Annotated in this window: 43 protein-coding genes and 1 pseudogene (2 of these 44 running past the window's edge); 33 read left to right on the top strand and 11 right to left on the bottom strand. The window is 73.4% G+C overall.

Annotation, left to right across the window (positions count from 1 at the left end; translation table 11 throughout):
• The 9 genes and pseudogenes from ACIP5O_RS22975 to ACIP5O_RS22935 form a co-directional block, all read left to right on the top strand.
• Positions 1 to 99, top strand: partial view of a nucleotide pyrophosphohydrolase gene (locus ACIP5O_RS22975; protein WP_401296280.1) — the 3' portion only. Its footprint begins 255 nt before the window's first position; only the last 99 of its 354 coding nucleotides appear in the window; its start codon lies beyond the left edge, outside the window; it ends in the stop codon at positions 97 to 99.
• Between the two features lie 151 nt (positions 100 to 250).
• The gene (locus tag ACIP5O_RS22970) at positions 251 to 742 is read left to right on the top strand and encodes a DUF6099 family protein (RefSeq protein ID WP_401296278.1); all 492 of its coding nucleotides are present in this window, start codon (positions 251 to 253) and stop codon (positions 740 to 742) included.
• A gap of 141 nt (positions 743 to 883) precedes the next feature.
• Positions 884 to 1828, top strand: a complete 945-nt coding sequence (locus ACIP5O_RS22965; RefSeq protein WP_401296183.1) for an LLM class F420-dependent oxidoreductase — start codon at positions 884 to 886, stop codon at positions 1826 to 1828.
• Entirely contained in the window at positions 1825 to 2739 is a 915-nt protein-coding gene (gene mmuM / locus ACIP5O_RS22960) for a homocysteine S-methyltransferase (protein ID WP_401296181.1), read from the top strand. The genes ACIP5O_RS22965 and mmuM overlap by 4 nt, the downstream gene beginning before the upstream one ends.
• A 78-nt stretch (positions 2740 to 2817) precedes the next feature.
• Positions 2818 to 4299, top strand: coding sequence for a 3' terminal RNA ribose 2'-O-methyltransferase Hen1 (locus ACIP5O_RS22955; protein ID WP_401296179.1), 1482 nt, complete (start codon positions 2818 to 2820; stop codon positions 4297 to 4299).
• A complete protein-coding gene (locus tag ACIP5O_RS22950; RefSeq protein ID WP_401296177.1) occupies positions 4296 to 6857 on the top strand; it encodes a polynucleotide kinase-phosphatase in 2562 nt (853 codons plus the stop codon). The genes ACIP5O_RS22955 and ACIP5O_RS22950 overlap by 4 nt, the downstream gene beginning before the upstream one ends.
• 674 nt (positions 6858 to 7531) lie before the next feature.
• Positions 7532 to 8764, top strand: a complete 1233-nt coding sequence (locus tag ACIP5O_RS22945; RefSeq protein WP_401296175.1) for an arginine deiminase — start codon at positions 7532 to 7534, stop codon at positions 8762 to 8764.
• Positions 8765 to 8907: 143 nt separating this feature from the next.
• Positions 8908 to 9906 (top strand): annotated as a pseudogene (gene argF / locus ACIP5O_RS22940) (ornithine carbamoyltransferase); the annotation flags it as partial.
• A 204-nt stretch (positions 9907 to 10110) separates the two neighbouring features.
• Entirely contained in the window at positions 10111 to 11550 is a 1440-nt protein-coding gene (locus ACIP5O_RS22935) for an amino acid permease (protein WP_401296173.1), read from the top strand.
• Here the strand turns inward: ACIP5O_RS22935 and ACIP5O_RS22930 are convergent.
• Positions 11504 to 11953: an ATP-binding protein gene (locus ACIP5O_RS22930; RefSeq protein WP_401296171.1), complete on the bottom strand. Its 450-nt coding sequence runs from the start codon at positions 11951 to 11953 to the stop codon at positions 11504 to 11506. The two genes, ACIP5O_RS22935 and ACIP5O_RS22930, sit on opposite strands and share 47 nt — an antisense overlap.
• Positions 11954 to 12256: 303 nt before the next feature.
• Between ACIP5O_RS22930 and ACIP5O_RS22925 the strand changes: the two genes are divergently transcribed.
• The gene (locus ACIP5O_RS22925; protein ID WP_401296169.1) at positions 12257 to 13084 is read left to right on the top strand and encodes an enoyl-CoA hydratase family protein; all 828 of its coding nucleotides are present in this window, start codon (positions 12257 to 12259) and stop codon (positions 13082 to 13084) included.
• Positions 13069 to 15366 (top strand): bifunctional salicylyl-CoA 5-hydroxylase/oxidoreductase, encoded by a 2298-nt coding sequence (locus ACIP5O_RS22920; protein WP_401296167.1) that lies wholly within the window; start codon positions 13069 to 13071, stop codon positions 15364 to 15366. The genes ACIP5O_RS22925 and ACIP5O_RS22920 overlap by 16 nt, the downstream gene beginning before the upstream one ends.
• Positions 15367 to 15446: 80 nt before the next feature.
• Here ACIP5O_RS22920 and ACIP5O_RS22915 read toward each other — a convergent pair whose 3' ends face one another.
• Positions 15447 to 16424 (bottom strand): endonuclease/exonuclease/phosphatase family protein, encoded by a 978-nt coding sequence (locus tag ACIP5O_RS22915; RefSeq protein ID WP_401296165.1) that lies wholly within the window; start codon positions 16422 to 16424, stop codon positions 15447 to 15449.
• Positions 16425 to 16611: 187 nt separating this feature from the next.
• Positions 16612 to 18240, bottom strand: coding sequence for a trypsin-like serine protease (locus tag ACIP5O_RS22910; RefSeq protein WP_401296276.1), 1629 nt, complete (start codon positions 18238 to 18240; stop codon positions 16612 to 16614).
• A 472-nt stretch (positions 18241 to 18712) separates the two neighbouring features.
• On the opposite strand from ACIP5O_RS22910, the gene ACIP5O_RS22905 reads away from it, so the two are divergent.
• Positions 18713 to 25465, top strand: coding sequence for a polymorphic toxin-type HINT domain-containing protein (locus ACIP5O_RS22905; protein WP_401296164.1), 6753 nt, complete (start codon positions 18713 to 18715; stop codon positions 25463 to 25465).
• Positions 25462 to 25875 carry a hypothetical protein gene (locus ACIP5O_RS22900; protein WP_401296162.1) on the top strand — a complete coding sequence of 138 codons (414 nt, stop codon included), beginning with the start codon at positions 25462 to 25464 and terminating at the stop codon, positions 25873 to 25875. The genes ACIP5O_RS22905 and ACIP5O_RS22900 overlap by 4 nt, the downstream gene beginning before the upstream one ends.
• Before the next feature lie 543 nt (positions 25876 to 26418).
• Here ACIP5O_RS22900 and ACIP5O_RS22895 read toward each other — a convergent pair.
• Together ACIP5O_RS22895 and ACIP5O_RS22890 are read right to left on the bottom strand one after the other, a co-directional pair.
• Positions 26419 to 27246: a PaaX family transcriptional regulator C-terminal domain-containing protein gene (locus tag ACIP5O_RS22895; protein WP_356547354.1), complete on the bottom strand. Its 828-nt coding sequence runs from the start codon at positions 27244 to 27246 to the stop codon at positions 26419 to 26421.
• Between the two features lie 141 nt (positions 27247 to 27387).
• Positions 27388 to 29010, bottom strand: a complete 1623-nt coding sequence (locus ACIP5O_RS22890) for an AMP-binding protein (protein WP_401296160.1) — start codon at positions 29008 to 29010, stop codon at positions 27388 to 27390.
• Positions 29011 to 29400: 390 nt separating this feature from the next.
• On the opposite strand from ACIP5O_RS22890, the gene ACIP5O_RS22885 reads away from it, so the two are divergent.
• The 3 genes from ACIP5O_RS22885 (at position 29401) to ACIP5O_RS22875 (ending at position 32737) form a co-directional block, all read left to right on the top strand.
• Entirely contained in the window at positions 29401 to 30669 is a 1269-nt protein-coding gene (locus ACIP5O_RS22885) for an acyl-CoA dehydrogenase family protein (protein ID WP_401296158.1), read from the top strand.
• Positions 30666 to 31079, top strand: a complete 414-nt coding sequence (locus tag ACIP5O_RS22880; protein WP_381401886.1) for a RidA family protein — start codon at positions 30666 to 30668, stop codon at positions 31077 to 31079. Before ACIP5O_RS22885 ends, ACIP5O_RS22880 begins: the two co-directional genes overlap by 4 nt.
• Before the next feature lie 98 nt (positions 31080 to 31177).
• Positions 31178 to 32737 carry an MFS transporter gene (locus tag ACIP5O_RS22875; RefSeq protein ID WP_401296155.1) on the top strand — a complete coding sequence of 520 codons (1560 nt, stop codon included), beginning with the start codon at positions 31178 to 31180 and terminating at the stop codon, positions 32735 to 32737.
• On the opposite strand, the gene ACIP5O_RS22870 is transcribed toward ACIP5O_RS22875, so the two are convergent.
• The 4 genes from ACIP5O_RS22870 to ACIP5O_RS22855 all read right to left on the bottom strand — a co-directional run bounded on the left by ACIP5O_RS22870 (position 32734) and on the right by ACIP5O_RS22855 (position 34538).
• On the bottom strand, positions 32734 to 33525 hold the full coding sequence (locus tag ACIP5O_RS22870) for a hypothetical protein (protein WP_401296153.1): 792 nt from the start codon (positions 33523 to 33525) through the stop codon (positions 32734 to 32736). The two genes, ACIP5O_RS22875 and ACIP5O_RS22870, sit on opposite strands and share 4 nt — an antisense overlap.
• A 146-nt stretch (positions 33526 to 33671) precedes the next feature.
• Positions 33672 to 33857, bottom strand: a complete 186-nt coding sequence (locus ACIP5O_RS22865) for a DUF5708 family protein (RefSeq protein WP_401296151.1) — start codon at positions 33855 to 33857, stop codon at positions 33672 to 33674.
• Positions 33858 to 34059: 202 nt separating this feature from the next.
• Positions 34060 to 34299, bottom strand: coding sequence for a hypothetical protein (locus ACIP5O_RS22860; protein WP_401296149.1), 240 nt, complete (start codon positions 34297 to 34299; stop codon positions 34060 to 34062).
• Positions 34296 to 34538, bottom strand: coding sequence for a hypothetical protein (locus ACIP5O_RS22855; protein ID WP_401296148.1), 243 nt, complete (start codon positions 34536 to 34538; stop codon positions 34296 to 34298). The genes ACIP5O_RS22860 and ACIP5O_RS22855 overlap by 4 nt, the downstream gene beginning before the upstream one ends.
• Positions 34539 to 34741: 203 nt before the next feature.
• Here ACIP5O_RS22855 and ACIP5O_RS22850 point away from each other — a divergent pair, with 203 nt between their 5' ends.
• Both ACIP5O_RS22850 and ACIP5O_RS22845 read left to right on the top strand, forming a co-directional pair.
• Positions 34742 to 35584: a helix-turn-helix domain-containing protein gene (locus ACIP5O_RS22850; protein WP_401296146.1), complete on the top strand. Its 843-nt coding sequence runs from the start codon at positions 34742 to 34744 to the stop codon at positions 35582 to 35584.
• Positions 35566 to 35778, top strand: coding sequence for a DUF397 domain-containing protein (locus ACIP5O_RS22845; RefSeq protein WP_401296144.1), 213 nt, complete (start codon positions 35566 to 35568; stop codon positions 35776 to 35778). Before ACIP5O_RS22850 ends, ACIP5O_RS22845 begins: the two co-directional genes overlap by 19 nt.
• A gap of 155 nt (positions 35779 to 35933) precedes the next feature.
• Here the strand turns inward: ACIP5O_RS22845 and ACIP5O_RS22840 are convergent, their stop codons facing one another.
• Entirely contained in the window at positions 35934 to 37298 is a 1365-nt protein-coding gene (locus tag ACIP5O_RS22840) for a hydrolytic protein (protein ID WP_401296142.1), read from the bottom strand.
• A gap of 205 nt (positions 37299 to 37503) precedes the next feature.
• Between ACIP5O_RS22840 and ACIP5O_RS22835 the strand changes: the two genes are divergently transcribed.
• The 4 genes from ACIP5O_RS22835 to ACIP5O_RS22820 all read left to right on the top strand — a co-directional run bounded on the left by ACIP5O_RS22835 (position 37504) and on the right by ACIP5O_RS22820 (position 44634).
• Complete coding sequence (locus tag ACIP5O_RS22835) at positions 37504 to 38226, top strand: response regulator transcription factor (RefSeq protein WP_401296140.1); 723 nt, start codon at positions 37504 to 37506, stop codon at positions 38224 to 38226.
• A 212-nt stretch (positions 38227 to 38438) separates the two neighbouring features.
• On the top strand, positions 38439 to 41690 hold the full coding sequence (locus tag ACIP5O_RS22830) for a hypothetical protein (RefSeq protein ID WP_401296138.1): 3252 nt from the start codon (positions 38439 to 38441) through the stop codon (positions 41688 to 41690).
• A complete protein-coding gene (locus ACIP5O_RS22825; protein WP_125667323.1) occupies positions 41687 to 42400 on the top strand; it encodes a DUF4255 domain-containing protein in 714 nt (237 codons plus the stop codon). Before ACIP5O_RS22830 ends, ACIP5O_RS22825 begins: the two co-directional genes overlap by 4 nt.
• A gap of 8 nt (positions 42401 to 42408) precedes the next feature.
• Entirely contained in the window at positions 42409 to 44634 is a 2226-nt protein-coding gene (locus ACIP5O_RS22820; RefSeq protein ID WP_401296274.1) for an AAA family ATPase, read from the top strand.
• Positions 44635 to 44695: 61 nt separating this feature from the next.
• On the opposite strand, the gene ACIP5O_RS22815 is transcribed toward ACIP5O_RS22820, so the two are convergent.
• A complete protein-coding gene (locus ACIP5O_RS22815) occupies positions 44696 to 46882 on the bottom strand; it encodes a DUF4157 domain-containing protein (protein ID WP_401296136.1) in 2187 nt (728 codons plus the stop codon).
• A 306-nt stretch (positions 46883 to 47188) separates the two neighbouring features.
• Between ACIP5O_RS22815 and ACIP5O_RS22810 the strand changes: the two genes are divergently transcribed.
• The 11 genes from ACIP5O_RS22810 to ACIP5O_RS22760 all read left to right on the top strand — a co-directional run.
• Positions 47189 to 48748, top strand: coding sequence for a phage tail sheath family protein (locus ACIP5O_RS22810; RefSeq protein WP_401296134.1), 1560 nt, complete (start codon positions 47189 to 47191; stop codon positions 48746 to 48748).
• Between the two features lie 46 nt (positions 48749 to 48794).
• Entirely contained in the window at positions 48795 to 49235 is a 441-nt protein-coding gene (locus tag ACIP5O_RS22805) for a phage tail protein (protein WP_121833625.1), read from the top strand.
• Positions 49232 to 49741, top strand: a complete 510-nt coding sequence (locus ACIP5O_RS22800) for a hypothetical protein (protein WP_401296131.1) — start codon at positions 49232 to 49234, stop codon at positions 49739 to 49741. Before ACIP5O_RS22805 ends, ACIP5O_RS22800 begins: the two co-directional genes overlap by 4 nt.
• The gene (locus ACIP5O_RS22795; RefSeq protein WP_163014002.1) at positions 49738 to 49896 is read left to right on the top strand and encodes a DUF6760 family protein; all 159 of its coding nucleotides are present in this window, start codon (positions 49738 to 49740) and stop codon (positions 49894 to 49896) included. Before ACIP5O_RS22800 ends, ACIP5O_RS22795 begins: the two co-directional genes overlap by 4 nt.
• Before the next feature lie 169 nt (positions 49897 to 50065).
• A complete protein-coding gene (locus ACIP5O_RS22790; protein WP_401296129.1) occupies positions 50066 to 53269 on the top strand; it encodes a hypothetical protein in 3204 nt (1067 codons plus the stop codon).
• A 29-nt stretch (positions 53270 to 53298) separates the two neighbouring features.
• Positions 53299 to 53724, top strand: coding sequence for a phage tail protein (locus ACIP5O_RS22785; RefSeq protein ID WP_121833617.1), 426 nt, complete (start codon positions 53299 to 53301; stop codon positions 53722 to 53724).
• Positions 53725 to 53777: 53 nt separating this feature from the next.
• Positions 53778 to 54500 carry a LysM peptidoglycan-binding domain-containing protein gene (locus tag ACIP5O_RS22780; RefSeq protein ID WP_356547385.1) on the top strand — a complete coding sequence of 241 codons (723 nt, stop codon included), beginning with the start codon at positions 53778 to 53780 and terminating at the stop codon, positions 54498 to 54500.
• Positions 54497 to 56317, top strand: a complete 1821-nt coding sequence (locus ACIP5O_RS22775; RefSeq protein WP_401296126.1) for a VgrG-related protein — start codon at positions 54497 to 54499, stop codon at positions 56315 to 56317. Before ACIP5O_RS22780 ends, ACIP5O_RS22775 begins: the two co-directional genes overlap by 4 nt.
• Positions 56318 to 56354: 37 nt before the next feature.
• Positions 56355 to 56672: a PAAR domain-containing protein gene (locus ACIP5O_RS22770; protein ID WP_401296124.1), complete on the top strand. Its 318-nt coding sequence runs from the start codon at positions 56355 to 56357 to the stop codon at positions 56670 to 56672.
• A gap of 25 nt (positions 56673 to 56697) precedes the next feature.
• Positions 56698 to 57120: a GPW/gp25 family protein gene (locus ACIP5O_RS22765; protein WP_356547391.1), complete on the top strand. Its 423-nt coding sequence runs from the start codon at positions 56698 to 56700 to the stop codon at positions 57118 to 57120.
• Positions 57120 to 57671 carry the beginning of a putative baseplate assembly protein gene (locus tag ACIP5O_RS22760; protein WP_401296122.1) on the top strand. 1407 nt of this gene lie beyond the right edge of the window, so 552 of the gene's 1959 nt are visible here — the first part of the coding sequence; it begins with the start codon at positions 57120 to 57122; its stop codon lies off the right edge, out of view. Before ACIP5O_RS22765 ends, ACIP5O_RS22760 begins: the two co-directional genes overlap by 1 nt.

Below are 57671 nucleotides of genomic sequence, written 5' to 3'. Positions count from 1 at the left end.
GGGATCGACCCGCTCGCGGCGCTCGCGGCCAAGATCGACCGCAACGAGCTCCGATTCCCCGCCAAGCGGCGGGGCGGAGGGGGTGAGGAGGGCTCCTGAACAGAGATCGTCACTCTTCGGAGTGATCGACTTTTCCCCGTCAGACCTCCTGTCCACAGATTTCCGAATTCCCCTGGTGTTTGGGCTCAGGGCGCCTCACTCTGGGTAATGACTGAGTGGGTGGCAAGTCGTGGGAACGGGGGCGGTGTTGATGGAAGCGGAGCGGTTGATCGCGCTCGGCCGGCACGCGCTGGCGGAGAGCGGGACGGCACAGGACATCGTGGCGGAGGCCTGGCAGGCCCAGGCCCTCGCCCAGGCGATAGGGAGCCGTCTCGCGCTCTGCGGGCCGCAGGAGTTGCGCGGCGAGGCGCGGGGGCTGGGCGAGATCGGGGAGTATCCGGCGGTGTGGGGCGCCGGAGGGCCGCGCGCGGCCCGGCTGACCGAGGTCACGGACCCCCGCCGGACGCTGACCGCGCTGGGGGAGCTGCTCGCCGAGGTGGGGATCGCCCTGGTGGGCGTGGCCTGCGCCACCGACGAGGAGGGGCTCTACTGGCAGTGCATCGAGGCGATCGACGCCACCGACGAGTCGGGCGACCGGGTGCGCGGGATGTTGCGGCGTCTGGCCGTCCGCGACGGCGAGCGGGCCCGCCCGCCCGACCCGTCCCGGGGCCGAGCGACCCCACGAAGGGAACCGTCGTGCTGACGCGCCCCGCCCCGCCGGGCGCGACTTGCTCGACCGGCCCGCCCTGGTCGAGGCACCCGACCCGGCCAAGGCGCCCGGCCAGGGGGCGGCCCGGGTGTCGGCCGGGAGGTTGGCCCGTACGCGACGGTGCAGGATGGAGGCATGGATCTTCGCATCTTCACCGAGCCCCAGCAGGGGGCCGACTACGACACCCTCCTCACCGTGGCCCGCGCCACCGAGGAGCTCGGCTTCGACGCCTTCTTCCGTTCCGACCACTACCTCAGCATGGGGTCCGCCGACGGTCTGCCCGGCCCGACCGACGCCTGGATCACCCTGGCCGGCCTGGCCCGGGAGACGAAGAGGATCCGCCTCGGCACACTGATGACGGCCGGCACCTTCCGGCTCCCCGGCGTCCTCGCCATCCAGGTCGCCCAGGTCGACCGGATGTCCGGCGGCCGGGTCGAACTGGGCCTGGGCGCGGGCTGGTTCGAGGAGGAGCACAAGGCCTACGGCATCCCCTTCCCGAAGGAGAAGTTCGGCCGCCTCGAAGAGCAGCTGGCGATCGTCACCGGTCTGTGGGAGACCGAGGTCGGCAAGACGTTCACCCATGAGGGGGAGTTCTACCGGCTCACCGACTCCCCGGCGCTGCCCAAGCCCCTCCAGGAGAAGATCCCGGTCCTGATCGGCGGGCACGGCGCGACCCGCACCCCCCGGCTCGCCGCGCGGTACGCGGACGAGTTCAACATCCCGTTCGCCTCCCTGGAGGACAGCGAGAAGCAGTTCGGACGGGTGCGGGCCGCCGCCGAGGCGATCGGCCGGCCGGCCGACGACCTGGTGTACTCCAACGCGCTGGTCGTCTGCGTCGGCCGGGACGACGCCGAGGTGGCCCGCCGGGCCGCCGCCATCGGGCGGGACGTGGACGAACTCAGGGCGAACGGCCTGGCCGGCTCGCCCGCCGAGGTCGTCGACAAGCTCGGCCGGTACGCGGCCATCGGCTCCTCCCGGGTCTACCTCCAGGTCCTGGACCTGGACGACCTGGACCACCTGGAGCTGATCTCCGCCCAGGTCCAGTCGCAGCTGGGCCGAGCGGGAGGAACGAGCCGATGAGACCGGTCCGCACGCTCGCCGAGGCCCTCCGGACGGAGGTCCTCGTCCTCGACGGCGGGCTCTCCGACCAACTGGAGGCGCAGGGCTGCGACCTCTCGGACGCGCTCTGGTCCGCGCGGCTCCTCGCCGACGGACCCGAGCGGATCGAGGAGGCGCACACGGCGTACGTGCGGGCCGGGGCGCGGGTGCTCATCACCTCCGGGTACCAGGCCACCTTCGAGGGCTTCGCCCGGCGGGGCACGGGCCGGGAGGAGGCGGCGCGGCTGCTCGCCCGGAGCGTGGAGCTCGCGCGGTCGGCGGCGGACGGCGCGGAGGAGGAGGTCTGGGTCGCCGCGTCCGTCGGACCGTACGGCGCGATGCTGGCGGACGGCAGCGAGTACCGGGGCCGGTACGGGCTCTCCGTGCGGGACCTCGAGGCGTTCCACCGGCCGAGGATCGAGGTCTTCGCGGCGGCCGGGCCCGACGTCCTGGCCCTGGAGACGGTGCCGGACGCCGAGGAGGCGGAGGCGCTGCTGCGGGCGGCCGAGGGGTGCGGGGTGCCCGTGTGGCTGTCGTACACGGTCGAGGGCGGGCGGACCCGGGCCGGTCAGGACCTGGCGGAGGCGTTCGCGGTCGCCGCCGGGAACGACCGGGTGGTGGCGGTCGGGGTCAACTGCTGCGACCCGGCCGACGCGGGGCCCGCCGTGGAGACGGCCGTCGCCGTGACCGGGAAACCGGCCGTGGTCTACCCCAACAGCGGGGAGCGCTGGGACGCCGGGGCGCGTGACTGGCGCGGCGGCTCCGCCTTCGACCCGGGGCGGGCCGCCGCCTGGGTCCGCTCCGGCGCCCGGCTCGTCGGCGGCTGCTGCCGGGTCGGCCCGGACACGATCACCGCCCTCGCCGAGACCCTGGCGGCCGGAGGAGCCGACTGATCCCGAAGACCCCCGCACCTTCGGGCCGCGCGGAAAATGCCTGGTGGGGCGGGGGAGGGCCGCCCCATACTCGAAGACGTGTTCCTGACGATCAGTACGACCGGCAACCCGGAGCGACCCGCGACCGACCTTGGCTTCCTGCTGCACAAGCATCCCGAGCGGGCGCAGTCGTTCCCCACTTCGCACGGCACCGCGCACGTCCTCTACCCCGAGGCGAGCGCCGAGCGGTGCACGGCGGCGCTCCTCCTGGAGGTGGACCCCGTGGCGCTGGTGCGCCGCGGTAAGGGCAAGGGCCGGGGCGGCGCCCCGGACTCCGCGCTCGCGCAGTACGTGAACGACCGGCCCTACGCCGCGTCCTCGCTGCTCGCCGTCGCGCTCGCCAAGGTCTTCAAGACCGCGCTGCACGGCGACTGCAAGGCGATGCCCGAGCGGGCCGCCGCGCCGCTGCCGCTGCGGATCGAGGTCCCCGCGCTCCCCGCCCGGGGCGGCGCGGACCTGGTGCGCGCGCTGTTCGGTCCGCTGGGCTGGTCCACGGTGGCGGCCGAACCGGTCGTGCTGGACGCCGAGTTCCCCGAGTGGGGCGACTCGCGGTACGTGCGCCTCGTCCTGGAGGGCGAGCTGCGGCTCGCGGACGCCCTCAACCAGCTGTACGTCCTGCTGCCGGTCCTCGACGACGCCAAGCACTACTGGGTCGCGCCCGACGAGGTCGACAAGCTGCTGCGCGCCGGTGACGGCTGGCTCGCCGGGCACCCCGAGCGGAAGCTGATCACGGAGCGCTACCTCTCCCGCCGCCGGGGCCTGGCCCGGGAGGCGACGGAGCGGCTCGAACTGGTCCGGCTCGCCGAGGCCGAGGGACTGGACGTCGAGGACGTGGACAACGCCGTCGACGAGACGACCGACACCGAGGAGCGCCCGGTGCCGCTCGCCCAGCAGCGGCGGGACGCGATCCTGTCCGCGCTGCGCGGGGCCGGGGCGGCGCGCGTGCTCGACCTGGGCTGCGGACAGGGCCAGTTGGTGCAGGCCCTGCTCAAGGAGCCGCGCTTCACCGAGGTCGTCGGCGTCGACGTGTCCGTCCGCGCCCTGACCGTCGCCGCGCGCCGGCTGCGGCTCGACCGCATGGGGGAGCGGCAGGCCGCCCGCGTGACCCTGGTGCAGGGCTCCCTCGCGTACACCGACAAGCGGCTGACCGGCTACGACGCGGCCGTGCTCAGCGAGGTGATCGAGCACCTGGACCTGCCGAGGCTGCCGGCCCTGGAGTACGCGGTGTTCGGCTCGGCCCGGCCCCGTACGGTCCTCGTGACCACGCCGAACGTCGAGTACAACGTGCGCTGGGAGACCCTGCCCGCCGGGCGCGTCCGGCACAGCGACCACCGCTTCGAGTGGACCCGCGAGGAGTTCCGGGCCTGGGCGGCCCGGGTGGCGGGGGAGTACGGGTACGAGGCCGGGTTCGCCCCCGTCGGCCCCGACGACCCCGAGGTCGGGCCGCCCACCCAGATGGCCCTTTTCACCCGTACCGCCACCGAGAACGACGACAAGAACCAGAAGGAGGGGCAGGCATGACCGCCACCACGGACGCCACGGCCACCGCCGCGCGCCGGACCCTGCCCGTCACCGACCTCTCCCTCGTCGTGCTCGTCGGCGCCACCGGCTCCGGCAAGTCCACCTTCGCGCGGCGCCACTTCAAGCCCACCGAGGTCGTCTCCTCCGACTTCTGCCGGGGGCTCGTCGCCGACGACGAGAACGACCAGTCCGCCAGCCGGGACGCCTTCGACGTCCTCCACTACATCGCCGGCAAGCGCCTGGCCGCCGGGCGGCTCACCGTCGTCGACGCCACCAACGTCCAGCAGGAGGCCCGGCGGCAGCTCGTGCAGCTGGCCAGGACGCACGACGTGCTGCCGATCGCGATCGTCCTCGACCTGCCCGAGCAGGTGTGCCGCGAGCGGAACGCGGTCCGCCCCGACCGGGCCGACATGCCCGCGCACGTCATCCAGCGCCACCGCCGCGAACTGCGGCGCTCGCTGCGGGGCCTGGAGCGCGAGGGCTTCCGCAAGGTGCACGTGCTGCGCTCCGTCGAGGAGGTCGAGGCCGCCGAGGTCGTCCTGGAGCGCCGCTTCAACGACCTGCGCCACCTCACCGGCCCCTTCGACGTCGTCGGCGACGTCCACGGCTGCAGCTCCGAGCTGGAGACCCTGCTCGGCAAGCTCGGCTACGTCGACGGGCACCACCCCGAGGGGCGCACGGCGGTCTTCGTCGGCGACCTGGTCGACCGGGGGCCCGACTCCCCGGGCGTCCTGCGCCGCGTGATGTCCATGGTGGCCTCCGGCGACGCCCTGTGCGTCCCCGGCAACCACGAGAACAAGCTCGGCCGCTGGCTGAAGGGCCGCAAGGTCCAGCAGACCCACGGACTCGCCGAGACCATCGAGCAGCTGGAGGGCGAGAGCGAGGAGTTCCGGGCCGAGGTCGCGAAGTTCATCGACGGACTCGTCAGCCACTACGTCCTCGACGGCGGCGACCTCGTCGTCTGCCACGCCGGACTGCCGGAGAAGTACCACGGCCGCACCTCCGGCCGGGTGCGCTCCCACGCGCTGTACGGGGACACCACCGGCGAGACCGACGAGTTCGGGCTGCCCGTGCGCTACCCGTGGGCGGAGGAGTACCGGGGCCGGGCCACCGTCGTCTACGGGCACACCCCCGTGCCGAACACCTCCTGGATCAACAACACCCTCTGCCTCGACACCGGGGCCGTCTTCGGCGGGCGGATGACCGCGCTGCGCTGGCCGGAGCGCGAGCTCGTCGACGTACCGGCCGAGCGGGTCTGGTACGAGCCGGCCCGGCCGCTCGCGACCGCCGCGCCCGGCGGGCACCAGGGACGCCCCCTGGACCTGGCCGACGTGCAGGGGCGGCGGACCGTGGAGACCCGGCACCACGGCAACGTCGCCGTGCGCGAGGAGAACGCGGCGGCGGCCCTGGAGGTCATGAGCCGGTTCGCGGTCGACCCGCGCCTGCTCGCCCACCTGCCGCCGACGATGGCGCCGACCGCCACCTCCAAGGAGGACGGCTACCTGGAGCACCCGGCCGAGGCCTTCGCCCAGTACCGGGCCGACGGCGTCGAACGGGTCGTGTGCGAGGAGAAGCACATGGGCTCCCGGGCCGTGGCCCTGGTATGCCGGGACGCCGACGCGGCCCGCGAGCGCTTCGGCGCCGACGGGGTGACGGGCGCCCTGCACACCCGTACCGGACGCCCCTTCTTCGACGACGCCGCCGTCACCGAGGAGGTCCTCGCACGGCTGCGGGCGGCGATCGGGGCCGCCGGGCTCTGGGAGGAGCTCGGCACTGACTGGCTGCTGCTCGACGGCGAGCTGATGCCGTGGTCGCTCAAGTCGGCCGGTCTGCTCCGCGCGCAGTACGCGGCCGTCGGCGCCGCCTCGTGCGCCGTGCTGCCCGGCGCGGTCGACGCCCTGCGGCGGGCGGCCGAGCGCGGGGTCGAAGGGGTCGACGGACTGCTCGACCGGCAGCGGGAGCGGGCGGTGGACGCGGCGGCCTTCACGGCCGCCTACCGCAGGTACTGCTGGCCGACCGAGGGACTGGAGGGCGTGCGGTTCGCGCCCTTCCAGCTCCTGGCGGCGCGCGGACGCTCGCTCGCGGCCGTGCCGCACGACGAGCAGCTCGCGTGGCTGGACCGGCTGGTGGAGCACGATCCGACCGGCCTCGTCCAGGTCACCCGTCGGCTCGTCGTCGACACGGGCGACGAGGCCTCGGTCCGCGCCGGCGTCGACTGGTGGCTGGAGCTGACCGGCGAGGGCGGCGAGGGCATGGTCGTCAAGCCGCTGGCGGCGCTGGTCCGCGACGGGAAGGGCCGGCTCGTCCAGCCGGGCGTGAAGGTCCGCGGCCGGGAGTACCTGCGGATCATCTACGGCCCCGAGTACACCCGCCCGGAGAACCTGGAGCGGCTGCGGCAGCGCTTCCTCGGCCACAAGCGGTCCCTCGCCCTGCGCGAGTACGCGCTCGGCCTGGAGGCGCTCGACCGGCTCGCGGACGGCGAACCGCTCTGGCGCGTCCACGAGGCCGTCTTCGCGGTCCTCGCCCTGGAGTCGGAGCCGGTCGACCCGAGGCTCTGAGACCGGGGGCCCGGGCCGTTCCGGCGGGGGCGCAGGGGTGTCCGGAGCGGCGCTCCCCTGCGCCCCTCGTGCTCGTTGACGCGTTTCTTCCGCACCCTCTAGCGTTCTTCACCCCACGGCGTGACGGAGCGTCAATCGTGTGGCGGGGAAGGTCGCGTGAGGTGGGAACACGCACGCGAAAAGCGCCGGAACGGCCACCGGTGGAAGGCCCCGGCCGGGACCGCTCCGGACGCGCACCACCACGGCGCCGAAGGCACCGGGCGCCCACGGCACCGGGGCGTCGCGAGGGAGTCCGGGTGAGCAGTGCGGGACCGCCCGGTTCCACGTGCCGCGCCGCCGCTGCCCGTACCGGACGGGGGACCGCCGTCCGAGGGGGAGCGGGAGTCGGCGGGGGGAATCACGGACCGGCGTTGGGCCGTCGCGGGGGGACGGCCCAACGCCCCGGACCGGGGCGGGGAACCGTACGTACCACACGGGCGGTGACCTGCTCGTCCGGGAGGCGTACGGGCCCTCCCGCACTCCGCGTACGGGGTCTTCCCGCACCCCGCCTACGGGTCTTCCCGCACCCCGCCTACGGACCCTCCCGCACCCCGCCCCGCCCGGTCGCCCCGGTCGTGCCCCCGCCCTGTGCCGAAACACGGGCCCCGGCGGCCCCCCTCCGTCAGGATGGACCCATGGGATTCCACGTCGATTCCGAGACCGGGCGGCTGCGCCGCGTCATCCTCCACCGCCCCGACCTGGAGCTGAAGCGGCTCACCCCGACCAACAAGGACGCCCTCCTCTTCGACGACGTCCTCTGGGTGCGGCGGGCCCGGCAGGAGCACGACGGCTTCGCCGACGTGCTGCGCGACCGGGGGGTGGAGGTGCACCTCTTCGCGGACCTCCTGAGCGAGTCGCTCGAGGTCCCGGCCGCCCGCGCGCTCGTCCTGGACCGGGTCTTCGACGAGAAGGAGTACGGTCCGCTCGCCACCGACCACCTGCGGGCGGCCTTCGACTCGCTCGACGCCGTCGCGCTCGGCGAGGTGCTCGTCGGCGGGATGACGAAGCGGGAGTTCCTGGCGGCGCACCGGGAGCCGACCTCGGTCCGCTTCCACGCCCTCGACCTGGACGACTTCCTCCTTGGCCCGCTGCCCAACCACCTCTTCACCCGGGACACCTCGGCCTGGATCTACGACGGCGTCTCCATCAACGCCATGCGCTGGCCGGCCCGGCAGCGCGAGACGGTCCACTTCGAGGCGATCTACAAGCACCACCCGCTCTTCGCCGGGCCCGAGGCGGGCCCCTTCCACCACTGGTCGGAGGGGCAGGCGGACTACCCGTCGACGATCGAGGGCGGGGACGTCCTTGTCATCGGCAACGGGGCCGTGCTCATCGGGATGAGCGAGCGCACCACCCCGCAGGCGGTGGAGATGCTGGCCCGGGGCATGTTCGCGGCCGGTTCGGCGCGCACGATCGTCGCGCTCGACATGCCGAAGCGGCGCGCGTTCATGCACCTGGACACGGTGATGACGATGGTGGACCAGGACACGTTCACCCAGTACGCGGGGCTCGGCATGCTCCGCTCGTACACGATCGAGCCGGGGGACGCGGGGCAGCCCCTGCGGGTGGGCGACCACCCGCCGGAGCGGATGCACGACGCCATCGCGGCGGCCCTGGGCCTCCCGGAGATCCGGGTCCTCACCGCCACCCAGGACGTGCACGCGGCCGAGCGCGAGCAGTGGGACGACGGGTGCAACGTGCTCGCCGTGGAGCCGGGGGTGGTCGTCGCGTACGAGCGGAACGTCACCACCAACACGCACCTGCGCAAGCAGGGCATCGAGGTGATCGAGATCCCCGGCAGCGAGCTGGGCCGGGGGAGGGGCGGCCCGCGCTGCATGAGCTGTCCGGTGGAGCGGGACGCCGTCTGAGGAGCCCGGGGGAGGGCGGCGGCCCGGGATCCCGGGAGGGCGCGGTCCTCCCGGGAAGGGGGCTGTATATAAATGTTGAAGTGCGTATAGACTTCCAAGGTCCCCGATCGCCGTCCCCGACCGTACCCACAGGAGCGCGACCCATGGCCACAGACCTCATCGGCCGCCACTTCCTCAAGGAGCTGGACTTCACCGCCGAGGAGTTCCGCGGTCTGGTCGCGCTCGCCGCCGAGCTCAAGGCCGCCAAGAAGGCGGGCGCCGAGGTGCAGCGGCTGCGCGGCCGGAACATCGCCCTGATCTTCGAGAAGACCTCGACCCGCACCCGCTGCGCCTTCGAGGTCGCCGCCGCCGACCAGGGCGCCTCCACGACCTACCTGGACCCCTCGGGCTCCCAGATGGGCCACAAGGAGTCCGTCAAGGACACGGCCCGCGTCCTCGGCCGGATGTTCGACGGCATCGAGTACCGGGGGGACAGCCAGGCCGCGGTCGAGGAGCTCGCCGCCTTCGCGGGCGTGCCCGTCTTCAACGGCCTCACCGACGACTGGCACCCCACCCAGATGCTCGCCGACGTGCTCACCGTGACCGAGCACACGGACAAGCCGCTGGACCGGGTCGCCTTCGCCTACCTCGGCGACGCCCGCTTCAACATGGGCAACTCCTACCTCGTCACCGGCGCCCTGCTCGGCATGGACGTCCGGATCGTCGCCCCGAAGACGTACTGGCCGGCCGAGGAGGTCGTCGAGCGGGCCCGCGAGCTCGCCGAGAAGAGCGGCGCCGCCGTCACCCTCACCGAGGACGTGGCGGAGGGGGTCCGTGGCGCCGACTTCGTGGCCACCGACGTGTGGGTCTCCATGGGCGAGCCCAAGGAGGTCTGGGACGAGCGGATCGCCGCCCTCGCCCCGTACTCCGTGACCATGGACGTGCTGCGCGCCACCGGGAACCCGGACGTCCGGTTCCTGCACTGCCTGCCCGCCTTCCACGACCTGGGCACCGCCGTCGGCCGCGACATCCACGCCCGGCACGGCCTGACCGAGCTGGAGGTCTCCGACGAGGTCTTCGAGTCGGCGCACTCGGTCGTCTTCGACCAGGCCGAGAACCGGATGCACACCATCAAGGCGGTCCTGGTCGCGACGATGGCGGGGACGGGGACGGGGACGGGGACAGGGACGGGGACGGAGACGGAAGCCGGTCCCGGCTCCGGTCCCGGCTCCGGTTCCGCGGCATAGCATTGCGCCCGATGGGGTGAATATGTGCGGTGCGGTTTACGATCGCATGGTTCAGGGGGGTTCGGCCTGGTAGGCCCGGACCCCCCTCACGCGTGCACGCACCAGAAACGAGAACCCCGCATGACCCCGTCCGCCGCGCGGATCAAGACGCCGCAGCAGCTCATCGCCGAATCCGGCGCCGACCTCGAGGGCCACGGCCTCCAGCGCACCATGGGCCTCTTCCAGCTCATCTGCTTCGGCGTCGGCGCGATCGTGGGCACCGGCATCTTCGTCGGCCTCTCCGACAGCGTCGCCGAGGCCGGCCCCGCGGTCGTGGTCTCCTTCGTGCTCGCCGCGATCACCTGCGTCTTCACCGCCTTCTCCTTCGCGGAGCTGGGCAGCGCGATCCCGGTCTCGGGCTCCTCGTACTCCTTCGCCTACGCGAGCCTCGGCGAGCGGGCCGCCTTCCTCGTCGGCTGGTGCCTGCTCCTGGAGTACGGCGTGTCCGTCTCCGCGGTCGCGGTCGGCTGGAGCCAGTACCTCAACGAACTCCTGGAGAGCCTGACCGGGTGGCAGCTGCCCGCCGCGCTCTCCGCCGGACCCGGCGAGGGCGGCGCGGTCAACCTGCCCGCCGTGGTCGTGATCCTGCTCGCCGCCACCCTGCTCGTGCGCGGGGTCCGCGAGAGCGCCCGGGCGACCGCCGCCATGGCCGTCCTCAAGATCGGCATCCTGATCGTCTTCTGCGCCGTCGGCTTCTCCGCCTTCCAGGACGGACACCTCTCGCCGTTCACGGGCAGCGGCCTCGGCGGCATCACCGCCGGCGCCTCCGTGGCCTTCTTCTCGTACATCGGCTTCGACGCGATCACCACGGCCGGCGAGGAGGTGAAGAACCCGCGCCGCAACGTCCCGATCGCCATCCTCGTCTGCATCGGGCTCGTCACCCTGCTCTACTGCGCGGTCGCGCTCTCCGCGATCGGGGCGCTGGGCGCCGACGCCGTCGCGAACAGCCCGGCCGCCCTCTCGGTCGTCGTGGACGAGGTCACCGGCTCGTCGATCGGCGGCGGGGTCATCGCCTTCGGCGCGGTCGTCGCCATCGCCTCCGTCGTCCTGGCGGTGATGTACGGCCAGACCCGCATCCTGATGTCGATGTCCCGCGACGGACTCGTCCCCCGGGTCTTCGAACGGGTCTCCCCGAAGACCTCGACCCCCGTCGCCAACACCTGGATCGTGGCCGCCGTCTTCGCCGTGCCGGCCGCCTTCGCCCCGCTCGACGTGGTCGTCGACCTGACCACCATCGGCACCCTCGCCGTCATGGCGGTCGTCAACCTCGCGGTGATGGTGCTGCGCCGCCGCGCCCCCGAGCTGCCGCGCTCCTTCCGGGTGCCGCTCTTCCCGCTGAGCCCGGTGCTCGGCATCGGCTTCTGCCTGTACCTGATCTGGGGCACGGGCTGGACGACCTGGCTGCAGTTCGCGGTCTTCCTGCTCGCGGGCGGACTGCTCTACGCGGTCTACGGGCGCCGCAACTCGCGGCTCGTCACGCCGTCGGACGGTGCTCCGGGTCCGGTGCCGCCGGGAGCGTGAACCAGGCCGCCTTGCCGTGCGCGGTCGGGCGGTGGCCGCAGTCGCTGCTGAGCGCCCGGACCAGGAGGAGGCCGCGGCCGTGCTCCTGCCAGGGGTCGACCCCGGCGTCCGGGTCGGGGTGGACGATCCGGCCGGGCTCCGGGTCGTGGACCTCGACCCGGCAGTCGCCGGACGCCGTGCGCGGCTCGACGACCAGCTCGACGGGCCCCCGCCCCGTGGTGTGCCGGACGGCGTTGGCGACGAGCTCGGCGGTGAGCAGCTCTGCCGTGTCGGCCTCGTCGGGCGCGGTGCGGGCGAGGGCGTCACGGACGAGCGCGCGGGCGATCGGGACGGCGGCGGTCGTGTGCGGCAGCCGGACGCGCCGGGCGGCCGGCGAGCCGGTGGGGGCGATGGTTCCGGGCATGGGAGGCAGGTTTCCTTCGCCGAGGAGGGGCGGATGGAGGGGGAGCGGAGGGGCTCCGGGACGTCCTGCTTCCGACCCTACGGAAGGGGCGGCGCCTTCCCCAGGGCACCCCTCCCCACCCGGGGAGGACTTCCGCACCTCCTTTCCCCCGTCCGGGGAGGTCTTCCGCACCCCCCTGTCTCCCCGTCCGGGGAGGTCTTCCGTACCCCCCGCGCGAGGCCCTGTGGACAGGTCTGTCGCGTACTCGTGACGACAGTCACATATCAGTGATACGCTCCGGGCGGAGGAAGGAGGCCGTTCCGGATGAGTCCCTTCACCGGCTCCGCGCCCCGCACCGCCCGCTGGCGCCACCTACGCCTGGACGTCGACGAGGGCGTCGCCACCGTCACCCTCGCCCGGCCCGCGAAACTCAACGCCCTCACCTTCGGCGCCTACGCCGACCTGCGCGACCTCCTCGCCGAGCTCTCCCGCGAGCGGACCGTCCGCGCCCTCGTCCTCGGCGGCGAGGGCCGCGGCTTCTGCTCCGGCGGCGACGTGGACGAGATCATCGGCGCCACCCTCTCCCTCGACACCGCCCGGCTCCTCGACTTCAACCGGATGACCGGCCAGGTCGTCCGCGCCCTGCGCGAATGCCCCTTCCCCGTCGTCGCGGCCCTGCACGGCGTCGCCGCGGGCGCCGGGGCGGTCCTCGCCCTGGCCGCCGACTTCCGGATCGCCGACCCCACCACCCGCTTCGCCTTCCTCTTCACCCGGGTCGGCCTCTCCGGCGGCGACATGGGCGCCGCCTACCTGCTGCCCCGGGTCGTCGGCCTCGGCCACGCCACCCGGCTCCTCATGCTGGGCGAACCCGTCCACGCCGCCGAGGCCGAGCGCATCGGCCTCCTGAGCGAACTCACCGGGGAGGGCGCCGCCGACGCCCGCGCCGCCGCCCTCGCCCGCCGCCTCGCCGACGGCCCCGCGCTCGCCCTCGCCCAGACCAAGGCCCTGCTCACCGCCGAACTCGACATGCCCCTGGCCGCCTCGGTCGAACTGGACGCGGCCACCCAGGCCCTCCTGATGCACGGCGAGGACTACGCCGAGTTCCACGCCGCCTTCACCGAGAAGAGACCCCCGAAGTGGCGGGGCCGGTAACGGCGCAAGGGGCCCCGGGCGGGCCCCGCCCCGCGTCCCCCTCCCGCATCGCCGTCGTCGGCGGCGGCCCCGGCGGGCTCTACGCCGCCGCCCTGCTCAAGCGGCGCGACCCCCGGCGCGAGGTCACCGTCTGGGAGCGGAACGCGCCCACCGACACCTTCGGCTTCGGCGTCGTCCTCTCCGACGAGACCCTCGGCGGGATCCGGGACGCCGACCCCGTCGTGTACGCGGCGCTCGACCGCGAACTCGTCCGCTGGGAGGACATCGACGTCGTCCACCGGGGCCGGCGCACCACCTCCACCGGCCACGCCTTCGCCGCCCTCGGCCGCCGCCGGCTCCTGGAGATCCTGCACGCCCGCTGCGCCGACCTCGGCGTACGGCTCCGCTTCCGCGCCGAGGCCCCGCCCGCCGCCGAACTGGCCGCCCGGAACGACCTGGTCGTCGCCGCCGACGGCGTCCACAGCCGCACCCGCCGGGCGTACGCCGCGCACTTCCGCCCCCGGATCACCACCCACCGCTGCCGCTACATCTGGCTCGCCGCCGACTTCGCCCTCGACGCCTTCCGCTTCGAGACCGCCGAGACCGGCCACGGCGTGCTGCAACTCCACGCCTACCCCTACGAGTCCGGCTCCTCCACCGTCATCGTCGAGGCCCGCGAGGAGGTCTGGCGCGCCGCCGGCCTCCACGTGCTCGACGAGGCCGGATCCGCCGCCCGCTGCGCCGAACTCTTCGCCGGGACGCTCGGCGGCCGGAGGCTGCGCGCCAACAACTCCGCCTGGACCGCCTTCCGCACGGTCGTCAACGACCGCTGGTCGTACGGCAACACCGTCCTCATCGGCGACGCCGCCCACACCGCGCACTTCTCCGTCGGCTCCGGCACCAAACTGGCCGTCGAGGACGCCCTCGCCCTCGCCGACAACCTCGACGCGCACCGCACCACGGACGAGGCCCTGGCCGCCTACGAGACCGCGCGCCGCCCCGCCGTCGCGTCCACCCAGCGCGCGGCCGCCGCCAGCCTCCACTGGTTCGAGGAGCTCGCGGACCGCGTCGACCGGCCGCCCCGCCGCTTCGCCTTCGACCTCCTCACCCGCAGCCGCCGCGTCACCCACGCCAACCTGCGCCTGCGCGACCCCGCCTTCACCGCCACCGTCGAGGACGACTTCGGCTGCCCGCCCGGCACCCCGCCCATGTTCACCCCCTTCCGGCTGCGCGGACTGACCCTGCGCAACCGGATCGTGGTCTCCCCCATGGACCTGTACGTCGCGCAGGACGGCGTCCCCGGCGACTTCCACCTCGTCCACCTGGGGTCCAGGGCCCTCGGCGGCGCCGGGCTCGTCATGACCGAGATGGTCTGCGTGAGCCCCACCGGCCGCATCACCCCCGGCTGCACCGGCCTCTGGACCGACGAACAGGCCGCCGCCTGGAGCCGGATCACCGACTTCGTCCACACCGGCGCGCCCGGCACCGCGCTCGGCGTCCAGCTCGGCCACTCAGGCCGCAAGGGCTCCACCCGGCGCATGTGGGAGGGGATCGACCGACCGCTGCCCGAGGGCAACTGGCCCCTCGTCGCCGCCTCACCCCTCCCGTACCGGCCCGGCGTCAACCAGACCCCGACCGCCCTCGACCGCGCCGGACTCACCGCCGTGCGCGAGGAGTTCACGGCCGCCGCCCGGCGCGCCGCCCGCAGCGGCTTCGACCTCCTCGAACTCCACGCCGCCCACGGCTACCTGCTCTCCGGCTTCCTCTCCCCGCTCACCAACCACCGCGCCGACGCCTACGGCGGCGACCTCGAAGGACGCCTCCGCTTCCCCCTCGAAGTCCTCGACGCGGTACGGGAGGCGTGGCCCGACGACCGGCCCCTCACCGTCCGGATCTCGGCCACCGACTGGGCCGAGGGCGGCACGACCGCCAGGGACGCCGTCGCGATCGCCCGCGCCCTCGCCGCGCACGGCGCCGACGCGATCGACGTCTCCACCGGCCAGGTCGTCCCCCACGAGACCCCCGCCCACGGCCGCTCCTACCAGACCCCGTACGCCGACCGCATCCGCAACGAGACCGGGATCCCCGTGATCGCGGTCGGCGCGATCTCCTCCTGGGACGACGTCAACTCCCTCCTCCTGGCCGGCCGCGCCGACCTCTGCGCCCTCGCCCGCCCCCACCTCTACGACCCCCACTGGACCCTCCACGCGGCGGCCGAACAGGGCTACGAGGGCCCGGCGGCCCCCTGGCCGACCCCGTACCGCGCGGGCAGCCGCCGGCCTCCCACCGGGCGTCGCGACTAGACGGGCTGTGCCCCGTGCGTGAAGGAACGGTCCTTCGCACACGGGGCACAGTCGATGGCGCTCGCGCCGGGTTCCGGGGCTCAGGAGGCCCAGTTGGCCGCTCCGCGCACGAGGTGGTGGTCGGAGGCCTCGGTGTCGAGCGGCAGGGAGTCGCCGACGACGTCCTTGAAGTGCCGGCTGCTGAAGAACAGGTAGTCGATCTTGCAGTCGTAGTCGTCGGCAGGGTCGGCGAGGTCGTCGCCCTTGCTCCGGAAGGTGGATTCGCCTCCCTGGCAGGGGACGGCGCCGGACGCGCAGGCCGGGTCGTTGCCCTTGTCGGTCTCGAGGGCGGGGTCGCTCTGGTCGGCCTCGGTGAACACGCCCTTCGCACCGCTGCCCACGGCGGGGCCGTAGTAGCCGTCCATGAACGCCTCGTTCGGGAAGCCGTTGAAGTCGCCGCCCAGGACGACCGGGGTACCGGTCTTCTCCCAGGCTTCGGCCTGCCAGCGCAGCTCGGCGGCCTCGACGTCCCGGACCGGGTTGTCGGCCCAGTACAGGTGGACCGTGCAGGCCCAGTTCAGCCGGCCCTGCAGGTAGCTCTTCACGCAGGGCACGAGGATCGGTTCGCTCTCCGTGCCCTGGGACAGGTCCAGGGTCTTGGTCTGGACGATGGCGCCCTTGACGAAGAGGGCCACGCCGTAGGGGTCACCGCCGCACGCGCCGCTCTGCCCGGTGAGGGCGCCGGCGAACCGGCCGTTGAACCCCAGGGGGGCGAGCTTGGTGCTCAGCTCGGTGTACTGGTCCTGGCACACCTCCTGGAGGAAGATCTGATCGGCCTTCCAGCCGGAGGCACCGGCCTCCGCGACGATGCTCTCGATGCGGTGCGCGTTGTCGTAGCCGGTCGGGCCGGTGCCCTCCTTGCACATGTTTCCGCACATGTTGTACGTGACGAACCGCAGCGCCTGCGGGGTGTTGGCGGGGACGGTGTCCGCAGCGGCGGGCGTGGGAGCGGCGAGGGTGGTGAACAGCAGCGCCGCCGCGGCTCCCAGGGTGGTGGCGAGTGCCTTGAAGCTCTTCAACGCAGTCCTTCGTACGGGTGTGGGCCCCCGTGCCGGCGCCGAGGGTCGCGGCGGTCGTGGCTGCGGACCGGTGTCCGCAGCCGGTCCCGGGCGTCGTGGCGCCGGTGCACGGGGGAGGGGGACGAGCGGGTGGGCGTGCCGGGCGGCGAGGGCGCCCGGCACGCTCGGTGTGGAGCGGCCTCGGTGCTCAGGCGAGCTGACGGGTCGTCTTCCAGGTGTCGCCGCCGAGAGTGATGGCGTTCTGCGTGTTGATCTGGCCGTTGCCCTTGCCCGCGTAGCTGTGCAGGGTGCCGTTCGACCAGATCGCCATGAGGTCGGCGTAGCCGTCGCCGTTGTAGTCGCCGCTGGTCAGGTGCAGGACGGTGTCCCACGTGATGCCACCGACCGTGACCGGGACCTGCGGGCTGAGGGTGCCGTCGTTGCGGCCCTGGTAGTAGTGCAGGGTGCCGTCGGTCCAGATCGCCATCAGGTCGGCGACGCCGTCGCCGTTGTAGTCGCCGGCGGTCAGGCCCCTGGTGGTGCCCCAGGTGTTGCCGCCGAGGGCGACCGTGACCTGCTGGTCGATCGTGCCGTCGCCCCTGCCGCGGTAGAGGTGCAGGGTGCCGTCCGCCCAGACGGCCATGAGGTCCGCGATGCCGTCACCGGTGAAGTCCCCGGCCGTCAGGTGCTTGACGCCGTCCCAGGTGGAACCGCCCACGGTGACCGCAGTCTGACCCGCGACGATCGTGCCGTCGCCCTTGCCGCGGTAGTGGTGCAGGGTGCCGTCGCCCCAGACGGACATGAAGTCGGCGACGCCGTCGTTGGTGAAGTCGCCCTTCACCAGGTGCTTGGCGGTGAGCCAGGACTTGTCCCCCCAGAGCTGGGTCTGGGCGTTGATCAGTCCGCCCCGGCCGTCGCCGGGGTAGGCGTGCAGGCTGCCGTCCGTCCACACGGAGGCCAGGTCGGCGATGCCGTCGCCGGTGAGGTCGTCCTGGGACTGGACGCGGGTCTCGTTCTTGACCTCGGTCTTGAACGCGGTCATCCGGGTGTAGACGCCGTAGCCGACCGAGTTGTTGCAGCCGGGGCTGAAGGAGGCGATGCCGACGAGGGTGCCGCCCACGACGAGGGGGCCGCCTTCGTCGCCGCTGCAGAAGGTGTTGCCCGAAGCGAGGTCGCCCGCGCACACGGCCGTCGTCGTGTCGATGGAGACGTTGTTCGCCCGGTACTGGTCCGCGCAGGTGGAGTCGGCGACCACGGGGACCTGGGCGCTGCGCAGGGGGGAGCTTCCGTCGGGGTCGCCGGCGTAGGTGCCGCCCCAGCCGTAGACGGTGCCCATCGTGCCGGGGGTGTAGACGGCGGAGCTGCCGGCGATGGCCAGCGGCGTGACGGACAGCGGCTTGTGCAGGCTCAGGAGCGCCAGGTCGTTGACGTAGGAGCCGTCGCCCACGTTGCTGTAGGCGGATTGCTCCCACTTCTTTGTGACGAAGCGTTCGACGCCGGTGTCCTCCTGGAGGTTGGTGCGACCCGAGATCACCTTCAGGTCACCGGCCGTGCGGAGCTTGACGCAGTGAGCCGCCGTGGCGACGTGGTTCGGACTGACGAGAACACCGCCGCAGCGGAACGCGTAGCCGGTGCCCACCTTCTCGTAGACCGCCACCATCCAGGGCGCCTGGGCGATGTCCGTGTTCGTTCCGCCGACGATGTACGGCGTGACGGTGGGGCCGTCATCGGCCGTTGCCGGGCCCGCTGTCGCGGTCGCACCGATAATCGCGAGAAGGGCGCCCGCGAGACCTGAGACAAACCGGCGTCCCGCTCTCCGGTATGAATTCTTACCCATGTGATGCTCCAGCTTGAAGCCAGGCGAAAGCGGTGCCACGCGGGGGAGAATGAGCACGCCGAATCGAGCGATACCCGAATGGAATCGGGCACCGCTATGGGCGCGAAGGTGTTCCCCCCCGACTCCTGTGGGCCCCCCAGCTTGGCAGAGTCGATTGATCGGCTCACTGTAAGAGCAGGTCAGAGGGGTGTCAACCTGTTTTCTGCCACAACGTCAAGTGTGGTGTGATCTCGACCACCCCCCTCCCTTTCCGATTTGTCCATTTCGCCGCTAAAGGTTGAGGGAGGAGGTCGATTAAGCGGGAGCAAAACGGACTCGGTGTATAAATTTCATTCCTCGGTCCAGCTCTTTTCAGGCCTGCATTCCGCTGGTATATCTCGTGTCTTCCTGCGCCTGGAGTAGGCGCATGGGGGGATTGAGAGAAGAAGTGAAAAACCCAAGTCGGCGCCTCGGGAAAAGAATCCGCGGGCGCGTGTTCCAGCGTCGCCTGAAGCTGGTCGCCGGGGCCACGGTGCTCGCCTTCGCGGTGTCGCTGACGCCCGCGGACGCCTTCCGGTCCCAGCCGACCGGCGACGCGCGGGCCGTCGGCGGCTCGACCGAGGCGATCACCGCCGGCCACGCCCCGAAGCCGCTGGCCGCCCTCGAAGCGCTGCCCACCGCGCCCACGAGCGCCGCGCCCGCCTGGCCGGAGACCAGAACCACGACGGTCACTCCGCGTCCCGGACACAAGGCGACCGCGGCCGACCCGGTGACGGTGACCCCCCTTGGATCCGCAACACCCGGAAAGGTGCGCGTCAGCACGCTGGACCACGCCGGCGCGCGCCGGCTCGGCGCGGGCGGCATCGCCTTCACCCTCACCCCCGACGAAGCCGGCGCCTCACCCCTTGATGACGCCCCGTCGGCCACCGCAGCCGACAAGGCCGCGTCCGGGCACACCGCTTCCACGCCGAAGCCCGCTTCCGACGAGCGGCGGCGGACACGCGTCCACGTGAACTACACCGGGGTCAAGGGCGCCGCCGGAGCGAACTTCTCCGACCGCGTGCGCCTGGTCCGCTACCCCGCCTGCGTGCTGACCCGGCCGAACGACGCCACGTGTACCAAGGCCGAACCCGTGGCCACCCGCAACGACCGCCGCGCCGGGGAACTGACCGCCGACGTCACCCTCACCCCCGCGGTCCCGTCCCGGTCCGGGACGCCCTCGGCCTCGCGGGCCGCCGCCGCGCCCGCCGTCTACGCGCTGTCCGCCGGCGCCGCCGGCGACACCGGCTCCTTCAAGGCCACCGCCCTGCCCGCCACGGGGTCCTGGCAGGCGGGGGGGAACACCGGAAACTTCTCCTACTCCTACCCCCTCACCCTCCCCGACGTCCCCGGCGGGTCCGACCCGGCCATCGGCCTGTCGTACTCCTCCCAGGCCGTCGACGGCCGCACGTCCGCCAGCAACAACCAGGCATCCGTGATCGGCACCGGCTGGGAGATCGGCCAGAGCTACATCGAGCGCCGCTACCAGTCCTGCAGCGAGCAGGGCGAGCCCACCTGGGGCGACCTGTGCTGGGCCGGCGACAACGCCACCATCTCCCTCAACGGCGTCTCGGGCGAACTCATCAGGGTCGACAAGACCAACTGGCGGCTCAAGAACGACCAGGGCTGGAAGATCGAGCGCTGGAACGACGAGGCCAACGGCGACGAGAACGGCGAGCACTGGGTCGTCTCCACCCCCGAGGGCACCCGCTACTACTTCGGCCTCGCCGCCCAGCCCACCACGGGCACGGCCACCAACTCCACCTGGACCGTCCCCGTCTACGGCAAGAAGGCCGGCAGCCCCTGCGAGGGCACGTTCTGCAACCAGGCCTGGCGCTGGAACCTCTCCCTGGTCAAGGACCGCCACGACACCGAGGCGACGTACTTCTACGGCAAGGACACCAACCGCTACCACCAGAAGGGCGGCACCGCCCCCACCGTCTCCTACGACCGCGGCGGCTACCTCAAGACGATCGAGTACGGCCACCGCCCGGGAGCCGAGGCCACCAAGGCCCCGGGACGCGTCGCCTTCACCTACTCCTACCGCTGCACGGCGCTGAACGACACCTGCGCCGCCCCCACCGCGAGCAGCACCGCCGCCTCCTACCCCGACGTGCCCGTCGACCTGATCTGCACGGCGACGTCCTGCCCGGACAAGTTCCAGCCGGCGTTCTTCGACACCCGCTTCCTGACCCGCGTCGACGCCCAGGTCGCCGACCGCGACCCGGCCAAGGCCCACCGCACGGTGGACGCGTACACCTTCGTCCACCAGTTCCCGGCCACCGGGGAGACCAACTTCGACCCCAGCCTGTGGCTGTCGAAAATCACGCGCACGGGCTACGCCGCCAACGGCACCACGCTCGCCCTGCGGCCGACGGACTTCAACGGCACCCTGCTGCCCAACCGCGTCGACCCGCCGGCCGGCAGCCCGAAGATGAACTCCTGGCGGATCGGCACCGTCACCAACGAACTCGGCGGACGCACCCGGGTGACCTACGGCCTCGACGCCGACGGCGACGGCCAGGCCACCGAGGGCTGCACCCCCGCCACCCTGCCGACCGACGAGTCCACCAACACCCGCCTGTGCTACAAGGTCCGCTACGTGCCCGCGGGCGGCACCGAGACCACCGGCTGGTTCCACAAGTACCTGACCCTCAAGGTCGCCGCCCAGGACGGCGCCAACCTCACTCCCGAGAAGCCCGTCACCTACCAGTACTCCGGCGGCGCGGCCTGGCACTGGAGCGACGACGAGCTCACCCCGGTGGCCAAGCAGTCCTGGTCCGACTGGCGCGGCTACTCCGAAGTGGTCGTCAAGGCCGGCACCGGAGCCTCCGCGGCCGTCTCCCGCAGCCGCTACCACCGCGGCATGAACGGCGACCGCACGGCGACGGGCGGCACCAAGGGCGTCAAGGTCGCGGCGGACTCCTTCGCCGACCTCTACCCGGCCGAGGACCTCACCGACTACGAGTACCTCGCCGGCCAGGTCCGCACCACCGAAGACCTCACCGGCGACGGCGGCACCGTCCTGAAGGCCACGAAGACCCAGCACTGGTACAAGCGGCTCGTCGACGGGGCCGGCGACCACGACTCCTACTTCGTGCGCCCCCAGACCACCACCAGCAAGGCCCGCACCGCCGCGGGCGGATACCGCACCACCCGCAACACCACCACCTACAACGGCACCTGGGGCATGCCGGAGAAGGTCCTCGACGAAGGCGACCTGGCCGTCGACACGGACGCCAAGTGCACGGTGACCAGCTTCGCCGTCAACAACGCCGCCCCCAAGTTCCTCCTGGTCACCCCCTACCGCGTCGAACTCCGCGACGTCACCGGTACCGCCTGCGGCACCACGGTGCACTCGCGCAGCGACAGCTACTACGACGGCAAGCACGCGGTCGCCGACTTGGGGGCGCCCGCCACCCGGGGAGACGTGACCCGCGTCGACGTCTGGTTCAACAAGGAGACCTCCTCCCGCGCCTACACCACGTACGACCAGTACGGCCGCGGCCTGAACGCCATCGACCCCGAGGGCGCCACCACCAAGACCGTCTACACCCCGCCCACCGGCAACCCCGCGCAGATCAGCGTCAGCAACGCCAAGGGGTACACGACCGACACCGACCTGGACCCGCTGCGCGGAAACCCCGTCAAGGTCGTCGACAACAACGGCGGCACCACGACCACCGTGTACGACGCCCTCGGCCGGGTCACCGAAGCACGCCTGCCCGGTGATCCCACCGCCGCCGAGTACCCGCCCAGCTACGCGTTCGAGTACCAGATGGCGGCCAACGCCGCCTCCCGCGTCACCACCCGCCGACTCCTCGGCTTCAAGACGAAGGACGGCTCCGTCCAGCCGTACTTCTCCACCTCCTACGCCTACACGGACACCCTCGGCAACACCGTCGAGACCCAGACGCCCTCACCGCTCGGCGGGCGCGTCGTCACCACGGGAACCTTCGACGACCAGGGCCGCGGCGTCACCTCCTCCGGACCGCTCTACGTGACGGGCACGGCAGGCAGCGGACTCGCCTCGCCCCCCGCCGCGCAGTGGCCCTCCGAGACCCGCACCACCTACGACTCCCTCGGCCAGACCACCGAGAGCGCCCTGTACTCCAAGGGCGTCTTCAAGTGGAAGACCACCACCGCCTACGCGGCGGACCGGACGACCGTCACCCCGCCGACCGGCGGCGCCGCCACCACCTACGTCAACGCCCTCGGCCAGACCACCAAGACGGTCGCCCAGGTGGCCGCCGGAAAGACCGCCACCACCACCTTCGCGTACAACATCCGGGGCGAAACGGTCTCCAAGAAGGACGAGAACCTCGACGTCACCTCCAGCTACGCCTACGACTGGCAAGGCCGTCTGCTCGAGACGAACGACCCCGACCGCGGCCGGCAGTGGTTCGCCTACGACCTCGCGGGCCGGCTGAAGTCCAGCACGGACGCCGAACTGCGCGAGACGGTCTACGCCTACGACGAACTCGGCCGCCCGCTCGACATCCGCCGCATCAGCGACGGCACCCAGACGCCCGTCGCCGGCTTCACCTACGACACGCTGCCGAACGGCCTGGGCAAGCCGGTGGAGTCCACCCGCTTCCAGAACGGACGCGCGTACACCACCAGGGTCCTCGGTTACGACGACCACGGGCGCCCCACCGGCAAGCAGACCGTCATCCCGGCCGAGGAAGGCGCCCTCGCCGGCACCTACTCCTACTCCTACGAGTACACCGACGGCGGCGCGCCGACCTCGATCGTCTACCCGGCCGCCGGGGGTCTCCCCGAGGAGCGGGTCAACACCACCTATGACGACCTCGGCTTCGTCACCGGAGTCTCCAGCACCCTCGCCGACTACACCTCGGACCTCGTCTACGACGGCCTCGGACGGCTCGTCACCCGCACCGCCGGCACCGGCGACCGCCACGTCGAACGGGGCTACGTCTACGACGAGGTCACCGGCCGCCTGACCAACATGAACGCCGTCTCCTACGGCGCCCGCGTCCAGGACCTCAACTACCGCTACGACCAGGTCGGCAACGTCCTCGCGGTCAACGACGCCCTCACCGCCCAGCAGCAGTGCTACGGCTACGACCTGGGCCACCGCATGACCCGCGCCTGGACCCAGATGTGGACCAACGGCGCGACCGGCTGCACCCAGCCGAGCGCGTGGGGTCCGGCGCCCTACGACGAGCAGTACGCCTACGACGAGTCCGGCCGGCTCCTCAGCACCGTCAAGGACGGCATCACCACCGCCCACTCCTACGGACCGACCGGCGACACCGCGGCGCACTCGCACGCACCCGTCAAGGTCGGCGGCGCGACCTACCACTACAACAAGACGGGTCAGCTCACCAGCCGCACCACCGACGGCAGGACCGACACCTTCACCTGGGAGTTCGAGCAGCTCACCAAGATCGCCACGGCCGACGGCAAGGAGACCTCCTTCGTCTACGGCCCCGACGGGCAGCGCCTGATCCGCAACGAGCCCACGGGCTCGACGCTCTACCTCGACGGCATGGAGGTCACCACCTCCACCACCGGCACCAAGGCGACCCGCTACTACGACGGCGGCGTCGTCCGCACCGGCACGGGCGCCGGCACCAGCGTCACCAGCGTCCTGGTCAGCGACGCCCAGGGCACCGCCTCCGTCGCCGTCGACCAGACCACCGGCGCCGTCACCCGCCAGCGCTACACCCCCTTCGGGGCGCCCCGCGGCGGCGAGAACCAGCTGGAGGAGACCACCGACCGCGACTTCCTCGGTCAGCCGAGGGACGACTCGACCGGCCTCATCGCCACCGGCGCCCGCTACTACGACCCCGCCATCGCCTCCTTCATCTCGGTCGACCCACTGCTCGACAAGACCGGCGACGCGTACGGCTACGGCAACAACAACCCGGCCACCTTCTCGGACCCGACCGGCCTGGCGCCCGACGACTGCGGCCTCATCGGCGTCAGCTGCAAGCCCACCGGAAACGGCGGCTTCGACGTCAACTACAACGACGAGTACTACTCCAAGCGAGGCATGGCCAAGCCGAGCGAGACCAAGGCCGAGAAGAAGGCGCGAGAGGCCCGGGACAACAAGGAGGCCGCTCACCGGAAGGTGGAGGCGATCAAGAAGGAGATCGTCAACATCATCGGCGATCTCATCGGCTACAACGACGCCCGCGACTGCTTCACCAAGGGCGACGTCTGGGCCTGCATCAACACGGCCCTCAACTTCGTCCCCTGGGGCAAGCTCTTCAAGATGGCCAAGGCCGGCTACAAGGCGTGGAAGGCCTGGGGCCGCCTCTCCGAGGCCTGGGGCGACATCCGCGCGGCCGACAAGGCCCTCGAGGCGGCGGACGAAGCCGTGGCGGCCGAACGCCAGGCCGCGAAACTCGCGGACGAGGCGGCCGAGGCGAAGGCCCCGGACGAGGCCCTGGAAGGCGTCACCTGCAAGAACAGCTTCGCCCCGGGAACACCCGTCCTGATGGCCGACGGCACGACCAAACCGATCGAAGAGGTCACCAACGGCGACGAGGTCCTGGCCACCGACCCCGAGACCGACACGACGAAGTCGGAAGAGGTCGTCCACACCATCGTCGGCTCCGGCGAGAAGCACCTGGTCGAACTGACCGTGGACCTCGACGGCTCCACCGGCACCAAGACCGGAAAGATCATCGCGACCCACAACCACCCCTTCTGGGTGGTGAACACCGCCCGCTGGACCGACGCCACCGCCCTCGAACCGGGCGACACCCTCCGCACCTCGGCCGGCACCTACGTCCAGGTCACGACGGTCAAGCGCTGGACCCAGCAGGCCAAGGTCCACAACCTCACGGTCAACAACCTCCACACGTACTATGTAGTGGCCGGAACCACGCCGGTGCTGGTCCACAACTGTGACTTCGCGCCAGGTAAGGCAGACGAGCACTTCGACAAGCATGTGCTGGGGCTGGACGATGCCGGCCAGGCGACGCGTACGCCAGACATGCCCGAGTACGACATCAAGGATCTCGACAAGGGCTTTGAAAACTACGTGGCCGACGCGAAGTCTCTGATGTGTTCAGAGACTTGCCCGGCCGGTGCTCGTGAGGCTGTTCGGAGTGACGGAGTAATTATCCGAATGGACTCGCAGGGGAAGGTTGGAATGAGAAACGGAAACACCATTACGACCTACTTCCGGCCGGATGACCCAGCCGCATACTTTACAAGGGAAGCGGCCCGGTGAATCAAAGAACCGCTAACTTCCAAGAAGCGTTCTCCAGCTTCATCGAGGCGTCTGGCCGGTGGCGGGACACCACCCCGGAGGCGCTCCTGGGGCGCTGGTCGAAGTTCGTTGATGATTGCGAGCGGGGCTACCCGCACGACGTCGAAGATTACTTCAATGACCTCACTTCGCGGGATTCATTGGAGCGGGCTCTGAATTCTGTCGAGTTGCAGGTGTTCCCTGAGATGTCACAACTGCGCGCAAGGGTGAAGGGGGTCGACTCCAGGTTTCGCGCGCTTCTGATTCCGGACGCCTTCCCTGGGGTGCCAGAAGAATTCTGGTGGGCTCGCGGTATGGTAAACAGTGGAAGGAAGCGTTTCGTAGAGGATGTGCGGCGCGAATATCGCCTTAACTTGATCGAGATCGAGTAAGATTCCGATTTCGCGTTGGCCTTTCCAGGTGACGCATAGGTGCAATGCTGTATAGTGGCAGCAAATTGGAAGCCCGCCGGGTGTGCTCTGGCGGGCTTCTGTGTGGGGTGACGGCAATGGTTGACTGCAACGTCAGCGGACGGGGGCTGCACAAAGCGGAGGTTCGTCGCCCTCGTCTGGCTGGGCGGGGTCGCGGGGGCGTTGCCGAGGACGATGGCCTCGCGCTGGAGGCGGAGTCGGACGTGGGCGTAGACGGTGGCGGTGACGCCGATGCGGGCATGACCGAAGAGTTCCTTGATGACCACGAGTTCGGTGCCCTGTTCCAGAGCGGGCTGGCTGCCGAGTGCCGCAGGTCATGGAAACTGATGCGGCGGAACAGGGCTGCGAAGGATCGGGTGCGGGTGGTCCTTTCGATATGCACGCCCCGCCGCGCCCTGGGAGTTCACCGAGGAGGCCCGATGAGCCCGCCGCACCGGCTCGGTGTGCTCCTGGTGGTCGCGTCCCACCCGCCGGCGGCGGCCCTCGGCCGACGCGCCCGGTGTCCTACTCCCCGTCCCCGGCCAGGAAGGGCCGTACGAACTCCGCGCCCCGGTCCCGCAGCAGTTCGTGCAGGGCGGCGAAGACCTCCGCCGAGCGGCGGCCCGGCCAGTCGTCGGGGAGCAGCTCCGCCGGGAGGACCGGGTCGGCGTACGGCAGGCGGCGCCAGGAGTCGAGGGCGAGCAGGTAGTCCCGGTAGGCGTCCCCGGGGTCGCCCGGGTCCTTGCGCCGGGCCCGCAGGACCGGCTCGTGGACCTTCAGGAACTCCTCGTGGAGCGCGGCGATGGCCGGCAGGTCCCACCAGCGGGCCGCCGCCTCCGCCGTCGCCGCGTACCCCAGGTGGTCGCCCCGGAAGAGGTCCACGTACGGGGAGAGCTCCAGGCGCTCCAGGGTGTTGCGGGTCTCCTCGTACAGGCGCGCGGGCGCGATCCAGACGCCCGGCGCCGCCGTGCCGAAGCCGAGGCGGCCGAGCCGGGAGCGCAGCAGGTGCCGCTTGTGGCGCTCGGCCTCGGGCACCGAGAAGACGGCGAGCACCCAGCCCTCCGACAGCTTCGGCTCGCTCCGGGCGTAGATCCGGCGGTCGCCGTCGTCCAGGAGCCGGCGGGCGTCCTCCGAGAGGGCGTACCCGGCGGCCCCGTCCGCCGTCCGTCGCGGCAGCAGCAGGCCGCGCCGCTTGAGCCGCGACACCGAGGAGCGCACCGAGGGCGCGTCCACGCCGACGGCGGCGAGCAGCCGGACGAGCCCGGCCACCGGCACCGGCGAGCCGTCGGACGTGCGCCCGTACGCGCCGTAGAGGGAGACGATCAGGGATCGGGGGGTGTGCTGCTCGGCCACGTGATCACTTTAGGCGGTGGGCGCGGCGGATGTGCACACGTCAGGCGAGGTCACGCGGATGCGGGGCGGTGCGGGGTGCGGGCCGCGCCGGGTGCGGGGCCGGGGCTCGTACGTCGGACCGCGCCCGGACACCGGGCCGGGTCACACCGGCTCCCGGAGCCGGAAGCGCTGGAGCTTGCCCGTCGCCGTGCGCGGCAGCGCGTCCAGGAAGACGACCTCGCGGGGCGACTTGTACGGGGCGAGGCGGGCGCGCACGAAGGCCCGCAGCGCGGCGGCCGTGCTCGAATCGCGCGGCACCCCGTCCCGTACCACCGCGTACGCCACGACGACCTGGCCGCGCAGCTCGTCGGGGCGGCCCACCACGGCCGTCTCCACCACGTCGGGGTGGCCGAGGAGGACCTCCTCGACCTGGGGCCCCGCGATGTTGTACCCGGCCGAGATGATCATGTCGTCGGCCCGGGAGACGTACCGGAACCAGCCGTCGGGTTCGCGGACGTACGTGTCGCCCGTGACGTTCCAGCCGTTGCGCACGTACTCCGCCTGGCGGGGGTCGTCCAGATAGCGGCAGCCGACCGGGCCGCGCACCGCGAGCAGCCCCTCCCGGCCGTCCGGGACCTCCCGGCCCTCCCGGTCGACGATCCTGGCCCGCCAGCCGGGGACCGGGCGGCCGGTGGTGCCGGGGCGGATGTCGCCGTCGGCGGCCGACAGGAAGATGTGCAGCAGCTCGGTCGAGCCGATGCCGTTGATCAGGCGCAGGCCCGTGCGGGCGTACCAGGACCGCCAGGTCGCCTCCGGCAGGTTCTCCCCGGCGGAGACGCAGCGGCGCAGCGAGCCGGTGTCCGGGGCGATGCCCTGGGCCAGCTCGTCGAGCATGACCCGGTAGGCGGTCGGGGCGGTGAGGAGCACCGAGATCCGGTGCCGCTCGATCGCCGCGAGGAGCTGTTTCGGGCCGGCCTGTTCGAGGAGGACCGCGCTCGCCCCGGCGCGCAGGGGGAAGACGACGAGCCCGCCGAGGCCGAAGGTGAAGGCGAGCGGCGGCGAACCGGCGAAGACGTCGTCGGGCAGCGGGCGCAGGACGTGCGCGGAGAAGGTGTCGGCGACGGCCAGGACGTCCCGGTGGAAGTGGACGCAGCCCTTGGGGCGGCCGGTGGTGCCGGAGGTGAAGGCGACGAGGGCCACGTCGTCGGCGGCGGTCGGCACCGCCTCGTACGGGGCGTGGTGGCGGGCGCCGAGGATGAGCAGGTCGTCCGGTCCGTCCCCGCCGAACGGAGTGATCCGGAGCCCGGGGATCCGGGCCGCGAGGAGTTCGTCGAGGGAGCGGGCGTCGCAGAGGGCGTGGGTGCAGCGGGCCGCGTCGGCCATGACGGCCAGTTCGGGGGCGCGCTGCTGGGCCAGAACGGTGACGGCGACCCCGCCGGCCTTCATCACGGCGAGCCAGCAGGCGGCCAGCCAGGGGGTGGTCGGCCCGCGCAGGAGGACCCGGTTGCCGGGCACGAGGCCCAGGTCGGTGGTGAGGACGTGGGCCGTCCGGTCGACCCGGTCCCGCAGTTCCCCGTAGCTCCAGGTCCCGCCTTCACCGTCGTGGAAGGCGGGCCGGTCGGCGCCGAAACGTTCCACCGTGCGGTCGAGGAGTTCCGTCCCGCAGTTGAGCCGGTCGGGGTACGCGAGCTCCGGGAGGTCGAAGAGCAGGCCGGGCCACTGCTCCGGCGGCGGCAGCCGGTCACGGGCGAACGTGTCGAGGTGGGCCGAGGGTGTCAGCTCCATGAGTCCGTCCCCCTGTCGTGGTGGGGTCGCCCGTCGCTCCACGAGCGTATCGTGATGGTGACGACAGTCAACGGTCCGCGACAAGGGTGCCGGGAGGCGCGGGAAGGGGGGCGCCGGAGGGCGGGGCCACGGGGTCGCCGTAAGGCGGCGGGACGGACGCGTCCGGGCGCGTCGGCACGAGGGCCCCGCCGCGCGCCGCGACGGAGGCGCCGAGGCATGCCCCGGGCGAGTCGCCACCGCGCGCCGGTACGAGAGCGCCGGGAGGCGGCGCCGGGACGGAGGCACCGATGGGCGGCGCCGGGACGGAGGCGCCGATGGACGGTGCCGGGACGGAGGCGCCGTAAGGCGGCGCTGCGACGAGGGCGCCCGAGGGCGCCGGAGAGGGCCCGCATGCCCGCATTCTCGCTCGACACGGAACAGACCACCTGGTGTGCGGAGCTCCGCACCCTCGCCGCCGAGCACCTGAAGCCCCTCGCCGAGCGGGGCGAACCCGGCCGGGTCAACCGCCCCCTCGTCGCCGCCCTCGGCGACCTCGGACTCCTCTCCCGCCTCTTCGAGGCCGGCGCCCTCGACCTCTGCCTCCTGCGCGAGTCCCTCGCCCGGGTCTGCACCGAGGCCGAGACCGCCCTCGCCCTCCAGGGCCTCGGCACCCACCCCGTCGCCGCCTTCGGCACCCCCGCCCAGCGCGCCCGCTGGCTCCCCGGGGCCACCGCCGGACGGGCCGTCGCCGCCTTCGCGCTCTCCGAGCCGGGCGCCGGCTCCGACGCCGCCGCGCTCGCCCTCGACGCCGTCCCCGACGGGCACGGCGGCTGGCGCCTGCACGGCGAGAAGCGCTGGATCTCCAACGCCCCCGAGGCCGACTTCGCCACCGTCTTCGCCCGCACCACCCCCGGCGCGGGCTCCCGGGGCGTCACCGCCTTCCTCGTCCCCGCCGACCGCCCCGGCCTCGGCGGCGAGCCGCTCGACATGCTCGCCCCGCACGCCCTCGGCACCCTCACCTTCGACGGCGTGCCCGTCGGCCCCGACGACCTCCTCGGCGCCCCGGACCAGGGCTTCCGGGTCGCCATGCACACCCTGAACCTCTTCCGCCCCAGCGTCGGCGCCTTCGCCGTCGGCATGGCCCAGGCCGCCCTGGACGCGGCCCTCGCCCACACCGCCGACCGCCCCGCCTTCGGCGGCGTCCTCGCCGACCTCCAGGCCGTCTCGCACCGGATCGCCGAGATGGCCACCCGTACCGAGGCCGCCCGCCTCCTCGTCCACGCGGCGGCGAGCGCGTACGACCGGGGCGACCCGGACGTGCCCCGGCGCTCCGCCATGGCCAAGCTCCTCGCGACCGAGACCGCCCAGTACGTCGTCGACTCCGCCGTCCAGCTGCACGGCGCCGCCGCCCTCCAGCGCGGCCACCTCCTGGAGCACCTCTACCGCGAGGTCCGCGCGCCCCGGATCTACGAGGGGGCCACCGAGGTCCAGCGCACGATCATCGCCAGGGACCTGTACGCCCGCCACCGCGAGGAACGCCACCGCGAGGAACGCCACCGCGAGGAACGCGACCGCGAGGAACGTCTCCGCGAGGAACGTCTCCGCGAGGAACGTCTCCGCGAGGAACGTCTCCGCGAGGACCAGGGACACCCCGTCGACCGGAAGGAGCCGGCCCCGTGAGCCTGCACCGCCACAACCCCGCCGACCTCGCCCCGCCCACCGGCTTCAGCCACGCCGTCACCGCCACCGGCACCCGCTTCGTCTTCCTCGCCGGGCAGACCGCGCTCGACTCCGACGGCACGGTCGTGGGGGAGACCCTCACCGAGCAGTTCACCACCGCCCTCGCCAACCTCCTCACCGCCCTGCGCCACGCCGGCGGCACCCCCGCCGACCTCGCCCGGGTCACCGTCTACGCCACCGACGTCGAGGACTACCGCGCCCACGCCCGCGAACTGGGCGGCATCTGGCGGAGACTGGCGGGCCGTGACTACCCCGCGATGGCCGTGATCGGAGTCGTACGCCTCTGGGACGAGCAGGCCCTGGTGGAGCTGGACGGCTTCGCCGTCCTGGACGAGCCCGCGCACGCTTGATCAACTGGTCGCCTTCCCGGACCGGGCTTAGGGTCGAAAAAGTGGGCCGACCGGCCCACGGCTCCCTCCCGTGAGGGCGTTACGCGCCATGAACGCTCATGCCTAGCACCCCGAAGCCGACGACTCCCACGGTGACCGCACCCCGTGGAAGCGGAGGAGACGGCAAGGGCATCGCCCTGTTCGTGATCGCCTCCTGCCAGCTGATGGTCGTCCTCGACATCACGATCGTGAACATCGCGCTCCCCCACATCCAGAGCGCCCTCCACTTCTCGACCACCAGCCTGGCCTGGGTCGTCAACGCCTACACGCTCACCTTCGGCGGCCTCCTCCTCCTCGGCGGCCGCTTCGGCGACATCCTGGGCCGCCGCCGCGTCTTCATGTTCGGCGTGCTGCTCTTCGGACTCGCCTCCCTCTTCTGCGGGTTGGCGCAGAGCGAGTGGCAACTCCTCGCCGCCCGCGCCCTCCAGGGCGTCGGCGGCGCCATCGCCTCGCCGACCTCGCTCTCCCTCATCACCACGACCTTCGACGAGGGCCCCGAACGCAACCGCGCCTTCGGCGTGTTCGCCGCCGTCTCGGCCGGCGGCAGCGCGATCGGCCTGGTGGCCGGCGGCATGCTCGTCCAGTGGCTCGACTGGCGCTGGATCTTCTTCGTCAACGTGCCCATCGCCCTGCTCATCGCCTTCCTGACGCCCCGGCACGTCAAGGAGTCGGAGCCGCGCCCCGGCCACTTCGACCTCACCGGCGCGCTCACCTCGACGCTCGGCATGGTGGCCCTGGTGTACGGGTTCATCCGGGCCGCCCAGGAGGGCTGGCGCGATCCGTACACGATCGGCTCGTTCGTCGCGGCGGTCGTCTTCCTGGCCGCGTTCATCCTGGTCGAGCGCCGCTCCCAGCAGCCGATCACCCCGCTGCGCATGTTCGCCGACCGCAACCGCTCGGGCACCTACGCCATCATGCTGTGCCTGGCGGCGGCCATCTTCGGCATGTTCTTCTTCCTCACGCTCTTCGTGCAGCAGGTGCTCGGCTTCAGCCCGCTGAAGGCGGGCCTGGCGTTCCTGCCGGTCAGCGCGATCATCGCGGTCGGCGCCGGCCTCACGTCCAACCTGCTGCCCCGCTACGGCCCGAAGCCCTTCATGGTGACGGGCTCGGTCCTCGCCGCCGCGGGCCTCGCCTGGCTGACCCTGACGGACGTGCGCTCCACCTACCTGGGAAGCATCCTCGGCCCGATCCTGGTCTTCGGCATGGGCATGGGCCTGATGTTCGTCTCGCTGACCATCATGGCGCTCTCCAACGTCGAACCGCGCGACTCGGGCGCCGCGTCCGGCCTGCTCAACGCCATGCAGCAGGTCGGCGGATCGCTGGGCCTGTCGATCCTGGTCACGGTCTTCGGCACCGCCAGCCGCAACGAGGCGGAGAAGCAGGTCCCCGCCTTCCTCTCCCAGGCGGGCCCCCTGGAGAAGGCCCGCTTCGCCGAGACCGGCCAGCTCCCGCCGCCCTGGAGCGACCAGGTGCTGACCTCGGGCGTCTCGGCGGGCTTCGTCACGGCGGCGATCTTCGCCGCGGTGGCCGCCCTGATCGCCCTCGTCGTCATCCAGGTCCGCGCCTCGGACATCGAACGCCTCAAGGGCGGCGCGGGCATGATGCCGGGCGGCGGCTAGGGCGTCGGCTCGGGCCGCAGCCGGGCGTACGGCTCCTCGGGGCAAGCGGCGTCCGGCGGGGCGAGCTTGAGGTAGGCGGTCGCGTACTGGGGGTTCTCGATCTCCTTGCCCGGCGCGGGATCCTGGAAGCAGACCCGCCACGCGCTCGGGTCGGCGGGCAGCGTGACGTCGGTGTAGACGCTCTCCGGCCGCACCTTCCCCACCCCGACCGCCTCCAGCATCTCCCCGGCCCTTACGAAGTCCGCCCCGGCGACACCCGGCATCGACGGCCAGGAGACCGCCTCCCCGTCCGCCGCGGGGCAGGGCGACTCGACGCGCACCACCCCGAGGTCGAGCACGGGCCGGCCCCCGCCCCGCTGCCCGGCCGCCGTCTGGAAGCACACCTTCCACCCGTCCGCGTCCCACTGCCCGTCGTCCCGGTCGGAGGCGTCGTGCGTCACGACGTCGTACCCGGCCCCGTCCGCAAGCCCCCGTGCCTCCTTGAGCACCTTCCCCACGAGCTCCGGCGGCTCGGCGGGCGTCGGGGACGCGGAGGGCGTACCCGTGGACGCGGGGGAGGGAGTACTCGTGGTCGCGACGGAGGAGGGAGCGGCGGGAACCTCCGGCCGGCCACCGCCCTTCGCCCCGGCGACACCCCCTCCCGGCCCTCCGGACGGATCGCCGAACAGCAGGAGACCGCCCCCGAACACCAGCAGCACCCCCATGGCGACGAACCCCGGACGCCGCCACCAGGGGCGCGCGACGGGCTGGGGGGACGGGGGCGAGGGCGCGGGCGAGTAGGGGTCCACGGCGGGATCGTAGGCCCGCCTTCGCGATCACCGCTGGCGTATGCCCGGATCGGTGGGGGCGGAGGGAGCGGCACGGCGGCCCGTCGGCGCAAGGGGCGGCTTCCGGGCCGCCGCCCGCTGCCCTGGCGACACCCGACGCGACCCGTTCACCGCCTGCACGCCGCCCGGTACGCGCCGTAGAGGATCTCCATGCCGCCGATGACCATGAGGACGTTGCCCACCGTGGTGAGGGTGACGACGGGAACGTCCACGTCTCCGGTGAACAGGCGCAGGGGCAGGCCGATGGCGAACAGGACGGCGCCTTCGACGAAGTTCTTCGTGGGGGATGCCACGGCGATCGCTCTCCTCTGCTCTCATCGCCTTGTCGGCAAGGCGGTTCGCAACTCGATGATCAGCGTAGGACGGGGCCGGACGGCCGACCTCCGCCCGGAGGACGAGGGACGAGCACATACTTCGTCGGACTCCGGAGACCGCTTCCTCCTCCCCGGAGGGCAGGAAGACTTCGCGACCGCGCGGATCGTGGCGGGATTCCGGTCAGTGACCGCATCGGCCGCGCCGACTGCGCGCGTTGGCCTCGGTGACGAGGGCGCTCAGCAGCTCCGCGCCGGTGAGGGGATGGAGGTCCGCCGGGGCGACGTCCCACGAGACGCCGCCGGCGAGCGGACGGAGCCGGAGGCGCGGGCCGTCCGCGCCCATGACACGGCCCACGAGGTTGCGGGTGGTGTCGAGGACGACCGCACCGACGCGGGGGAGGCCGTGGTCCTCACCTGTCACCGCGCGAGGCCGTTCAGGATCACCTCGGCGAGCGCGTGGGCGACGGGTGCGGAGCAGACGCCGAGGTGGACGAGGGCGTAGGAGGCCTCGCCCTCGCGCTCGTCCGGCCAGGGGCTGCGGATGTCCATGGCGGGGAGCTGGACGCCGGCCCGGGAGAGGGCGGCGGCGAGGGCGTCCCGTGCGTCCAGGGCCTCCTGGATCTTGGGCGTGGTCTTCGGTTCGCGCGGGGTGGGCGCCATGGGTTCACTCCTCGTGGGTCGGTTCCGCCGTTTCACGGACCCGTTGACGTGCGCTGGATTACGCTGCGTAGTCCAGGTGTGACGAGGATGTGCCCGGACGCGGGTGGGCCGGGTGTGGACGCGGGAGTACTTCCGCGGCGTACGGCGCCGGTTCCACATCTTCCACGCCGCCCATCGGTACGAACCGTTCGGAGGGGAGCCCCATGCCGCAGCGACGAGTGGTCAGCGGCCGAAGCCAGGAGCCGCGGCAGCGGTTCGCGGAGGAGCTGCACAGACTCCGGACGGCTCGGAAGCTGAGCCTGCGGCAGCTCGGCGAACGGGTGGGCTGGGACTGGTCCCTCTTCGGGAAGATGGAGAAGGGCGAGACGCTGGGCAGCCCGGACGTAGTCCAGGCGCTGGACACGTTCTACGAGGCGCCGGGACTGTTGCTGGCGCTGTGGGAGTTGGCGGCGGGGGACAAGTCGCAGTTCAAGGAGCGGTACCGGCGGTACATGACGCTGGAGTCCGAGGCGGTGAGCCTGTGGCACTTCGCGGTGAGTGTGCTGCCGGGGTTGTTGCAGACGGCGGGGTACGCGCGGGAGGTTCTGGCGGCGGGCGGGTACAAGGGGAAGGAACTGGAGCAGCAAGTCGAGGCGCGAATGGGCCGGAAGATGCTGCTGGAGGGGGAGGACGCACCGCCGTTTCGAACGATCCTGTCGGAGGCGGTGCTGCGGACACCGGTGCGGGACGCGGGTGAGTGGCGCGAGCAGCTTGAGCACCTGTTGGAGGTGGCGGAGCGCCCGGACGTGACGTTGCAGGTCCTTCCTCAGCGTGCCGGTGTGCACGGTCTGAACAGCACCGCCGTGATGTTCCTGCGGCTGCACAGCGGGCGTACCGTTGCGTACACGGAGAACGCCCACCACGGCGAGCTGATCGAGGAGAGCACTTCGGTCGAGCCCCTGCAACGTGCGTACGATGCGATGCGTGACCTGGCGCTTTCTCCGGCCGAGTCGCAGAAGTTCGTTCTGGCCTTGTTGGAGGAAGTACCGTGCGACGCATCGACCTGAGTGCTGCTTCTTGGCGCAAGAGTTCTTACAGCAACTCCGACGGCGGCGAATGCGTCGAGGTCTCCGACGACTTCGCCCCCCTCGTCGTCCCCGTGCGCGACAGCAAGACCCCGTACGGCCCCGCCCTCGTGTTCCCGGCGGGCGGCTGGTCCTCCTTCGTCGAAGCGGTCAAGGGCGGGCGGCTGGACGGCTGAGCGCACACGCACACCGGCCCCCACGAACCTTCGGGTTCGTGGGGGCCGGTGCTCGTTTCGAGACCTGGTCTGGCGATTTCAGGCCGAAAGGAAAGTCAGCCTTTACATCTGCGATCGGCGGCGATCGATAATGAAGCGGACAGGTAACGTCCGATTCACTCGGTGCTGCTGAGCGCACCGCTCACGTTGACGACCTCGTGGCACTCCCGCGCCTGCTGTCCCGTCGCGGGCGTGCCGGGCTTCGCGCAGGTCACGTCGATGGTCACGGTGTCCTTCGCGCCGATCCTGATGGGGGTCACCCAGTGGTAGTCCTGGTTGCGGAAGGTCTCCAGCGCGATCGTGGTGATCTTCCGGTCGCCGAAGGTGATGGTCATCACCCCTTCGTCGCCCTGGAAGTTCGCGACCACAATGTCCGTGATCCCGAAGACGGTCTTCTCGGGCACGGTGTACGTCCCGGTTTTGCTCTGCCCGCCGCCCGTCTTCAGGTCGATGGTGGCCGAACTCTGCTGGCCGGCCCCGGTACCGGTCCCGGTGCCGCCCGTCGAGCCTCCGCCGCCGGTCGAACCGCCGTCCCCGCCGCCCGGTCCGGCTCCCGTCCCCGGCTTCTGGCTGCTGCCGCCGGACGGCCGGCCGGTCTCGCCGGTGCCGGAGGTCGCCCCGTCCGTACCGCCCTCCGACGGGACGGGCCGGGGCTGGACCGCCGCGGTGGCCGCCTCCTTGGCGGCGCTGCGCACGGCCGGGCGGACCAGGGTGAACCAGGCGATCAGCAGCGCGAGCAGCGCGGCGAGCAGGATGAGCAGCCACTTCGGGAAGATCGGTATCTGGACGAACTCCGCGTCCAGCGTGGACCCGGCGAAGGGCTCCTCGGGACGGTCCTCCGTCTCCGCCCGTTCGCCGGTCTCGCGGGCGTCCACGGTGAACGGCCACACCACGGGGTCGCCGAACCACACCGGGCTGGAGGTGCGGACCCGCAGCCGGAGCTCCTTCGACTCCCCGGGCTCCAGGGCCGGTTCCGCAGGGGTGAAGGCGAACCCGAGCTCCTCTCCGGCCTGTCCGGGCGTGAAGCCGACCCGTACCGGGGTGTTGCCCTGGTTGCGGACGGCCAGCAGGTAGCGGCCGCGGAGCCAGCCGCGCCGGCGGCGCGGCGACAGCTCGGTCCGCAGCTCGTGGAACTCGCCGATCAGCACGACGGTTTCGAGGACCTTGACCGAATCGGGGTGCTCGGTCGGCAGGATCCGTACGCCGAGCGGCATCTCGCCCGCCCGGATCTCCGGCGAGCGCGGCGGCGCCAGACGGAGCGTCACCGTCTCAGAGGTGCCGGGGTAGAGGGAGACCCGTTCGGGCTCCACGGTGGTCCATTCGGCACCGTCACCGACGACCTTCAGGTCGTACGCCTCGACGATGTCGCTGTCGTTGCGGACGGTCAGGGTGGTGGTGGCGATGTCACCCGGCGTCACCGACACGGCCGGGATGTCGAGGCCGGGCGCACCGGGACCGGAGGAGGCTGCGGAAGGCGTCACCCGCCCCACCGTAGGAGCCGCGGAAGACCGGCACGAGGCACGGGAGGGCAATGTCCGGGCAGCGACGCTGCCCGGCAAGCACAAGTCAACTCTCCGGTAACAATAGATTCCTAGCCTGGAGAGCCGCCTTTCGCGCGCCGCCGGCCCGTGGTCGTCTCGCGCCGTGTCTCCCTACCCCCCACCGACTCACGAAAACAGGTGTCCCATGCTTCGTACGGAGGAGAAAGGCCCGGTCACGGCCGCCAGCACGGCACACGACGCCGTCCGGGGCCACCCGGTCCACCGCACCTCCGGCCCCGGCCGTCCGCCCCGGGTGACCGTGGCCGTCTACGCCGCCGACCCGGTGCTGCGGGTGGGCGTCGTCCAGCAACTGCGCCAGCGCCCCGAAGCCGAACTGGTCGACGACGCCGACGTGGAGAGCGCCCAGGTCTCCCTGGTCGTCGTGGACGGCCTCGACGACGACGTGACCGCCCTGCTGTCCCGGCTGCGGTACAACGGCGCCACCCGCGCGGGGCTCGTCATCGGCACCCTCGGCGTCGGCGGACTCCAGCGCGTCATCGAGTGCGGGGTGTCGGCGGTGCTGCGCCGTTCCGAGGCCGACCAGGACCAGCTCGTCCACCTGGTCCTCGCGGTGGCCAACGGCGAGGGCGTGCTCCCCGGCGACCTGCTCGGCGAATTACTCGGTCACGTCGGCAGCCTCCGCCGCTCGGCCCTCGACCCCGGCGCCCTGTCCCTCTCCACCCTCACGGCCCGCGAGGCGGAGATGCTGCGCCTCGTCTCGGAGGGCCTGGACACCGCGGAGATCGCCCGCAAGACCTCGTACTCCGAGCGGACCGTGAAGAACGTCCTGCACGAGATCACCACGCGCCTCCAACTGCGCAACCGGGCCCACGCCGTGGGCTACGCGCTGCGCAACGGGCTCATATGACCCTTCCGTCCCACGTGCTTTCCGCCTGACGCCCTTCCGTCCGACGCGCCCTCCGGTGGCCGGCGCGACAGCCGGGGGAAGGCGGCGCTGCCCCAAAGCGCACCCCGCGCTTCCCCCGGGTACGGCCCCCGGGCCCTGCCCCCGTGCGCCCCGCCGGTGCAGGGTGGCGGGGGCACCTCCCGGTGCCGCACCGGACTGCGAAGGGCACCGTGATGGAAACCGCTGGCCCCGGCGGACGGCACCGCCTGGGGAGACTCGTCTCGTCGCTCCTGCTCCTGGTCCCCCTGCTCGGGGCGACGGGCGCGGCCGGGCCGGGCGGCACCGGGACCGGGACCGGCCCGGTCGTGGCGGACGCCGCGGACACCACCCGCATCGCCTACGCCGGCACCGGCCACCGCAGCCTCGGCGAGCCCGAGTCCGCCGAGTCCAGCACCCCGCTGTTCGGGCCCGGCCCCGCCCACTACGACACCGACCCGTCCGCCCTCGGCGACCGGCTGGTCTTCGCCAGCCGCCGCGACGAGAAGCACCCGCAGATCTACCTGCGGAACGCCGACGGCTCGGTCCTGCGGCTCACCGGCGGCATGGACGCGGCCCACCCCCGGCTCACCCCGGACGGCGGGTCGGTGCTCTTCGACGCGGCCGAGCCGGTCGGCGGCGCGCAGCGCGACCTGTGGCTGGTGCGCACCGACGGCACCGGCCTGACCCGGCTGACGGACACGCCCGCCGCCAGCGAGGAGGACCCGACGGTCTCCCCCGACGGGAGCCGGATCGCCTACAGCAGCGACGCCGACCCCCTCGCCGGGCGGCAGGTCTACGTCCGGGACCTCGCGGGCGGCGCCGCCACCCGGCTCACCGGCCCCGCGAACGGCACCGCCTCCGAGCCCGCCTGGAACCCCGTCGACGACGACGTCAACCGCCGGTGGATCGTCTACACCTCCACCACGACCGAGGACGGGCGGACCGTCCGGCGGCTGCGGATCACCGACGGGACCACCGACGAACCGCTGTTCGCCGGCGCCTACGCGAACTGGCGCGGCCACGGGGCGGCATGGCTGCCCGACGGGGACAACCTGGTCTTCCTCAGCCCCGAGACCACCTGCACCTGCGAGGGCGACTACGACCACGTCTTCCGGTCGGTCGTCCACTCCGACCAGGAGCCCTCCCTGGTGCTCAACGAGGACCGCGACGTCCTCTCGCCCACCTGGCTCGGCACCGCCGACGGCGGCCACGCGGTCGTGGAACGCTCCTCGGGGGCGACCTCGCACACGGTGACCCTCCAGGACATCCGCGCGGACGGCTCCGACCCGCGCGACCTGGTCCGCAAGATCCTCCGCGAGGACCCGGCGGCCGACACGAACACCGACCCCGCCAAGGACCCGCTCTTCCGGCCCGCCGCCCCGTACGACCCGTGGACCGAGCGGCAGAACTACACCCCCGACGGGCGCCGCATCGTCCTCACCCGCTTCGAGGGCCCCGACGCCGCGCGGATCGAGCGGATCTGGACGGCCGACGCCGACGGCACGAACGAGGCATCGATGCCGCTCGCCGGGCGGGGCGAGCGGGACTGGGACACCGACCCGACGTTCTCCCCGGACGGCACGCACCTCGCCTTCACCCGCACCTCGCCCGGCGGGGTCGGCGAGGCCGCCGGGGACAGCCGCATCCTCGTCGCGGAGGTCGCCACCGGCCGGATCACCGGCGAGGTCGTGCCCCCGGCCGGTCAGCTCCGGGGGCAGGACGCCCAGCCGACCTGGTCCTCCGACGGCACCACCCTGGCCTTCACCCGCAACGCGGTGATCGACGGGGGCGGCGGCAACAAGCACGTGTGGACCGCGTCCGTCACCGACCTGACCCGGCAGCGCGACCTGAGCGCCGCGAACTGCCCCGGAGCCTGCGCGGTCATCGACGACAGCCCGGCCTTCTCGCCCGACGGACGCACCCTCGCCTTCAACCGCAAGAACGGCGGCGGCCGGATCGACGAGCGGAACGGCCTCCTCCTCACGTCCGTCTCCGGCGACACCTGCCGGGTCCTGCTGCCCGCCGCCGCCCGCGACCAGGCCGGCGCCTGCGGCCGGGACCTGCCCGACACCACGGTCACCGGGCCGCACCAGCCGCGCGACGCCGCCTGGACCGCCGACGGCAAGCGCCTGGTGTTCAGCTCCCGGGCCGGGGCCGCGGTCAACAGCCCCGAGAAGCTGAACGTCCTGGACGCCGGCTCCGGCGCCGTCACCCCGCTCACCGCCGGACTCGCGGGCCGCCAGAAGGAACCCACCGTCCAGCAGTCCGTGGACCTCGCCCTCCGCGCGCCCGGCACCACGCCGGAGGTCACCGTCGGCGGCTCCGCCACGGTCACCGTCGACGTGGTCAACAACGGTCCCGCCGCCTCGCCCGGCACCCGGCTGACCGTCGCCCCGCCCGCCGGCGTGCGGATCACCGGGATCACCCCGCCCGGCGGCGCCTGCGACGCCGCCTCCCTCCAGTGCGACCTCGGAGTCGTCGAACCCGGCACCACCGTCCCCGTGGACGTCACGCTCACCGGCGTCACCGTCGGCGACGCGCCCCTCGACTGGTCGGTCACCGGTACGGTCCTCGACCCCCAGCCCGGCGACAACGCGGGCCGGACCGTGATCCCCGTACGCGAGGCGCCCCCGACCCCCACCCCGACGCCGACCCCCACTCCTACGCCGACCCCCACTCCTACGCCGACCCCGACCCCCACTCCCACTCCGACGCCGCCCCCCACCCCGACGCCCACGCTCCCTCCGGTCCCCACCACGACCCCCGTCCCGACCGTGCCTCCGCAGCCCCCCGCGCCGAAGGCCGGACCCGGCGTGCGGATCACCGTCCAGCCCGAACCGGGCTACGTCGGCGGGCGCGTCGTCGTCACGTACACCGTCCGCAACGGACGCAACGCCCTGGCCACCGGGCTGCGGCTGGCGGTCGGGCTGCCCGCGGGGGTGCCCGACGGCGGGCTCCCGGCGGGCTGCGACCGGAACCGGGTGTGCGCGCTGCCCGACCTCACGCCGGGCACGAGCACCGTCGTACGGGTCGTGCTCAGCCCGCAGAAGGCGATGACCGGCCGGGTCACCGCCGTGCTCACCACCACCGGGACGGACGCCGACCGGAGCGACAACACCGCCCGGGCGCGGCTGCGCGTCCTCCAGCCGCGCATCGTCGCGGTCCCTCCGATCGGCAAGCCCGGATTCGTCACCTCCGTGCGCGGCCTGGACTTCCCGCCGGGCGTCCCGGTGCGGTTCACCTGGAACCCGGGGATCACCGCCGCCGCCTCGCCGACCTTCCCCCAGGCCGACGGCACCTTCATCGGACAGCTCCTGATCCTCGCCAAGGACCAGACCGGGCCGCGCACCATCACGGCCGCCGGACCCGGATTCTCCCCGGTGAAGACCGACTTCCTGGTCGTCAGCGGCACCGTGCAGCCGCCGGACGGGGTGACCCGCCGGTGATCCACGAGGTCGACGAGGGCCTCGGACGGCTGCTCTCCGCGAGCGGCCTGGAGGCGTCGGGGATCGAGGTCGTCTTCGACGCCCCCACCCGGGACTGGGCGGCGCGCCGCAGCGCCCCCACCGTCTGCGTGTTCCTGTACGACATCCGCGAGGACGCCCTGCGGCGCGGCTCGGGAACGGGCGAGGTCTACGACGGGGACGGCCACCTCGTCGCGCGCCGCTCCCCGCCGCGCTGGTTCCAGCTCACCTACCTGGTGACGGCGTGGGCCAACCGCCCGCAGGACGAGCACCGGCTGCTGTCCCAGGTGCTCGCCGCCCTCGTCGCCCAGGACGCGCTCCCCGCGCCGCTGCTCACCGGCTCGCTGGCCGAACTCGGCCTGACCGTCGGCCTGGAGACCGCCGGGGCCGGCATGGACGCGCCGGCGGCGGCCGACGTGTGGTCGGCCCTCGGCGGGGAGATGAAGGCCTCCCTCGGGCTGCGGGTCCGGGCCCCGCTCGCCGGGGTGGACAGGGCCACCGCGCCGCCCGTCACCGAAGGGCTCGTCGTGCGCTCGGCCGCCGCCCGCGACGGCGCGGCCGAGGAGGGGGACCCGGGCCGCAGGCTGCGCTACACCGAGGTCACCGACCCCGGCCGCGACGGCTTCACCGGACCCCGCGAGCGCCCGCCCGCCCCGGCCCGGCGCCGCCGCAGGGGGGACCGCCAGCCGTGACGTACACCGTGGAACCCCTGACCGACGGCGGTCCCGGCACGGGACGGCACCGCGAGCCGGACGCCCTGTGGACGCGGCTCGGCGCCGTCGAGGCGCGCGTGCGGGAGGCCGTGGCGGCGCGCCGCGCCCTCGACCCCGACCCCGACGACCCCTACCGGGGCCAGTACCTCACCCCGGAGGCCGCCGCGCGGATCCTGGACGAACCGGGCGGCCTCGACCTGCCGGGGGCGTGGCTGGAGCCGGGACCGGGGACGGGGTGGGAGTCGGGGCCGGAGCGGGAGCGGGAGCCGGGATCGGGACCGGAGCCCGAGCCGGGACCGGCGCGGGAGCCGGAGCCGGGGGCGGAGGCCGGGCCGGGGCCGGAGCCCTGGCGGCCTCCCGCCGGGTCCCTCCTCGACGGCCTGGTACGGCGGTTCGGACTGGCCCCGCTCGATCTCGACCTGCTCCTCGTCGCCGTCGCACCGGACCTGGACGCCCGGTTCGAGCGGCTCTACGGCTACCTCAACGACGACCTGACGCGCCGCCGGCCCACGCTCGGGCTCGCCCTGGAACTGTGCGGACTCGGCGGCGCCTCGCCCGCCCGGTTCCGGCTCGCCCCCGGCGCGCCGCTGGTCGACCACGGCCTGGTGGAGGTCACCGAACCCGAACGGCCGCCGCTGTCCCGCGTCCTGACCGTGCCCGACCGGATCACCGCCCACCTCCTGGGCGACGACCGGCCCGACGCCCGGCTCGCCGGGGTGCTCGACGAGGTCCGCGAGGACCCGACCGCCGACCCGGCGGACGTCCGCCGCGCCGCCTCGGCGGCCACGACCGGCGTCGGGCTCGTCCACCTGCGCGGCCGCGGCGGCGACGCCGAGGGCCTGGCCGCGGCCGCCCTCGCGGCGGCCGGGCTCGGCGCGCTGGCCCCGGACGCGGCGGCACTCGCCCGGCGCCCGGCCGACGTGCCCGCGCTCGCCCGGGTGCTCGCCCGCGAGGCCCGGCTGACCGGCTCCGGCGTGGTCCTCGGCCCGCTGACCGACCTGCCCGGCGAACCCGCCGAACGGGCCCGCGTCCTCGCGTCGCTGTGCGCCGCGCTGCGCGGCCTCCCGCTCCTCACCCACGGCACCGTCGGCTGGGACCCGGCCTGGGCGGCCGACACCCCCGTCGTCCTGGACGTCGGGGCGCCCACCCCCGAGCGCCAGGCCGCCCGCTGGCGCCACGCCCTCGACCGGGCCGCCGGCGACGGGGGCCCCGCGATCGGCGACACCGGGGAACTCGCCCGGGCCGTCGCCGCGCACCGCCTCGACTCCGGTCAGCTCCGCCGGGCCGCCGACGCGGCCGTGCGGACGGCCGCCCTGGACGGCCGGGCGGTGGAGCCCGACGACCTGCGGGCCGCCGTACGGGCGCAGAACGGCGCGGGACTCGACCGGCTCGCCCGCCGGGTGGAGCCGGGCGTCGGCTGGGACGACCTGGTGCTGCCGCCGACCACCCACCGGCGGCTGCGCGAACTCGCCCTGCGCGCACGCCACCGCGAGCGGGTGCTCGGGCAGTGGGGCATGCGGCCCGGCGGCGGCCGGGGCCGCGGGGTCGTCGCGCTGTTCGCGGGCGAGTCCGGCACCGGCAAGACCATGTCGGCCGAGGTCGTCGCCGCCGACCTGGGCATGGACCTGTACGTGGTGGACCTGTCCACGGTCGTCGACAAGTACATCGGGGAGACCGAGAAGAACCTGGAGCGGATCTTCACCGGGGCGTCGGCGGTCAACGCCGTCCTCCTCTTCGACGAGGCCGACGCCATCTTCGGCAAGCGCTCCGAGGTCAAGGACGCCCACGACCGGCACGCCAACATCGAGTCGGCGTACCTGCTCCAGCGCATGGAGTCCTTCGACGGGATCGCGGTGCTCACCACCAACCTGCGGGCCAACCTCGACGAGGCGTTCACCCGCCGCCTGGACGTGGTGGCCGACTTCCCCGTACCGAACGCGGAGCAGCGCCTGGCGCTGTGGGACCGGTGCCTGGGCACCCGGCTGCCCCGGGGCGACGACCTGGACCTCGCCTTCTGCGCCGACCGCTTCGAACTGGCCGGCGGTTCGATCCGGGCCTGCGCGGTCACCGCGGCCTACCTCGCCGCCGAGTCCGGCGAGCCGCTCACCATGGGGCAGGTGGTCACCGCGGTCGCGCAGGAGTACCGCAAGCTCGGACGGCTGGTCCTCGCGGGCGAGTTCGGGCCGTACCTGGCGCAGGCCGCGGGGGCCTGAGCGGGGCCCGGCCGAGGGCTCGACCGGGGCCCGGTCCGCCGGACCGGGCCCCCACCGCGCCTCACATCTCCATCATCTCGGCCTGGTGCGCGCCCCGGCCGCCCGCGGCGGGCGTCGCCGCCATGTCGGTGGCCGCCGTCCAGATCCCCTCGCTCTCCTTCGAGGGGACCGTCGCCAGGTTGGCCTTGCGCGCCTCGTCCATGATCGTCTTGAACATGCCCCAGAGCTGACCGGGGCTGGTGGCCCGCGTGGTCAGCCAGCGCATCTCGACCGGAGCGCCCTTCTGGCCGCCGATGTGCGGCACGATCAGGTCGTTGGGCTCGTCGGACTTCGGCAGGGCCTTGCCGGGCGCGATCACCGGGAAGTCCTCCGTGCCGTTGAGGAGGCTGTCCAGCATCTGCGCGGTGTTCCCCACCCCGGTGGCGCCGTGGCCGTACGCCGGTCCGGCCGGGTTGGGGGTGTTCGCCGGATACCTCGACAGGTGCTGCTGCCAGTGCGCGACGCCGGTCTCCGGGATCTCGCTGTGGAGCCAGGCCGCGAGCTGCCGCAGGACGTCCTGCCCGACGACCTTCTCGCGCAGCGCGTCGGTGGTGGCCGTCCCGCGCAGGCCGCCCAGATTGGCCAGCTTCAGCAGGAACGGCACGGCGTTCTTGGTGGAGGCCGTGGGCCCGCGCACCCCCGCCTCGATCATGGCCGAGCCGACGGCGTACGACAGGCCGAGGGCCAGGGTGCCGGTCAGGGCCGCCTGGTCGCCGTTGTCCAGGCCGGGCAGGAGGTTCGGCACGATGTCGGAACGCAGGCGCGGCACCGCACGGTTGATGGCGGCGGCGGCGTCGCGCCAGCCGTCGGCGATGTGCTCCTTGCCGGGGGCCCGCCGCGACTCGTGGCTGACGTCGTTGGCCTGGAAGCTGTAGAGCGACGGCAGCCCGGACGGCAGCACGCCGAGGGTGGCCTGTACGTACATCTCGGCCTTGATGTCGTTCTGGAAGGCCGTGATCGCCGACTGGACCTTGGCGTTGCCGAACAGCTCCGGGCCCAGCCAGTCGCGCAGGGCCGCCAGCGGGGTGCCGGTCGCGGCGACGGGCGAACCCGGAACGGCGAAGGCGTTGTTCTTCGGGCCCTGCCCGAAGATCGCCTCCACGTGCGCGTCGATCCGGTCGGCGACCTTCTTGACCGCCGCGTCGGACCCCGGTGCCATCTCGTCGAACGGCGCCGTGACGTACTCCAGGTTGCTCATCGACGAGGCGGGCTGCCCGGACGCCACCGGCTGCCCGCCGTCGCCGGTCAGCTCGGAGAGCACCGCGTGCAGCACCCGGACCCGGCGGGCGAGCGAGTTGTGGTCGGTGAGGACCGTCAGGTTCTCCTCGCTCATCACGGTGGCCGCGTAGGGGAACCCGCCGTGGAAGAACCCGCCGAGGTCCGTCCCGGGCGTCCGGCCGCCGACCGTGTTCAGACCCGTCGGGGCGTGCTGCCCGAAGCTCGGCACGCTCAGCTCCACCTCGAAGCCCACCAAGCGCTGCACGGCGTCCGGGTCGGCCGAGCGGTGCACTTCACCGTGTCCGTGATCGGGCCCGTGTCCGTGGTCGTGTCCGTCGCCCGCGTGGTGACCGCCGTGCGTGTCGTGCCCGTGGTGCCCGGGGCCGTGGTCCTCGACGGCGCGGGCCACCGGCACCGGCCCGGAGAGCACCCGCCGGGCGTTGCTCTCCGCCTCCCGCTCGAAGCGGTCGCCGGGGTCGCTGATCCGCAGCCCGTCGCCGCGGTCGGTGCCGGACACGGGGCCCCGGCGCTGCTGGACGACGTGGGTCAGCTCATGGGCCAGGGTGTGCTTGTCCCGGCCGCCCTCGCCGAGGACGACGTGGCTGCCCGAGGTGTAGGCGCGCGCCCCGATGGCCCGCGCCGAGCGGGTCGCCGCGGCACCGGTGTGCAGCCGTACGCCGGAGAAGTCCGTGCCGAACCGGGACTCCATCTCCGTGCGCACCGGACCGGCCATCGGCTTGCCCGCCGAACCCAGCACCTCCCGCACCCCGGTGTCCTCCCGCTCCGGGGCGGGCGCGGGCGCCACCCTGCGGGCGATCATGCCGGTCACCGCGGCGTTGCCCGCGCTGCCCTGGGCCGCCCGGAGCGCGCCGGCCGTGAGCGGGGGCGGGACGGCGGCACCGGTCCCGTACGCCTCCCGCCGGGTCCCGGACCGGTCGCGCGCCTGCTGCCGGTCCTCGGTCCGTTCGGCGCGCGGCCTGGAAGTCCGCACCTGCTGCCTCCTCGTCGGCGCCCGTCCTGCGACTCTCCAGTGCACCGGCGGCGCCGGCGGCGCGTCCAGGGACGAACGGGCAACGCCGGGGCAGTCCCGGGTGACGTCGGGACGGTCGGTCCGGACCGTCCGTAAAGGCAGGAGCGTTGCCCCCGGGCAGGTCCGCAGGTCCCTGCCGGTCCGGCGGCGGGTCGCGCAGACTCGGCCTGGACACAGGTCGCAGCGAGGCCTGGACGCGAAGGCCTGGACACAAAAGGCCTGGACACAGGTGACCCCGCAGGACCGCAAGGACGCTAAGGAGCGAGCATGCCGACGTACCTCACCCCGGGCGTGTACGTGGAGGAGGTGCAGTCCGGCGCCAGGCCGATCGAAGGGGTCGGCACGGCCGTCGCCGCGTTCGTCGGCTTCGCCGAGAAGGGCCCGTTCCACACCCCGACCCTGGTCACCGGCTGGGACCAGTACACGCAGACGTTCGGCGGCTTCACCGAGGGCACGTACCTCGCCCACGCGCTCTACGGCTACTTCTCCAACGGCGGCGGCGCCGCGTACGTCGTGCGCATCGGCGGGACGGCCGAGACCGGCGCCCGGTCCGCCGACGCCGACCGGCGCGAGCGGGAGAGCGCGGCCGTACGGCCGGTGGAGCTCGGCGGCTTCCTGATCGCGGCCAGGCCGGGCGTGACCGGGGTGTCGGTCGAGGTCGCCGACGCCGAGGGCGAGAACCCGCCGGAGGACCGCTTCCGGCTCCTCGTCCGCCGGGGCGACCAGGTCGGCGAGACGTACGAGGCCTCCGCCCGCAAGAACGTCAAGGGCTACCTGGTCACCCAGGCCCGCTCCTCCGAGCTGATCGAGGTCACCGAGCAGCGCGGCGCCCCCCAGACCCGCCCCGCCTCCCAGACCGTCGCGGTTCCCGACGCGCCCGGGGCCCCCGCCGTCCCGGCCTCCGCCGACGCGGCCCGCATCGACCCCGCCGAGTACGTCGGCGACGCGGCGGCCCGCACCGGCTTCGGCGGCCTGGAGACCATCGACGAGATCACCATGGTCGCGGTGCCCGACCTGATGGGCGCCTACCAGCGCGGCGACATCGACGCCGAGGGCGTGCGCACCGTGCAGCTCGCCGTCATCTCGCACTGCGAGCAGATGGGCGACCGCGTCGCCGTCCTCGACACCCCGCCCGGCCTCAACGCCCAGCAGGTGCGCACCTGGCGCATGGACGAGGCCGGGTACGACTCCCGGTACGCCACCCTCTACTACCCCTGGGTGCGGGTCTTCGACCCGGCCCTCGGACGCAACACGACCGTCCCGCCGAGCGGCCACATCGCCGGCGTGTGGGCGCGCAGCGACGCCGAGCGCGGGGTGCACAAGGCGCCCGCCAACGAGGTGATCCGCGGCGCGGTCGACCTGGACATCCGCCTCAGCAAGGGCGAGCAGGACCTGCTCAACCCGATCGGCGTGAACTGCGTCCGGGCCTTCCCCGGCCGCGGCATCCGGATCTGGGGCGCCCGCACGCTCTCCTCCGACCCGGCCTGGCGCTACCTGAACGTGCGCCGGCTCTTCAACTACCTGGAGGAGTCGATCCTCCTGGGCACGCAGTGGGTCGTGTTCGAGCCCAACGACGACCGGCTGTGGTCCAGCATCCGCCGCAACGTCACCGCGTTCCTCACCGAGGAGTGGCGCCGGGGCGCGCTGTTCGGCCGGACCGCCGACGAGGCGTTCTACGTGAAGTGCGACCGCGAGAACAACCCGCAGGAGTCCATCGACCAGGGCCGCGTGGTCTGCGAGATCGGCGTCTCGCCGGTCAAGCCCGCCGAGTTCGTGGTCTTCCGGCTGGCCCAGTTCTCCGACACCACCAGCCTCATCGACGAGTGACCCGCGGGTCCCGGTCGGATACGCAAGGAAAGGTTGACAGACAGTCATGGCAACGGGCGATGCTCTTTCCACCCACGTCTTCGGCGTGCAGCTCGGCGGATACCTCGTGGAGTCGATCCAGGAGATCAGCGGCTTCACCGTCGAGGAGGACGTCGTAGAGGTCAAGCAGGTCACCGCCGAGGGCAAGCAGATCATCCGCAAGCAGCCGGGCGCCCGGCAGGCCGGCGAGATCACGATCACCCGGGGGCTCGACCAGAGCAGCGAGTTCACCAAGTGGATCAAGGAGACCCTGAACAACGGGGCCGTGAACTCCGCTCGGCAGAACCTGACCATCGAGATCAAGGACACCGAGGGCAACACGGTCCGCCGCATCCAGCTCATGCAGGGCTGGGCGTCCAAGTGGGAGGGCCCGTCGCTGAAGGCGGGCGAGTCCTCCCCGGCCACCGAGTCCGTCACGATCGTGTTCGAGGAGATCGTCGTCGAATGAGGCGCCGCACCGTGACGGCGGGCAACCTGGAGGAGATCCTCCAGCTCACGGCGCCCGCCCAGGGGCCGGAGCAGCAGGCCGCGCCCCAGGCCCCCGCCCCCGCCCCGCCGCCCCCGCAGCACCGGGAGGGGGGCGGGCTGCGCACGGAGTTCGAGTTCGAGCTGCCGCGCGGTTACGTGGACGAGGCGGGGACCGTGCACCGGCACGGCTCCATGCGCCTGGCCACCGCCCGCGACGAGCTGCGGCCCCAGATCGACCTGCGGGTCAAGGAGAACCCGGCCTATCTGAGCGTGGTCCTGCTGAGCCAGGTGATCACCCGGCTCGGCAACATCACCGACGTGCACGCCGGGATCGTCGAGCGGATGTACGCCACCGACGTGGCGTTCCTCCAGGACTTCTACCGCCGCGTCAACAGCGAGGGCCACACCCGCGCGGCGGTGACCTGCCCGCACTGCGAGGGCGGCTTCGAGGTCGACCTCTCGGGTGGGCGCCTGGGGGAATCGTGACGTACGCCCTTCCCCGCCTCCGGGAGGAGATCGCGTACATCGCCTACCACTTCCACTGGCAGCGCGAGGAGATTCTCGACCTCACCCACGGCGAACGGCAGCAGTGGGTGGCCGAGATCGCCCGTATCAACACCCGCATGAACGAAGGCGGTTGAGCACATGGCATGGCGGGACAGGCTGCGCCGCCGCGCCGGGACGGCCGGCCGGGCGGGCGCGGGACCGGACGCGTCCGGCGGGTCCGCGGGTCCGGGTGCGTCCGGTGGGTCCGCCGTGCCGAGCGGATCCGGTGATCCCGCCGGGTCGGGCACGTCCGGTGGTTCCGCCGTGCCCGGTGACTGGGACGGCGGCTGGCGCCGCGCCGCACCGCAGCCCCTCACCCTCTCCCGCGCACCCCTGGGCGTGAGCGACGGCCTCGCCTTCCGCGCGGGCCTCGCCGCCTGGCAGAACCCGTCCTTCGACGGCGGCATGGGCCACGCCCTGCTGCCCACGGCACCCACCGGCCTGGTCCACGGGATGACCCGCCCGGCCGCGCCCCACGCCACCGACTCCGGCGGGGGACCGCTGCTGCTGCGGGCGGTGCGCGCGGGGGGAGCCGGGGCGGAGGCGGACGCCCCCGGCCCGGAGACGCGGCTTCCGTCGGCCTCCGGGAAGTCCGGGACCTCGAAGGCTCCGAAGACGCCCAAGGCGGCTCCGAAGGGCCCCGAGGCCCCCAGGACACCGAAAGCCCCGAAGGCTTCGAAGAACCTGGAGACCCCGGAGACCCCGGATGCCTCGAAGGTCCCGGAGACCTCGAAGGCTCCGAAGGGCCCCGGGACCCCGAAGGCCCCTGGAACCTCGAAGACTTCGAAGACCCCGACCGTCCAGCCGTCCGCCTCGGCGGTCCGTCCGTCGCCCGGCGACGCGAGCGGCACCGCCGACGCCTCGGAGCGGCGGAGCCCGGACGGCCGCCCACCGAGCCGCGACCTCTCCACCGCGACGTCCCCGGCGGTGCTCTCCACGCCGGCGCCCGCCGTCCAACGGGCCGCCGCCCCCTCCGGCGCCGGCCGGTCGCCGGTCGCGGCGCCGATCCCGCTCGTCCGGCGGGTCGCGGTGGTCCCCGTGGCCCCGGGCGCGCGGGACGCGTCCGTACGTGGATCCGCGACGGGTACGGCGGGAAGGACCGTGACGGAGAAGGGCGCGCCCCGGGAGGGTGCGGCGGAGAAGGGTGCCGTGGCGAGCGGGGCACCGGGCGCACCGGGCAGCGACCGCCCGGAGCCCTCCTCCCGTCCTGTCGTCCGACCCCGTCCGGTCGGGCCCCGTCTGACGGTCGCCCGCCGCGTGCCGGGGGGCGTACGCCAGGTGCCCGCGCTCCGGCCCGCCGTCCCGGCGGCCCCCCGCCGGGACGGTGCGGCGGCGGTCGCCGACGCCCCCGAGGCCGCGGGACCGCCCCGTTCCTCCACCGTCGAGGCCGAAGGCCCCGACCGGACCGCTCCGGGCCCCGCCGTCCAGCGCGCCGCCACCCGAACGGTCCTGGGCCCTCCGCTGACCGAACTCCCTCCGTCCGCCGTCCCGTCGGCCGGGAACGCTCCCGCCGGCCCGGGGCTCCCCTTCGTCCAGCGCCAGGCCGAGGAGACTCCCCGGGGCGCGACCGGCGCTCCCGTCCCGACTTCGGACCCGGTGTCCCCCCGCCGTTCCGGAGCGCGAACGCGCGGCGGCCTGGGCGCACCCCTGTCCGCGATGCCGCCCAGCGCGGGACCGCCCGCCGGTTCCACGGCGTCCGGCGTCCGGCCCGGCCGTCCGGCTCCCGGACCCGCCGTCCAGCGCGCCCCGGCCCCGGCCCCCTCCTCGCCCGCCGAGGGACGGCCCGCACCCGGCCCGGGGGCCGCCGAGCCCCACGCCCCCCTGCTGGGGACCACCGGCGTCCAGCGCCGGATCGCGGACCACCCCGCGCCCCGGGGCGACGGCTCCACGGACCGTTCCTCGGGCGGTGCCCCCGCCCTCCGTACTCCGGGCCCCGCCCTGCCGTCGGTGACACCGTCCCCGAACACCGCATCGCAGGCCCCCGCCGGTCGTGACGTCGTACGGCCCGACACGGGTCCCGCCGGTCCCGCCCCGGTCGTCGTGGCCCGCGCGGTGTCCGGGTCGGGGACGAGCGCCCCGGACGCGGCCTCCGTCGGCGACCGGCGGGGAACCACCGGACCGGCCGGAACCGCCGTACAGAAGGCGACCGCCGTACAGAAGGCGACCACCGCACCGAAGCCGACCACCGGATCGAAGCCGACCACCGCACCGAAGGCGACCACCGGCCCGTCGGGGACCGTTCCGGCCTCCGCCGCGCCCACGCTCCCGTCCAAGTCCGGCCCGCACCCCGCCGCCCCCGCGTCCGAGGTCTCCTCCGGCTCCGGCACCCGCCCCGCGACGCCCGCGTCCGGCGAGGGCCCCCGGGCCTCCGCCACGCGTGCCCGGCGCCCCGGGACCGCGTCCGTGCCGGTGGCCCGCCGCACCCTCGCGCTGCTCCCCGCCCGCCCCCTCACCCTCAGCACCCGGACCCCGGAGGGCCTCGCGCCGTCCGGCGGGCCCCGCCCCGCGAGCGGGCCTCCCGTGGTGGCGGCGCGCTGGAGCACGGCGCAGGACGCTCCGGGCGACACCTCCGACCGGCCCGCCCGCACGCCGTCCCCGGGCGGCGGAGGCGCGTCGGCGCCCGTACGGCGAGCCGCTTCGGACCCCGTACGGCGAACCGCTTCGGGCCCCGTACAGCGGACCGCATCGGCATCCGCCCCACCGCCCCGGGGCACACCGGCACACGGCACACCGGCACACGGCACACCGGCACCCGGCACACCCGGCGCACATGGCACACCCGGCCACTCCGGCGCGTCCGGATCCGCCGTACCGCCCCCGTCCGCCCGGCCGTACACGGCCGCGCCCGTCCAGCGGGACGTACCGGGGGCCGTCACGATGCCGTCCGTCCAGCGGGCCGCCACGGCGTACCGGGCGGCGGACGGGTCGGCGCGCGGAGACGGCGGGGCGGGGTCCGCCGCCCCGGCCGCCGCCGGACGGGTCCCGGTCGTCAGGCCCGCCCCGCCGGGCGGAGGCGCGTCCGCCACGGCGGCGGGCTCCCCGGTGCGGACCCTGCCGGTCGCGCCGCCGCAGGCGCCTCCCGTGGCGGGCGGTCCGCCGCTGCCGCCGTCGTCCGCGCCCGGCGCGGCCGTTCCCGTGGTGCGGCCCCGGGCCGTGGCACCGGGCGTCCGGCCGGCGTCCGGCGCCGTGCCCCAGATCCAGCGCGCCGTACCGGACACGGGCAAAGGTCCGTCGGCCACCCCGGCCGTACCGGTGAAAGAGGTCCCCGCGCGCGGGAAGCAGGCGTCGGCCGGCACCGGAGGGAGCGCCGGGCGGAGCACCGGCCGGAGCGCCGAACCGGCGCAGGACCCCGGCCTCGACCTGGACGACCTCGCGCGGCGGCTGCTCGACCCGATGGCCCGCCTGCTGCGCACGGAACTGCGGCGCGGCCGGGAGCGCACGGGCCGCCCCTACGACGGACGCCGCTGAACGCACGGCGCGGAACGGATGACGGACCGATGACGGACAACATCTTCGCGAGCAGCGTGTTCTTCCGGCTCGCGATCGGCGGCAACGACCTGGGCGCCTTCCACACCTGCTCCGGCATGGGCGCCGAAGTCGAGATGGAGAGCTACGCGGAGGGCGGCAACAACGGCTTCACCTGGCAACTGCCCGGCCGGGTGACCTGGTCGAACATCACGCTGACCCGGCCGGTCACCGCCGACACGGCGAAGATCGCCCGCTGGCTCGACGAGACGCTGAAGCGCGTGGAGCCCAAGGACGGAGAGATCGTGGCCCTCAGACCGGACCTGAGCCGGATCATCAGCTGGCAGGTGTTCGGGATCGTCCCGGTGCGCTGGCAGGGCCCCTCCTTCGACCCCAGCAGCTCGCAGGCGGCGGTGGAGACCCTGGAGATCGCCCACGAGGGACTCCGGCCCTCCTGACGCGCCCCTGCCCCCCCCGCCACCCGCCAGTTCCCCGGAAAGGAACCCCCGTCATGTCCCCAGTGTCCCGAGCCAGCCGGGCCAGGGCCCAGCTCACGCTGAAGGAGCCCCCGGCCTCCGTCGGCGCCAAGCCCGGCGGGACGCTGGCACGCCTCGACCTCCAGTTCAACCCCTCCACCCTGGAGCTGCGCAAGACCACCGAGTGGCGGCGCTCCCCGTCCCGGATGGCGGAGGAGTCCTCCCTGCCCGAGTTCGTCGGCAGCGGCCCGCGCGAGCTGAGCCTCGAAGTGTTCCTGGACGCCACCGCCACCCACGACAACTCCGTGGAGCAGGCGGTGGAGAAGCTGATGAAGGCGTGCGTGCCGACCAAGGCCAGCCTGGGCCGCAAGAAGCCCGCCAGCCCCTGGGTGCGGTTCGAGTGGGGCAGCGCGCGCACCACGTCCTTCGACGGCGTGCTCTCCAACCTGTCCGTGTCGTACACGCTGTTCGACGTGGACGGCAAGCCGCTGCGGGCCACCTGCCGGCTCTCCATCGAGGAGGCGAGCGTCGGCCCCGCCGGGCAGAACCCGACGTCCGGCGCGCGCACCGGACGCAGCACGCACGTCGTCGTGGCCGGCGACAGCCTGGCCCTGCTGGCCTGGCGGGAGTACGGCGACGCGACGGCCTGGCGGGTCATTGCGGAGGCCAACGACATCGACGACCCGATGGCGCTCGTGCCCGGCACCGAACTGGTCGTGCCGGCCCTGAGCGACGCGGGCGCCGGGGAGGAGCGGTGACGGGCGGCGCGCGCGACGGCCGGTCGTTCGCGGCGGACCCGATCGTGGAGACGCCCGGAGAACTCCCGCCGGTCTGGGCGGCCCAGCTGGTGAGCTGTGTGATCGACGAGAACGTGGGGCTGCCGGACGCGGCCGTGCTCACCTTCCGCGACCCCGACCACGAGTTTCTGCGCAAGACCGGCATCACCATCGGCACCCCCCTCCGGGTCTCCGTGGTCACCGTGACCGGACAGGCCCGCGAGCGGCTCTTCGACGGCGAGGTCACGGCCCTGGAGGCGGACCGGGACCGCACCGGTTCGTTCACCGTGGTGCGCGCCTACTCCAAGGCGCACCGGCTCCAGCGCGGCCGGAAGGTGGTGGCGTACCGGAACATGACGGCGGCGGCGATCGTCCGCAAGGTGGCCGCCGGCGCGGGTCTGGCCTGCGGCACCGTCGAGGCCGCGCCCGTCACCTACAAGCAGCTCTCCCAGGCGAACGTCTCCGACTGGGACTTCCTCCAGTTCCTGGCCGCCGAGAGCGGTGCGCAGGTGCGCGTCGACGACAAGGGGCTGCTCCAGTTCACCAAGCCGAAGAAGGCGTCCGGGGCGCCCTCGCCGTCCACCTCGGCCGCCCGCGACCCGCTGGTCCTGGAGTACGGGCGCAACCTGCTGGCGCTGCGGGCCTCCCTGTCGGCGGCGGACGGGGCGCAGCAGGTGGAGGTGCGCGGCTGGGACGTCACCACCAAGCGGCCCCTGGTGGCCCGGAAGCCCTCGGTCGACAGCGACACCGTCGTGCCCGGACTGAGCCCGGCGTTCGCCGCCCGGTTCGGTACGTCGAAGCTGACCGTCACCGACACCCCGTACCGCACCCAGGCCGAGACGAAGGCGGTCGCGGACGCGGTCGCCGGACAGGTCAGCGCCGGGTTCGGCGAGCTGGAGGCGCTGGTCGAGGGCAATCCGACGCTGCGCGCGGGCAAGCCCGTGGCGCTCGGCAACGTCGGCGGGGCGTTCTCCGGCAAGTACACGGCGACGGCCGTGCAGCACGTCCTCGAACCGCACGGCGGCTACCGCACGACGGTGTGGGTGAGCGCCAGCCCCGACCGCTCCCTGACCGGACTGGTCACCGGCGCCAACGCGCCGTCCCGGGGGCCGCGCATGCCGGGCCTCGCGATCGGCGTGGTGACGGACGTGCGCGAGACGGGCGGCGCCGAGAGCGGCTCGGTGCGGCTGCGGTTCCCCTGGCTGGACGACACCTACGTCACCGACTGGGTGCGCACGGTCCAGTGGGGCGGCAAGGGGGGCGGCGGCGTGGTGAGCCCCGAGGTCAACGACGAGGTCCTCGTCGGCTTCGAACAGGGCCTCCTCGACAGCCCGTACGTCATCGGCGGGCTCTACAACGGCGTGGACAAGCCCTCGCCGCACGACGTGCCCCTCATCGACAAGACCACCGGAAAGGTCAACCGCCGCTCCCTCGTGTCCCGTTCGGGCCACCGCGTGGAGCTGCTCGACGCGCGGGCGCCGGGCCGCTCCGGAGTGCGGCTGATGTCCGCCGACGAGCGCCTCGAAGTCTTCCTCGACGACCGGCGGGACCGGATCGAGATGACGGTGTACGCGGGGAAGAGCCGGCAGGTGCTCAGCTCCTTCGTCATGGACAAGCGGGGCATCACCGTGGACGCGGGGCGCGGGAACGTGAGCGTGTCGGGCCGCAACGTGGACATCAACGGCCGGGTCGGGGTGAAGATCGGCGGCCGCACGGTGGACGTCACCGGCGCCTCGGGCGTCACCGTCGACGGCGGCCTGCTCGCCACCCTCAAGGCCAAACTCGTCCGGATCAACTGACCCACTCCCACCGGAAAGCTCGTGAAAGGAGCTCCGCATGCCCGCCGCGGCCCGTACCGGCGACCCCACCGACCACGGCGGGGTCGTCGCCACCCCGCCGCCCGCCGCCGCGAGGACGGTGGCGACCGTCCTCATCGGCGGCCGTCCCGCCGCCGTCACCGGCAGCCTGCACACGTGCGTGGTGCCGCCGCACGCCGCCCTCGGACCCGCCAACGTGATCCTGCCCAACCCGGCCGGGCTCGTCGCCGGGCAGGTCCTCATCGGCGGACTCCCGGCCGCGCGCGCCCGCGACAAAACGGCGTGCGGCGCGACGATCCTCACCGGGGCGTTCAACGTGCTGATCGGGGGCGTGTGATGAACACGCGGACGAGAGGCGGGCGATGAGCGAGCGGTTCATCGGCCGGGGCTGGGGATTCCCCCTGCGCGTCGGACCGACCGGGGGCATCGCCCTCGTCGAACGGGAGCGGGAGATCGAGGAGGCGATCCGCCTGGTGCTCGGCACCGCGCCCGGCGAGCGCCCCATGCGCCCCGAGTTCGGCTGCGGCATCCACGACTACGTCTTCGCCCCCGGCGACGGCGCCACCGCCGGCCGCGTCGCGCAGCAGGTGCGGGAGGCGCTGGAGCGGTGGGAGCCGCGGATCACCGTGGACGACGTGGTCGTCGCCTTCGACGCGGTCGAGGACGGCACCCTCTACATCGACGTGCACTACACCCTGCGTTCCACCAACGACCGGCGCAACCTGGTCTTCCCCTTCTACACGATCCCCTCCGAGGAGGGGGCCGAGGAAACGGTCGCCGACTGATGGCCCTGCCCTCCCCGAACCTGGACGACCGCCGGTTCCAGCAGCTCGTCGACGAGGCGAAGCGGTACGTGCAGCAGCGCGCCCCGGAGTGGACCGACCACAACGTCTCCGACCCGGGCGTCACCCTGATCGAGACGTTCGCCTACCTGGTCGACCAGTTGCTGTACCGGCTCAACCGGGTCCCGGACAAGAACTACCACGCCTTCCTCGACCTCCTCGGCATCCGGCTGTTCCCGCCGACCGCGGCCGCCGCCGACGTCGACTTCTGGCTGTCCGCCCCGCAGGCCGACACCGTCACGCTGCCGCCCGGCACCGAGGTGACCACCGCGGGCGGCGAGACCGACGACGCCGTGGTGTTCGCCACCACCGGCGAACTGCGCGTCCTGCCGAGCGAGCTGACGCGCCTGGTGACCGCGTCCCGGACCGGCGAGCAGCACGACAGGACCGGCATGCTCGCCGAGGGGCTCGACGTCCCCTGCTTCCAGGCCACGCCGGAACCCGGCGACGCGCTGCTGTTCGGGCTGCCCACGGCGGTGCCGCGCTGCATCGTC

Origin of the sequence: Streptomyces sp. NPDC088915, assembly GCF_044749825.1 — a bacterium.
GTDB lineage: Bacteria > Actinomycetota > Actinomycetes > Streptomycetales > Streptomycetaceae > Streptomyces.
This window is presented reverse-complemented; position numbering and strand designations above follow the sequence as displayed.

What these genes read in the sequence shown, in the direction of transcription:
- ACIP5O_RS22970 (WP_401296278.1), top strand. Translation starts at nt 251, where the DNA reads ATGGAAGCGGAGCGGTTGATCGCGCTCGGCCGGCACGCGCTGGCGGAG.
- ACIP5O_RS22965 (WP_401296183.1), top strand. Translation starts at nt 884, where the DNA reads ATGGATCTTCGCATCTTCACCGAGCCCCAGCAGGGGGCCGACTACGAC.
- mmuM (WP_401296181.1), top strand. Translation starts at nt 1,825, where the DNA reads ATGAGACCGGTCCGCACGCTCGCCGAGGCCCTCCGGACGGAGGTCCTC.
- ACIP5O_RS22950 (WP_401296177.1), top strand. Translation starts at nt 4,296, where the DNA reads ATGACCGCCACCACGGACGCCACGGCCACCGCCGCGCGCCGGACCCTG.
- ACIP5O_RS22945 (WP_401296175.1), top strand. Translation starts at nt 7,532, where the DNA reads ATGGGATTCCACGTCGATTCCGAGACCGGGCGGCTGCGCCGCGTCATC.
- ACIP5O_RS22935 (WP_401296173.1), top strand. Translation starts at nt 10,111, where the DNA reads ATGACCCCGTCCGCCGCGCGGATCAAGACGCCGCAGCAGCTCATCGCC.
- ACIP5O_RS22930 (WP_401296171.1), bottom strand. Translation starts at nt 11,953, where the DNA reads ATGCCCGGAACCATCGCCCCCACCGGCTCGCCGGCCGCCCGGCGCGTC.
- ACIP5O_RS22925 (WP_401296169.1), top strand. Translation starts at nt 12,257, where the DNA reads ATGAGTCCCTTCACCGGCTCCGCGCCCCGCACCGCCCGCTGGCGCCAC.
- ACIP5O_RS22910 (WP_401296276.1), bottom strand. Translation starts at nt 18,240, where the DNA reads ATGGGTAAGAATTCATACCGGAGAGCGGGACGCCGGTTTGTCTCAGGT.
- ACIP5O_RS22890 (WP_401296160.1), bottom strand. Translation starts at nt 29,010, where the DNA reads ATGGAGCTGACACCCTCGGCCCACCTCGACACGTTCGCCCGTGACCGG.
- ACIP5O_RS22885 (WP_401296158.1), top strand. Translation starts at nt 29,401, where the DNA reads ATGCCCGCATTCTCGCTCGACACGGAACAGACCACCTGGTGTGCGGAG.
- ACIP5O_RS22875 (WP_401296155.1), top strand. Translation starts at nt 31,178, where the DNA reads ATGCCTAGCACCCCGAAGCCGACGACTCCCACGGTGACCGCACCCCGT.
- ACIP5O_RS22855 (WP_401296148.1), bottom strand. Translation starts at nt 34,538, where the DNA reads ATGGCGCCCACCCCGCGCGAACCGAAGACCACGCCCAAGATCCAGGAG.
- ACIP5O_RS22850 (WP_401296146.1), top strand. Translation starts at nt 34,742, where the DNA reads ATGCCGCAGCGACGAGTGGTCAGCGGCCGAAGCCAGGAGCCGCGGCAG.
- ACIP5O_RS22835 (WP_401296140.1), top strand. Translation starts at nt 37,504, where the DNA reads ATGCTTCGTACGGAGGAGAAAGGCCCGGTCACGGCCGCCAGCACGGCA.
- ACIP5O_RS22830 (WP_401296138.1), top strand. Translation starts at nt 38,439, where the DNA reads ATGGAAACCGCTGGCCCCGGCGGACGGCACCGCCTGGGGAGACTCGTC.
- ACIP5O_RS22810 (WP_401296134.1), top strand. Translation starts at nt 47,189, where the DNA reads ATGCCGACGTACCTCACCCCGGGCGTGTACGTGGAGGAGGTGCAGTCC.
- ACIP5O_RS22805 (WP_121833625.1), top strand. Translation starts at nt 48,795, where the DNA reads ATGGCAACGGGCGATGCTCTTTCCACCCACGTCTTCGGCGTGCAGCTC.
- ACIP5O_RS22800 (WP_401296131.1), top strand. Translation starts at nt 49,232, where the DNA reads ATGAGGCGCCGCACCGTGACGGCGGGCAACCTGGAGGAGATCCTCCAG.
- ACIP5O_RS22785 (WP_121833617.1), top strand. Translation starts at nt 53,299, where the DNA reads ATGACGGACAACATCTTCGCGAGCAGCGTGTTCTTCCGGCTCGCGATC.
- ACIP5O_RS22780 (WP_356547385.1), top strand. Translation starts at nt 53,778, where the DNA reads ATGTCCCCAGTGTCCCGAGCCAGCCGGGCCAGGGCCCAGCTCACGCTG.
- ACIP5O_RS22770 (WP_401296124.1), top strand. Translation starts at nt 56,355, where the DNA reads ATGCCCGCCGCGGCCCGTACCGGCGACCCCACCGACCACGGCGGGGTC.
- ACIP5O_RS22765 (WP_356547391.1), top strand. Translation starts at nt 56,698, where the DNA reads ATGAGCGAGCGGTTCATCGGCCGGGGCTGGGGATTCCCCCTGCGCGTC.